Below are 57,671 nucleotides of genomic sequence, written 5' to 3' on the forward strand. Positions count from 1 at the left end.
AGGTTGGGTGTGGAAGCACGGTGACGTGTGAAGCTGACCAATACTAATTGCTCGTGAGGCTTGACTATACAACACCCAAACAGTTGTTGTATGCAAGATAAATTCAATACATAACTTGATTTAGTGTCAAAACTAGTTACAATACAGACCCAATTAACTAATCCGTTAATGAGCTATATGTAAAGCACTGCTTTGCATAAGCGCAAGATTTGGAAAACGCCTTGGCATATATAAGACCAAAGCAAGTATCCATAAACAGTTTGCTGGCGACAATAGCAAGAGTGAACCACCTGATCCCTTCCCGAACTCAGAAGTGAAACCTCTTCGCGCTGATGGTAGTGTGGCACTTGCCATGTGAGAGTAAGTCATCGCCAGCTTTTAAATCTAAAACACCCCCTAACCTAACGGTTAGGGGGTGTTTTTTATTGCATAATGAAAAAATAGCCTGAATACTTTTTATTTCAACAGCACTAAATGCTTTAAAACACTTTATTGTCATATCTAAATCAAATATAAATATTTCAATAAAACAAACGAAATTAATGCTAAATCAGTATAAATTTTTAATCTGAAAATTATAAAAAGGATGTTTTTGTGCTCGAAGTCATTGTTAAGTTAGTAGGTGGAATTGGTTTATTTCTTTTAGGCATGTCTTTGATGACAGATAGCTTAAAGGCAATTGCGGGTGAAGCATTACGACAATGGCTCGTTCGATTTACAAACTCACCGATTAAAGCTGTTTTATCTGGAATAGGTCTAACAGTGGTGGTTCAGTCCTCCACAGCGACGACATTGGCGACTATTGGTTTTGTGAGTGCGGGTATCTTAAGTTTTAGTCATGCTATCGGTGTGATTATTGGTGCAAATATTGGTACCACAAGCACTGGGTGGATGGTCGCATTATTAGGATTAAAGTTTTCAATTGCAAGTTTTGCTTTACCACTCGTAGGTATTGGAGCCTTACTTAACTTAATGGGTAAAGAGAAGTTTGCATTTATTGGTCTAACTTTGGCTGGTTTTGGATTATTGTTTTTCGGCATTCAATTTCTACAAGATGCCATGAGTGGATTGGCGTTATTGATCGATTTGTCACGCTGGGCAGAACCGAGCTTGATGATGAAGTTTTTTTTGGTACTCATTGGGATTGTGATGACGATTTTATTGCAATCCTCTAGTGCCGCGATTACAACCACATTAGCTGCACTTTCTACACAAACCATTAATCTTGAACAAACTTTGGTTTTGGTGATTGGTCAAAATATTGGAACAGTCGCCACAGCAGTATTGGCTGCAATTAGTGGCACAACAAGTGCCAAGAGAACTGCGGCTGTCCATGTGATTTTTAATGTTGTGACAGCTGTATTCGCTTTTATTTTATTATCACCTGCTTTTATTTGGGCATATCAGCATTTTGAAAGTGTTCAGCAATTAGGTCCTGTGTTATTGGTAGCTGCATTTCATACTACTTTTAGTCTATTAGGGGCATGTATTTTTATGCCTTTCTTAGCTAAATTTGAACAATTGATTATTCGATTACTACCAGAAAAAGAACATGCCACCACACGTTATTTGGATGAATCACTTTATAGCGTACCAGCACTTGCAATTGCAGCTGTTGAACGTGCCTTATTAAAGTCAATCTCGGAAATGTATGATATTTTCGTGCACTGTATTCGTAAGCGTGCGAAGGCTGAAGTCGCCAAAATAGATGAGTTTGACTATACGTTGAGCAAAATTGAAGACTATCTGGATAAGATGTCTGCCCCTCAATCTACAGCGGTTCAGCATCGATTGCTGGTTTTGCTAAGACTCGTTGTATATGCACGTGTGCTTAAAAATGATTTAAGCAGTGTGGGTCATATAGAAGACATTGAAAATCAAAAAAATATTGAAGAATTAGCTGATCGTTTTGCTATGATTCTTGAACAATTCATTCCTCATTTATCGAATGAACCATTTGCACGAATCCCTAAAGCTTTAGTAGATGAATTGGCGAATTTTTCCGCAGAAATGCAAGCCGATCAAGATTTAGTTCGTCAAAAAATAATTGAGGAATCTTCATCCAGAAAAGTATCAGCAGCTTCTACATTAGAACAACTGGCGGCACAGCGTTGGTTGGAGCATTTGGTTATTCATTGTGAAAGAGTCGCAGTTTTATTAGGTGAGAGTGAGGAAGTGGTGGCAAATGATGAGTTAGGCGCTACTCAAACGTGAGATTTAACTTTGATGTTCTAAAAGATAGTTTTTCGTAAAAGCAGCTGCTTTATACTTTCTTCATTTGCTGACAAGCCTATAATGATTTGAGAATCATTCCAAATCTAATAAGGAAATAACATGTCAACTGATCAACAATTTCCGACACCAGCCAATCTTGGTATCGCAGTGTATTCAAATAATGCCGAAGCAATCGGTAACACGCCTTTAGTACGCATTAACCGTGCTATTCAAACAGGTGCAACTGTACTGGCAAAAATTGAAAGTCGTAATCCTGCATTTTCAGTAAAGTGTCGTATTGGTGCGGCATTGATTGCTGATGCAGAGAAACGTGGTGTACTTAAAGCAGGTATGCATATTGTTGAGCCAACCAGTGGTAATACTGGGATTGCGTTAGCATTCGTTGCAGCAGCAAAAGGTTATCCAATTACTTTAACCATGCCATCAAGTATGAGTTTGGAGCGTAGAAAAGTATTAAAGGCATTGGGTGCAAATCTCGTTTTGACTGATCCTGCGAAAGGTATGAAGGGTGCGGTAGATGAGGCAGTACGTTTAGCCACTGAAAATCCACAGCAATATTTTTTACCACAACAATTTGAAAATCCAGCTAATCCTCAAATTCATGTGGATACCACTGGCCCTGAGATTTGGCAGGCAACCAATGGTCAAGTCGATATCTTAGTCGCTGGTGTGGGGACGGGTGGAACGATTACAGGAATTTCTCGCTATTTTGAGCAAGTTCAGAACAAGCCATTATATTCAGTCGCTGTTGAGCCTGCTGAATCTCCAATTATTACTCAGACTCGGAATGGTGAGAGTATCAGCCCTGCACCACACAAAATCCAAGGGATCGGCGCCAATTTTATTCCTAAAAATTTAGATTTAGATTTAGTTGATGAGGTTGTGCCTGTAAATAGTGCCGATGCAATTGAGTGGGCAAGAAAATGCGCAACTCAGGAAGGAATTTTGGTGGGTATTTCAAGTGGTGCAGCATTAGCAGCAGCGGCAAAAATTGCTGAACGTCCTGAAAATGCAGGCAAGACCATTGTGGTGATCTTACCTGATAGTGGTGAGCGCTATTTATCTTCAGTCTTGTTCGAAGGGATGTTTGAAGAAGCTTAATATCTTTTTAAAACCAAAAACCATGCTTGATCAGCATGGTTTTTTTATAGATTACAGCGCTCTTTTGAGCTCTTTTTTATGCCGTTCAACGGAGCGGGCATATTTTCTGGCTTTGTGCCGATTGCTAAAACTACGTTGATAACCCGTCGGACCTACATAGTAATAGCCCAATGCTTTGTGCCAACTACCTGCGGATTTGTAATAGGTTGCAAGGACATGTGTACCACAATTGATATTAATATATTCGTTGTATAAATCACCAGGACAATCTTGTCTCCAATGACTTGGGATGATTTGCATGAGCCCAAGTGCTCCTGTTGGTGAGCGTGCATTTGAGCGATAACTGGACTCTTGACGAATCACCGCTGCCACTAAGAGGGGTGGAACATCGTGTTGCTTAGCACTTTGGAGAATAATGGGAGAAAGTCGATCAGCTGTGGTCGGAGAAACAGAATAAGCTTGCTGGATACCTTTGGATAGTTTTGGGGCATTTAAACTACTACATGCGGTTAAACTCACAATGGATAAAAATATGATCAATTTGAATGGAATCAAAAAGTAATTTTTGAGTGTAAAAAGAGTCGTCGTGTTAAAAACAACCAAAGTAATTCATCCACGTGCCAAAAGTTGGTCCGATGTTAGAAATTATGAGGTTGAAGATCAATAGAGATTCTGTTGTATAAATAATAAAACAAGAGCATTGTTTAGCGTTTTTCAATCGCTTCAGGATAGGCGTATACTGTTTCCAGTCAAGGAGTCACGATGTCTAAGCCTGAAGCACTGCCTACTCATATTGAGTATGGGTCTAAATCATTTACTGCAATTCTATGGTCATTGTTCTTTGCAGGTTTTGCCTCATTTTCATCTTTGTACTGCGTACAACCGATGATGCCAATTTTTGCAAAATTCTTTCAGGTTTCACCTACACATAGTAGTTTCCCACTTTCTTTTTCCACCGTGGCTTTAGCCATAGGTTTATTGTTTACGGGTTTTATCTCTGATCGTTTTGGGCGAAAACCCATTATGGTTTTTGCTTTGTTTTTGGTTTCTCTTCTCTTGCTCATCAGTGCCTCATTTCCGATTTGGGAAGTCTTTTTGACCACCCGTATTTTCATTGGTTTGGCGGTGAGTGGCGTTGCTGCGGTTGCGATGACGTATATCGGGGAAGAGATTGCCCAGCAAGATATTGGTTTTGCTATGGGATTGTATATCTCAGGCACCGCCATTGGGGGGATGGGGGGGCGTTTGATCGCAGGTGTTTTAGTTGACTTTATTTCTTGGCAATCGGCTACTTATATCATTGGATTTTTGAATCTGGTCATCGCTTGTTTATTTTATTTGTTATTACCAAAGTCTCAACATTTTCAACCTTATCCATTTCGATTTTCCCGTTTTAAAGCTGCATTTGAACAGAACCTTAAAGATCCAAAATTACGGATTTTATTTGCTCAGGGTTTTATCTTAATGGGCTGTTTAGTGACGGTATTTAACTACATTAGCTATCATTTATTAGAAGCGCCATTTCATTTATCACAAGCATGGATTGGTGTGATCTCAATTGCTTATCTAGCAGGTATTTATAGTTCACCTAAAGCGGCACAATGGGGCTTTAAATATGGACGTGATAAGGTGTTGCCTTGCTTGTTATTGAGTATGATACTGGGATTATTCATCACCCTCATTCCATCGCTATGGGCGGTTTTACTCGGTTTAACGATTTTCACTTTTTCCTTTTTCGCAGCACATTCAACAGCCAGCAGTTGGGTTTCTGTGCAAGCGGTGCAATATCGTGCGGTGGCCTCGTCCTTGTATTTATTCTGCTATTACGTTGGTTCAAGTTTGCTTGGTAGCAGTGGTGGTTTGATTTGGGAAAATTTTGGCTGGGTTGGGATTAATCTGAGTGTAGGGATGGTGTTGGTGCTTGGTTTGGTTTTGGCAGTACATTTAATGCTTAAAGAAAAAAATTAAAATAAAACGACAATTAAAGTCGCACTAACTTGATAAAAGTCTTTGAAATTTAGTAAGTTAAGCCTATGTCATGTTGGCATAATTTTGATATTAAAATTGGGGAAAATAAGATGGAACTGCACAGTCGCGTTTACTATAAGCATCCTGATACCAAAGTAATGGGGCTATTAGAATCATTATTTAAAGATCATGCAGGGAGTGCAGAAAAGTTTCTAGAAGCTGCACTAGAGATTAATGCTGACGGTATGGAACTAACGCAAGCTTTATTAGATCAGATTGATTCAATTCAATACGATTTAGATCCAGAGCACTTAGATTATATTGCGGGTTATGCTGTTTTAGAATTTACACATGGCTCAAATGGCGATGAAAATATTGAGAATATTCTATTATTTTTAAAAGGCTTATTACCTGATATTCATGCACAAGCTTGGGGTTGTGGAGATGATGATCCATGGGAGTTTTGGTTCAAATTTGATGGTGATGAACTTATTCGTGAAGATGATGAACCTTATAATGACCCTGATGAAGATGAAGAAATTAAAGCTTCTATTTACGTATGGTGGCATCAAGACTTACCTGTAGAAATTAAGGAAGGTTTCTTGAACGAAGACGAATAATTATCAACGCTTTATATGTGTATTTCCTCGAATAGTTACAAATTCTTTTTGAGGAAATGCCTTTGTTTATTTTTTAATCTATAAAAATGAATGAAATTCATGTTAAAATGATCGGCTTTCATCTTTGATGCTATCCCAGCATTTCAGCTAGCCGAGATTCGCAAGCCATGTCTACTGCCTATACCAAGCAAACTGCGCCAAAAGCGCTGTTTGATTACGACAAATATTGGGCGTCGTGTTTTGAACCTGCACCATTTTTACCGATGTCACGAGAAGAAATGGACTTACTCGGCTGGGATGCCTGTGACTTTATTTTAGTTTGTGGCGATGCTTATATTGATCATCCATCTTTTGTATCGGGTGTGATTGGTCGTGTGCTTGAGGCACAGGGCTTTCGTGTGGGGATCATTGCTCAACCCGATTGGACCAATGTCGAAAGTTTTCGTGTCTTAGGGAAACCGACTATTGCATGGGGTGTAACCGCAGGCAATATGGATTCGATGATTAACCGTTATACTGCAGATCGTAAAATCCGTTCGGATGATGCGTATTCGCCAAATAATGAACCGAATAAACGTCCTGACCGCGCAGCAACAGTATATTGTCAGCGTTGTCGTGAGGCTTTCCCTGATGTACCTGTATTGCTCGGTGGGATTGAAGGTAGTTTACGTCGTATCGCACATTATGATTATTGGTCCGATAAAGTCCGTCGTTCTATTTTGATGGACTCTAAAGCGGATTTATTAATGTATGGTAATGGTGAGCGTGCCATTATTGATGTGATGCACCGTTTAGCTAAGGGTGAAAAAATCCACGAGATTACCGATGTTCGTGGTACTGCATTTATTATTAATAAACACAATAAAGCATCAAAAGCACAATTCGTTGAAATCGCAAGTAATGACGTGGATAGCATTGGTCGTGTTGATCCAATTATCAATCCTTATGTCATGACTGAAGATATTGATGGCTGTGAAGTTGAAAAAGAAAAAGGCAACTCACTGGCACAATATCAAAACTTCCAAAAAGAAATTGTGACCAATCCAATCGTTCGTGAAGGTGATCAACTCGATCCAGATACACAGATCGTACAGTTAAAACCTGCACCATCTAAAGCGATTAAACATAAATTACCGCCACGTGAATTGGCTGTGATTCGTTTGCCTTCATTCGAACAAGTGGCAGATGATCACGTGCTGTATGCGCATGCCAACCGTATTTTGCATTTGGAAACCAATCCAGGAAATGCTCGTGCACTGGTACAGCGTCATGGTGAACGTGATGTTTGGATTAATCCACCTCCAATTCCGTTAACAACGGAAGAAATGGATTATGTATTTGATTTACCATACGCACGTTTACCGCATCCAGCTTATGGCAATGCGCGTTTCCCTGCATTTGATATGATCAAATTCTCTGTGAATATCATGCGTGGTTGTTTTGGTGGTTGTACTTTCTGTTCGATCACTGAACATGAAGGGCGTATTATTCAAAACCGTTCTGAAGAATCAATTCTGCGTGAAATTGAAAAGATCCGTGATACTGCACCTCAATTTACAGGCATTATCTCAGACTTAGGTGGTCCAACAGCAAACATGTATCGTTTGCACTGTAACGACCCTGAAATCGAGAAGAACTGCCGTAAACCGTCTTGTGTTTATCCAGGTGTCTGTCAAAACTTACATACTGATCATGCGCCCTTGGTTCAGCTTTATCGTAAAGCACGTGAAATCAAAGGTGTGAAGAAGATTTTGATCGGTTCAGGTCTTCGTTATGACCTTGCTGTGTTAAACCCTGAATATGTCAAAGAGTTGGTACAGCATCATGTTGGTGGTTATCTAAAAATTGCACCTGAGCATACCGAACATGGTCCATTATCCAAGATGATGAAACCAGGGATCGGCACTTACGACCGCTTTAAGCAAATGTTTGAGCGTTTTAGTAAGGAAGCAGGAAAGGAACAATATTTAATTCCTTACTTCATCGCTGCGCATCCCGGTACAACGGATTACGATATGATGAACTTGGCGATTTGGCTGAAAAAGAATGGTTTCCGTGCCGATCAGGTACAAACCTTCTATCCATCGCCAATGGCAACTGCGACTACGATGTATTATTCAGGCAAGAATCCATTATCTAAAGTGGCGCGTTATACTGAAAATGTCGATATCGTGAAAGGCGAAAAACGTCGTCGTTTGCATAAAGCTTTCTTGCGTTACCATGATCCAAATAACTGGCCTTTATTACGTGAAGCGTTAAAAGAAATGGGACGTTCGGATTTAATTGGTAACTCGAAACAACATCTGATTCCAACCTATCAGCCACAAGGCACAGCTGAAGGTGAATATAAGTCCGCGCGTAAGAAGAACTCGAGTGTTGCGGGTGATTCTGCTAAACGTGGTCAATCATCTCGTCCACAGTCTAATTCTGGTCAAAAACGTCCACAAAAAGGCCAAGTGCTGACTCAGCATGCGGGTTTGCCCCCACGTGAAACTGGTGAAAAAAGACCATTTTCAGGCAAACCAAAGTCGAAAGTAAAAGCACATCGTTAATCACCATCTTCAAATGAAGAAAAAGGACATCTAAAACGGTGTCTTTTTTTTTAAAAAAAACGTTAATTGTGTCGCATTCTAATTTCAAAACTATAATTTATAGAAACATATACTGACAATATTGACTTGAATATTCAGTGGATGCTGATTATAAGTAGAGCTAGGGTAAGCTTTTACGACTTTGGTCGCCTAGTATAAAACGATTAAAAAATTTAAGTTTACGCTGTTGAAATAACTTTACTATCGTTTGTTATTGATTAAAAAATTGGCATAAAGCCAAAAATGATTATAAAAAATCTAAAGGGATTAGTTAGAAATGTATTATTTCATAACCATTATTGGTTTGCTGCTTATTACAGCACTTGCACTTCGTCGCCTACATCAAAATCGGCGCCAAGACAGTCCATTAAAGCGACGCGGTATATTAAATATTGCTGAGCAAATTACCTTGATGCGCTTACAAGCTGTGTTGCATCGTCATACTGTACTGGCCCATGTTTCGTTTGATGCATTATTAACGACCAAATTTGCACATACACGACGCAAATATCAGGGCTTGGTCGCTGATTTCGTGGTATTGGATCAACAGCTGCAAGTCTTGGCAATTATTGAGATTGCAGACGAATCTTATGTGAATCGTCTGCATTTAAAACATTATCAAGACAGCTTGTTAGAGTTGGCTGGGTATCGTGTCTTGCGTTATAGCAGTATTCCAACTGAACAAGAGTTACGAGAAGATTTATTACCTGACTTATTTGATCCAATGATTTCATCGACTAGCCCATTTAATGCCATGCCTCATACGGACCGTATGATGAAATATAATGTACTTGCCGCAAAATCTTAAGGGGTGTCAGGTCGTACAGCTGTTACAGTCATTTCAACTAAAACATCAGGTGCATAGAGTTTAGATTCAACACAGGTACGTGCTGGGGGATGTCCCTCAGCAATCCATGCGTCCCACACCGCATTCATTGCTGCATAGTCTTTTTCAATATCTTTTAAGAAAATCAATACAGACAAGATATGAGTTTTATCGGTGCCTGCTTCTGCCAATAAACGATCAATATTGTCTAAGGTTTGTTGAGTCTGTGCGCTCACATCAACGCTGGTATCATCTGCCAGTTGACCTGCTAAATGAACGAGATTTCCTGAAATTGCGACTTCGCAAAAACGTGATGTAACATGCAATCGTTGCACAGACATAGCGAAACTACCTAATTAAAACTGTATCAATAGGATTGTACTTGAAGCATTCTTAGCACAGTGTAATTTTGTATAAATCAAGCTAAAAAAGTTTCTATTTCCATTAATTTGCGCTGTTTGAAAATTAAAATGGAGCGGGATTGGGGGCAAACAATAATATTACCAAGATTCAGAAATTGAATTTTGGCGTGTCGAAGTTGATTTAAACAGCTCGCAATTGAACTCTGCTGGGGACATAGTTGTTTGAGTTGGCTTAAAGTTGAAGTGGTGGTGTGATACATATTCTTATTCCTTAGCGTCATCGTTAAAAATTGAGCAAGGAACTAACCTTGCCCGATTCACTTATATGTGTTGTTGTTCGGATTGATACCAATTGACATGACGGGTGATATACATGACGCATGCAATTAAAATGAAAGACAAAATTGAGCCAAATAAGAAAGTTTTTCCGCTGGATTGTAGTAATAGATACATCATGCCGTATAAAGCACTGAGCAAAACACCGAAAAGTATGGCGGCTTTTAATCCTTGAACGACAAAGTATAAATACCACGTAATCAAACCAATACATGCAACTGCCGCAATCAGATAGGCGAGGGAAAAAGCGTAATATTCACTTATAGAAAGGAGTAAAACAAAGAACACGCCTTGTGCTATAGCAACTAGAGCATACTGAACAGGGTGAATTTTAAGATTCTTCAAGACTTCAAACAGAAAGAAGCAACCAAAGGTAATAATGATCACCATAATGCCATATTTGATTGCACGATCCGTTTGAGTATAAATATTTACAGGTTCTAAAAACTGCGTCGAAATACCAGAAATGTTGTTTGAAGATGCATTTGAAACAGCATAAGCAGCTTCTACATCACTGATCAGATTGTTTTGAATATTTAAAGCTTGGTACAAACACTGACTGTTTTCACAAGTTGAAAGACGATCTAAATTACGTTTACCTAAAGCAATATTTTTCCAGTCCGCTTCAAAAAATTGTTTTTTGCTGAGTTTCTTAAACGGTAAACTTTGACCATCGTATTTCACATCACCCCAATTACCTGTAGCTTGATAAGTCATTTCGTAACTGGTTGGGATAAAGGCAAATTCGCTTAAACCTTCTAGATCAAATTGCAGGCTAAAGCTAAAACCTTGTTGCAGTTTTTGGATCAGTTCAGGATATTGCTTGCTGGTGATATGTAGTAGATCAAAGCTGTGTTGCCCTTGGCTTTGTTCAGAAAAGTCAAATTTATAATTTTTTCCATCAATATTAATTTTTGGTTTGGCATTCAGACCGCGAGCATCTTGGATAGGAAAAATGATTTCAGCTTGATCCCAAAGATAGTTGCGTTGCGATTCAATCGTGGCGCCTTTAAATATACCTTTACCTATCATGTGATTTTGATAGCTAATTGCTTTATACATACTGCGTTTGTAGGTGCTATCAGAAACTTTAAATTGAGCTGTCCAATCTGTAGTTTCTGCGCCTATGGTGACAAATAATGTTTGGGTACAATCGTAAGTTTTCTTTTGCTCATCGGTGCATGTGGTTTGAACTTGATAAGGAAGTTTTAAATACGGTGCAATGACTTGTTGTGGGCGAATTTGTTCTTTTGCAATGTCTTGAATCACTTGTTGTTGATAGCTTTGGCGTTCATCTACCAAGTTGGAGATAAAAAAGAGACCAATATAAAAAATCAAAATAAGGAACAAAATCGCTCCTATTTTCAGATTAATAAAGTTTCTGCGCATGGTGGATTCCATTGTCATGGTGATATGAGCAGTATCTCGAATCCATATGCGTTCTAAATGAGTTGCAATTGAAGCTTATGTGAAGTTTCGATGAAGTATAATTTTTACTAGTACCCCTGATTTATGCCGCTCTAAAAAATCTAAATAATTTTCAGGAATATTTTGAATGGTGACATGACCTTGATGCTGTTGGATAATCTGCTGCACAATACTCAGACCAATACCCGTACTTCGTTGCTGATTATGCGGACGAGGTAATGAAAAATAGGTTTCAAAGACACGATTTAAAGCGTATTCGGGAATGGTTTCTCCCTCATTGAATAACAGGATTTCAATGCCATCAGTGATGTTATTTTCCTTTAATTGAATGGCGAGAAGACCTTGTTCTGAGCAAAAGTCTCTCGCATTATCTAAGATATTATTGATTGCTTGTTTAAGCCAAAAGGGATCAGCATAGATTGCACAATCTTCAGGAAGATTAAGCTCTATTTCGATCTGTTTAATTTTGAGAGCACTATATTGTTGTATCAAGCAATCTCGAATCAATTTTGCTAAATCAATATTTTGAAACTCTAAAACATGCTGATTTTTCTCTAAACGTGTCAGCAACAACATGCGTTCAATCAAAGATTGCAAGCGATGACTTTGCTCAACAATATGCGCTGCAAATTGTTGTTGATCTTCTAAGGGCAGATCATCTTGTAACAGCTCTGCACTGGCTTGAATCGCCGTAAGTGGGCTTTTTAACTCATGGGTTAGCGTATTGACATAGTTTTCAACATAAGCACGGTCTTCCAACTTTTCCCGCATCTCACTCAGGGCTTGGGTCACTTGATTTAGTTCTTTGGCTGAATAGAAAAACGGTGCTTGATTCACAGGCGCGAGTGCCTGGGCATAGCGTCGCACTCGGTCTATACTATGTTTAAGCCAATAAGCCACTATGCTGGCAAGTAATAAGCTGAGTGCCGCAATCCATAAGGCTTGATGAATGAGTTGACGTTCTGCGCGTGCGATATACGGTTGTACGGATTGATTCGGTTTGCCGATACTGACTACACCTATTAATTCTTGTTTGTAGATAATTGGTGCAGCAATATGCATCACACTGCTATTTCGGTCATAAGGGTTGGTTGCCGTAGAACGTGCCCCATATTTACCGCGTAAGGTAAGATAAACATCATTCCATTTGGAATAATCTTGCCCAACGGCTTGACCTTCGGAGTCATAGATCACAATACCATGCTGATCTGTAATATACAGTTGTTGGTTAATTTCATCTTTCTGATGCTGCCAAATAGTGGCATTGAGTTGGCGAGATAATGCAGCTTGAATTTTCTGGTCAAATTCAGGTGTACTGACTTTTTGTTGTGCCACATCTTCCGCAACCAGTTGGGCAATGATATTGGCATTTTCAGCGAGTGTATCTTCAACCACTTGGCGGACATTTGGTTTGACCTGTTGATTTAATGTATAAGCAATAAAGCTTAGGCTTAGCACGACCACCAAGCTAAAGAAAAACCAAATGCGGATAAAGATGGACATTGATTAACCCAACTTTACCAAACTATACCCAAACCCTCGATGTGTCCGAATAGGATCATCAGGGGTAATTTGTTTGAGTTTTTGCCTTAAACTTTTGATATGAGTATCGACTGTGCGTTCTAAGCTATGCTCCGGATGTTCCCAAATATGATCCATTAGTTGTTGACGGCTAAACACTTGTTCAGGATGCTGAATCAATAAAAATAACAACCGATATTCATAACGTGTTAGTTGCAGTATTTGCCCATGATATTGAATCTGTAGTGACTGTGGATTGCACGTCCACGTCGCAGGTTGTAGAGTTATTTTTGCTTGGGTGATTGATGGTTGTGATGAGATATTTTGTGCCTGTATTTCCATTCTGCGCCAAACCGCTTTGATTCGTGCCACAATTTCCCGTGCACTAAATGGTTTTGTGCAATAATCATCTGCGCCAATTTCTAAACCAACAACACGATCAATTTCGTCATCACGTGCGGTGAGGAATAATAAAGGTGTTTGATATTTTTGGCGTAGCTGTTTGCAGACTTCAAAACCATTCAGATCAGGTAATCCAACATCTAAAATAATAAAATCAAAAGTTTGTTCTGAAAGATATTGTAGTGCTTGAGCACCTGTATTTGCCCAACTAACACTCCAGCCTTCGCGTTCAAGTGCATAACGTAGAGGAAGAATAATCGCTGCTTCATCTTCAACGCATAGAATTTGTTTTTGATTCATCATGATTAACTAATCAATATTTTCTAATTTTATTGAGTTAGTTTAGCGGAAGATGTGGTAGAGAAAAGTAGTAATACTCATTTTTATAATTCTTTAATGAAAAAAGGACACTTGAAGTGCCCTGTAATATTCGGATTTGATCGTCACGCCAACCACAGGAGCAGATGCTAAAAGCGAGGATTTCTTTAGCAAAGCGAATAACATGGATAATGTTACTGCGTTGCTTAGAGTACTGAAAACTGCATAAAAAGCAAACATAAATTTGAACCAAAATCGTCCTGTTGTGTAAAAAAACAACATTACCATAGGGAAAGTTGTGATTCTTGTTGTAGAGCTTGCAGTTGATAAACGCCAACACCAACGAGACGAAACTGAAAGTCTGGATCGATATGCATTTCATTGAGTAGTTGTAAAACCACTTGTTCTAAATCTTGTTGCGAGCGAAGCGGTAGTTTAAAACTTTTACTATGCTGTAGTGTTTGAAAGTTTTTCAGTTTCAGTTTGACGTTAACTCCGCGAGCAGTCAGTTTTTTTCTTTCTAAACTACGCCATACTTGTTCGGTTAAAGGTAGCCAAGAATGACTACATTGATTAAGCGTGTAATCATCATCAAAGGTCGTCTCTTTGGAAATTTGCTGTCGTTCACGTTCGGCTTTAACAGGACGATGATCAATACCCTGTGCGTATAAATACAGTTGTTTACCATATTTCCCGAAATGATGAATGAGTACATTTTCTTCTATTTGATGTAGGTCACCTAAGGTATGCAAATTTAATTGATTTAATTTTTCATGTGTGACTTTGCCCACCCCTGGAATTTTGTTGAGTGCCAAGTCTTGGATGAAATGTTGCACTTGTTGGGGTTTAATCACAAATAAACCATTCGGTTTGTTCCAGTCGGATGCGATCTTAGCCAAAAACTTATTCGGTGCAACCCCAGCTGAAGCAGTCAGTCCTGTTGCTGCAAAAATATCTGCACGAATTTGTGTCGCGACCTCAGTTGCACTGGGTATATTCTTTAGATTTTCTGTTACATCCAGATAGGCTTCATCTAAAGACAGGGGTTCGATGATCGGCGTATATTGCTGAAAAATTTGATGAATTTGCGCTGAAACCTCTCGGTATTTTTCGAAGTTTGGTTCAATCACAATCACGTGTGGGCATAATTTTTTGGCTTGTCCCATCGACATCGCTGAGCGTAAGCCAAACATACGGGCAGGATATGAGGCTGCGGCAACGACTGCGCGTGGATGATGCGATGAAATGACTACAGGCAGATCTTTAAGTTCAGGGCGTTCACGCAGCTCCACTGATGCAAAAAACGCATCCATGTCGATGTGAATGATTTTGCGTATTTCATTTGCCATCTTGAATGCCTTGTTGCTCAAGAAAAATCCGCCACTGGCGTGGTGACTCGGCATAAACATTCAAGTCGACTGCTTTAGGAATACCGTCAATTTTTCCAGTTTGACTGTGTTGCCAAAACAGCCATTTACGACCGTCTTTTAATTCGGGCTTAGCCTCGTAATCACGTACCCATAACGGTGTGTCATTAAAGCTGCCCATCAATACGATATGATAAAAACGCTTCGAAATATAGAATATCGGCTGTTTGCCATAATGTTGATGCAATTGATCATGCATGATCTGAATTTCTTTGAGTAGCTGCTCTTTGGTATAGGTATTAATACAGTTGCTGTCATATTCCAAATCAATCACAGGGGGGAGTGCATTTGCTTTGTTTGGGACAGTCGCAATAAAATTTTCTGCTTGTACCTTGCCATCACGACATAAACGATAGAAATGATATGCACCAACGTGAAAGCCTTGCTCCCGTGCTTTAAGCCAGTTGTCCTGAAATTTTCGATCTTTAAAATCACCGCCTTCAGTTGCTTTTATATACACAAATTGATATGTCAGCGGAGAGATCTTTTTCCAGTTAATTTCACCTTGATGATGAGATACATCAAAACCACGAATGGCATAGTCTTGCGCTGAAGCTTTTTGCTGATAGAACAAACCGAAATAGCTCAGCATACCCAATACGACAGCTAAAGTAATACTGACATAAGTTGGATAATATTGAGCATATGGATGTTTCGTTGCTTTCTTTGCCATGTCGTCAGAAGTTATGCAAGGTCTAATTGAGAGTCGGATTTACAATACTGATCATGAATCGATTGTACTCGTTTTGCTTTGGGATGAGTCATTTGACTACCAAATTGTGCCACAAATCTGCACGATGCATAATTTTTAGATTGTCGCTCGTACTCACGAATCCAACTTTCTCTGAGTGCCATGCGCTCCTTGGGTATAGGCCAGATACCTTGCCTTAAACGTTCTATACCTATTCGCCATGGTTTAGGGCTTACTCGGGCGCGGAAGCAATTTTGATTTTTGCACATCAGGTCATAATTGGGATCGGCATAAATTGTTTTAAAAAACGATTGAACCTGCTCACCTCGAGGTTCAAAGATTTGATGCATAACCAAAATCCGATAACCATTAGGCGTGCGATAAACACGCAAATGCCATGTGGGGTAATTTGTTGAGAATATTCTAATTTTCTCTAAAGCTTGTTGTTCAGGTGTGCCTTTGAGTTTTTGTTGGAGCTTAAATATCCATTTTGTAATCGTGCTCGCAAGTAAAAGTGAAAAGACTAATCCAATACCAAATATGAACCAAGAAGAAAAATAGACTGCGCCTAAACTGCTGCAAGCCAGCAATACAAAGAAAACGATTAGATACAAGTTGGAATGAGGCTGAGTAATAAAATCAATATCAGCAAATAATACATCAGGTGTGTTTAGACATAAGACACCATAGCTGTTACGCGTAATAATCACATCATCGTACTGGGTGATAATTTCCTCTCGAATAGGTAAGCCTTCTGCGCCGTTATAAGCGACTTTATGGTCAATACGTCGAATCTTTTTATTGATTTTAAGTTGTTCGAGCGCCTCTTGAACACGTTGCTCGGCATGGTGCTGAGCAGTTTCTAGACTTTCATCAGACCAACCAAAGCGTTTAATCGTATATTGGCGACCTTCAAATTTAATTGTTGTTTTAGCTTCGGCCCAATATTTGGGAATAATCATTTAAATTTCCTTTTTTATTAATTAAATTTGTTGTTTTACACTTAGTCAGCAACTTCTTTAGGAATTTGCCAAAATACCATCGCAGTAATGATATTAATACAACCTAAGGCAATGAGGGCTGCATGAAAAGCACTGGTCACAGAGGCAGTTGGATAATGCTGACCAAAGAGGTTGATCAATGTTCCAGCCAGAGCGACCCCGATACTCATCGACAGCATCATAATCATGGACAAGAAACTATTGCCACTACTAGCATCATGCTGCGGTAAATCTTTTAAAGTCAGCGTATTCATGCCGACAAATTGTAAAGAGTTGAGCGTCCCAAAGATAAAGAAATGCAACACTTTTAGCCACAACGGTGTGTCCGTAGTCATCAGTGAAAAACTGGCGATACATAAACCCACTAATACGGTATTGGTCAGTAGAAACCGACGATAACCGACACGTTGAATAATCGGACGAATAATCGGTTTGGAAAATAAGGATCCTAGTACCAAAGGAATCATCATTAAACCTGTGATAAAGGGTTCAAAACCAAAGGCGACTTGTAGCATCAGGGGCAAAATAAAGGGAATTGCATTGCTTCCTAAACGCGCAAAGAAATTGCCTAAAATGCCGATTGAAAAAATTTTGTAGCGGAACAATCGTCCATGAAATAAGGCATTCTGATGGTTATGTGCATGATACGCATAGCCAAGCGTTGCTAAAGATCCGATTACCAGTAGACTGATGCTGATCCAGCCAGAATATTGTGGCGCAGCGATATTTTCAATCCCAAGCGACAGACCCACCATAGCAATCATCAATAAGATAAATCCACCGAGATCAAAGGATTTGACGGTTGGTTCTTTTTGATTTGGCATGACTTTAAGCGCCATGATTACCCCAAGCACACCCATGGGGAGGTTAATCAGGAAAATCCAGTGCCACGTGGCAACTTCGACTAACCATCCACCCAAAGTCGGCCCCATCAAAGGACCTATGAGACCAGCCAGACTCATTAAACTCATTGCTGAAAGAAATTGGCTACGTGGAATAATTTTAAGTAAAGCCAAGCGTCCAACGGGCATCAATAATGCGCCGCCCATCCCTTGAATAACACGACAAATCAAGAGTTGATTTAAGGTCTGAGACAGACCACAACCGAGTGATGCCAGACTAAAAATCACCATAGCAGCAAGATAAGTATTGCGGATACCAAAGCGGTCTGCCAACCAACCACTTAATGGGATAAAAGCAGCAACTGATAGGACGTAGGCAACAATTACCCCATGCATTTGTAATGGATTTTCATTGAGCTGAATTGCCATCACAGGAATCGCCGTATTGACAATCGTGGTATCCAAGGCCTGCATAAAAAAGCCGATAGAAACCAATAGCACCAATAAACGAAATTCAGGCTGTACGGCTTGATGAGTGGTTGTTGTCATGAGTGGTGACGTATGAAATATCAGCTTTAGTTTAATAGAATTGTATTTGAAATAAAGCCCAAAATTGTCAAAGACTCGTCATCGAACTGACATGAAAATGTCATCGTATTTGCACCTCAAATGACTAGATTAGCTCTACAAAATAAAATCTATGGAATTTGATCATGAAATTTAAGATTTCAGTGTTATTCACTGCAATGCTGTCAGTGGGGTTGGTGGCGTGTAATGATGATGACAAAACAGAAAAATCATCAAATCCTGATCCTAAACCTGAAGTAGTAGAGCCTACACCAGAGCGAATTCAGTTGAGCTTTTTAAGCCGATATGAATCAGGTGTTTTTGGAAAGAGTGCAGCTGAAATTCCTGCCTATGACCCTGCGACAAAACGTGTTTTTGTGGTCAATGCTGAGCTGGGGGCATTAGATGTACTTGATCTTGCTGATCCAGCTAAGCCAACTTATTTACAATCACTAACTGTTGATGACATCGCGGAAGGTGCAAAGGTGAATAGTGTCAGCATCCAAAATGGCATTATTGCTTTGGCTGTTGAAGCTGCGAATAAAACAGATCTTGGTTTTGTTGCCTTTTATCAAGCCAGTGATCTTAAACGTCTGAGCCATGTACAGGTGGGTGCTTTACCCGATATGCTGACGTTTACACCAGATGGGAAAACAGTGTTGGTGGCCAATGAAGGTGAACCCTCTGATGACTATCAAACCGATCCAGAAGGTTCAGTCAGTGTGATCAATGTGACTGATATCAGCAAGCCAACAGTCAAAACTGCTGATTTTAAAGCGTTTAATAGTCAAAAAGATGCGTTACTTGCCAAAGGAGTTCGTATTTTTGGACCGAATGCGACAGTCGCTCAAGATCTAGAGCCAGAATATATTGCAGTTTCGGACGATGGTAAAACTGCTTGGGTTGCGCTACAAGAAAATAATGCGATCGCGGTTTTAGATATTGCGACGGCAACGGTGACTTCGATTGAAGCAATGGGATTCAAAGATCACGGGCTTAGCGACAGTGGTTTTAAGTCGATGCTGGATCCAAATAAAAACTCAAGTAATGCTTTGGATGTGAGTGATTTTGACGGTAAAAAAACAGTTCAAGATATTATGATCAAGGCATGGAATGGACTTAAAGGGATTTATCATCCTGATGCGATTGCTGCTTATACTGCCGCGGATAAAAAAACCTATTTAATTTCTGCAAATGAAGGTGATGCACGTGCATGGGGTGAAAATACAGCCGAATATTTTGGGCTAACTAAGCTGAAAGACTTTGAAAAGAATAAATTGCAGCGCTGTGACAATGACAATAGCAAAGGATTTGTTGAAGAGTGGCGCGTAAAACATCTCGTGCACAAGGATGGTTTTGATCGCCGTTGTGCCGATGATCTTCCTGCACAATTACGTGATTTAGCTGCTGGTGCGCACCTGAATCCGACCACTTTTGCCTACTGTGGTGCGAGCAAAGGTGATGCTGGTAACTGCCGAGATGACAAGCAATTGGGCCGTTTAAAAATTACCTGGACACAAGGTTACCAAACTGAAAATGGTAAACCTGTGTATTACTCAAAAGCTGGCGATAAAATTGGTATCAATGGTAATCCACTTACCGATTATTTGATGTACGACGACTTGTACCTGTTGGGTGGACGCTCATTCTCAATTTGGGATACACAAAATCAAGTTAAAATCGCTTATGACTCGGGTGATTTCATTGAACAATATTTGAATAGTGATCAATGTAAACTTGGTAAAGCACGGAATATTCCATGCCAAGATTGGTTCAATAGCAATCATGAAAAAGGCAACACATTAGGCGGACGTAGCAGCAATAAAGGACCTGAACCTGAAGGCTTGACGATTGGCAAAATTGGCAACAAACAATTCTTGTTCTTAGGACTTGAGCGTATGGGTGGGGTCATGGTATTTGATGTCAGTAATCCTAAACAGCCAATTTTCCAAGATTATTTAAATACACGAGAAGTATGGGATCAGGCTGATCCGTCGACGGCATTGTCTGCACATGGTGATCTTGGACCAGAAGGTCTAATCTTTATCTCTGCCAAAGACTCGCCAAATGGCAAGCCACTATTGGTTGTGGGTAATGAGGTGAGTGGTACCACTAGCATTTATCAAGTAAATCTATATTAAATTTAGACATAAAAATGCGGATCTAGATTGATCCGCATTTTTTATAGGTGATGTTTAAACTTCAATGTGTGTTGGTGCATTGAGGTTCTTGATGACATTAGAGATTTGTTCTGGGTTTTCACAAATAATAATTTTGGCGCGATGCTGTGGTGGTAGGAAGCCTTCTTCAACAGCATGATCGAGCTGGGCGATTAAAGCATCATAAAAACGATTTACATTGTAGATAATCATTGGTTTCTGATGTTGATTCAATTGTCCCCACGTGGCAATTTCTAAAATTTCCTCGAAGGTACCCAATCCGCCCGGTAAAGCGATAAAAGCGCTGGCACGTTCAGCCATTAAAGCCTTACGTTCATGCATGCTTTGAACAATGTGCAATTCGGTCAGTTGGTTATGTGCAATTTCATAATCCAACATAAATTCAGGAATAACACCAACGACTTCACCACCATGCTCTAGGACGGTATCTGCAACTTGGCCCATAAGTCCGATACTTGCTCCGCCATAGACGATACCAAAGGATTGATTGGCAATATGTTGAGCCAATTCAATGGCAGTGTCACGATAAATAGGCTTGTTACCTGTGCGGGAGCCACAGTACAACGCGATGAGAGGTTGGGTTGTCTTTATAGGAGTAGATATAATCGTTTTCTTTTCAGTCATTATTAAAACACTATTCATTTGGTTTATTTTTACCTTATCATTTTCATTGTGCTTGTCTAGTTTAAATCACAGATATGACAGTTTTATGCACATTTCGCATACAAAGTATGGAAGCGTATTGCGTAATGAATTGCAAAAAACATCCCTATAAAAAATGATGAATTTTATTTTGTTCTTGCCTATACTGAAAATCCGTTAAGTAAAAAATGTACTTCTATGAGTAGTGGTTGTTGTCACTCCGCTTTGATATTTTATATTTCTAAAAAAAATGTTTTGGCTGCCAATGCCGATCTTTTCAATCAGCAAATCCATGCCGATCTTTATGATTCTGTAGGGGAGTCACATCTATGATTTTTGAATGGATGTCTGATCCCGCAGCGTGGGTCGGTTTGGCGACTTTGGTGGTGCTTGAAATTGTACTGGGTATTGACAACCTTGTTTTTATTGCAATTTTAGCTGAGAAGCTGCCTCCTGAACAACGTAATGCCGCACGTAGAATTGGCTTGATTCTCGCATTATTGATGCGCTTAGTCTTGCTGGCCTCCATTGCTTGGGTGGTCACCTTAACAGCGCCATTATTCCATGTTTTTGATCATGCCTTTTCAGGACGAGACTTGATCTTATTATTTGGTGGGGCGTTCCTTTTATTTAAAGGGACTATGGAATTACATGAGCGTATTGAAGGTAAGCAGGCTTTAAGACAGGAAAATCCTGTACATGCTGTGTTCTGGGTCGTAGTGGTTCAGATCGTCGTACTTGATGCGGTTTTCTCGTTGGATAGCGTGATTACAGCTGTTGGTATGGTGAAAGATCTCTCGGTGATGATGATCGCAGTCACGATTGCGATTGGTATTATGCTGATTGCTTCTCGACCATTAATGGATTTTGTAAATAAACATCCAACCGTTGTGATTCTGTGTCTTGGCTTTTTGATGATGATTGGTTTCTCATTGATTGTCGAAGGCTTTGGATTCCATATTCCAAAAGGTTACTTATATGCCGCAATTGGCTTCTCGGTTTTGGTCGAGGCGGTCAATCAAACCATGCGACGCAATCAAGAGAAATTGGTAACGACCACGGATTTGCGTTATCGCACTGCTTCTGCGGTGTTGCGAATGCTCGGCAATAAAGGCATTAACAGCGATAATCAACACAAAGAAACAGAAGATGTATTGGCAACACAGGCCTATGCCAAAGAAGTGTTTGATGAAGATACAGGCGTTTATCACAGTGTCTTAGTACAAGGTGTATTAGGTTTGTCTGAGCGCCCAGTGAAATCGGTGATGACGCCACGACCAGAATTGGAGTGGTTGGATCTCGATGCAGATCCAGCTGAATTAAAAGAACGTTTAATGGTAATGACCCATTCACGTTTAATTATTGCTCGCGGTGAATTGGACAATATTGAAGGTGTTGTTCTTACTCACAAAGTGTTAAATGAATATATTGAAACAGGAGCAATTGATTTCGATAAACATTTACGTGAACCTGTGATTGTGCATGAAAATGCACAAGTTCTCATGGTCATGGAGCAACTGCGTCAAGCACCATTGCAAATGGCGATCGTACTCAACGAATACGGTTCGATAGAGGGGATTGCAACACCAATTGATATTCTTGAAGCGATTGCTGGTGAGTTCCCAGATGAAGATGAATTAGAGGCAGCGGCTGAAAGTCTAGAAGATGGCTCACTTTTATTGGAAGGCTCAACGGATATTCGACACGTTTCACTTTTGTTGGCGAAAGATTTGGTGGATGAGAGTGAAGAATACTCAACATTATCCGGGTATATTTTATTCCATCTAGGGCGCTTACCTGAAAATGGTGAAGCGGTGGAAGCCGATGGATATTTATTTGAAGTGGTTACAATGGATGGGCACAAAATTGAAAAAGTGCGTATTGTTGCTAAAGAAAAGCCTGAGCGAGGTTGAGCAAACATTTAAGTATGGCTTAGACGTATAACGTTAGAAAGCAAGGCTTTGTTCTATTGTATTGATAAGTGACGAAAGCTTTTTAATAAGATGAATCGCTTAACTGTAATTAGAATAGTAAATAAGTTAAATAGCCCTAGGGTTTGGCCATCGTGACATGATGATGGTTTTTACTCGGGCTATTTTTATTTGAGAAAGAAACATGACACTGTTAAAGAACTGTCCATGTGGACGCGGCTTATATGTAGAATGCTGTCAACCGCTTCATTTAAAACAGCAAGTTGCTGAAAGTGCTGAGCAATTGATGCGCTCGCGCTATAGCGCCTTTGCCCTACAGCAAATTGACTATATTTTGGAAACAACGGCTCTGGGACAACAAGCATTGTTAGATCGAGAGGCGATTGCTGATTGGAGTCAGTCTAATCAATGGTTAAAATTAGAGGTGCTTCGACATCAACCCAAGCTCGATAAAACACATGCATTGGTTGAGTTTAAAGCGCATTACTGTGATAAAAATCAGGATGGAAAACAGCCACATATTCATCATGAAGTTTCGCATTTTGTCTTGTATCAACAGCGTTGGTATTTTCTTGATCCTACTTTAGATATGCAAATCACCATGAAACAAGCATGTATTTGTGGCTCAGGGAAAAAATTTAAGCAATGTTGTGCACAATTCATCTAAGTTTGTCTTAAAATAGCGCACACTTTTCCGCCTTGTTTAAGGATTCAGGCAAATGTTACTCACCGTGATTTATATTATTGCCATTACTGCAGAAGCAATGACAGGTGCACTGTCAGCAGGCCGCCGTAGTATGGATTGGTTCGGTGTGACATTGATTGCTTGTGTGACTGCTTTGGGCGGTGGTTCTGTACGTGATGTTTTATTGGGGCACTATCCTTTAACTTGGGTCAAACATCCTGAATATTTGGTTTTGACCTGCATTGCGGCTTTTGTGACGATTATTATTGCCAAATGGATGCGTCATTTACGCAATATCTTCTTGGTACTCGATGCACTTGGTTTAATTGGTTTTACCATTATTGGTTGCCAGATTGCTTTAGAAATGGGACATGGCTTTGTCGTCTCGGCAGTTGCTGGCGTATTAACGGGGGTCTCAGGTGGGATCTTGCGCGATATTTTGTGTAATGATGTACCTTTGGTATTCCGCCGTGAGTTATATGCCAGTATTTCTTTTGTTGCGGTGATTTGCTATTGGGTGTGTTTACAGTTAGGGCTTGGTCTCGAGCTGACTGTGATTGCAACTTTAGTTTTTGGTTTCTCACTACGTTTGATCGCGATTTATTTTGGTCTGGAAATGCCAAAATTTATTTATAAAGATGATGATGCGGAGTCGGCTTCTTCGACGGATGAGCATTGATTAAGAATTACCTCAATTGAAGGTGATCATATGTTAAAAAGAATTAATATAAGTACTTATCACTATCATTCGGTCGAAATAGATGGTTATGTACCCTTTGATATTCATTTCAATGAAAAATCTCCAGATTTGTATTGGAGAGGCGGTAATGGCCATACGTCTTTAGTTGAAATCGGCCTTTTAAAGACTGGTGAATTATCAACAATTACATTAGTTAGCTTTAGCTGTCATAAGCTGATTCAAACAGGGAAGAATTTGTCTTCTAGTGATTTAGCACAAGTATATTTACCAATTTTTGATGTGTCATCTTGGTTGAATGATTCGGATGATTTTTCTAGCAGGTTTAAGGATGCATTTGATACAGAGTTCCAATTATTCATGGGTAAAAATTATATTGAACTCGTATTTTTACCTTTAGAAAATACAACTGAATATGTGCGTGATTGTAATTTCAGTTTTGGCTTTAACGTTAATAATGAATTGACCTACTTGCAAATCTTGAATATTGATGAAGTTAAAATGAAATTATTCAGAGAAAGTCTCTGATTTGATAGCTGAAAAGTTGGTTCAGTACCTTATTCAATTACAAATTCTCCGAACAAGACGCCATTTGACGTTTAAACAACAACAAGGGCTTGTCACAACGCTTGCATCCACATAGCATACAAAATATTGACGATAACAAATAATTTTGGATGAATCGCTGAAATGACCAGCCTTGCACATCATGCAACCGAAAACCGTTCCGTAGCTGAATTCACAGAACAAGCTTACCTTAACTATGCCATGTACGTGATTATGGATCGTGCATTGCCGCATATCAGTGATGGTCTAAAACCTGTACAGCGTCGTATCGTTTATGCGATGAGTGAGCTCGGTTTAAAATCGACAGGTAAACCGAAGAAATCGGCACGTACCGTTGGTGATGTACTCGGTAAATATCACCCACACGGTGACTCTGCTTGTTATGAAGCAATGGTGTTGATGGCACAGCCATTCAGCTATCGCTATCCATTGGTTGAAGGTCAGGGTAACTGGGGTTCACCTGATGATCCAAAATCATTTGCAGCAATGCGTTATACCGAAGCTAAACTCTCAGCGTATAGTGAACTATTACTGAGTGAGCTTGGGCAGGGTACCAGTGAATGGCAAGATAACTTTGATGGTTCAATGAAAGAACCAATCACGCTGCCTGCTCGTATTCCGAATATTTTACTTAACGGCACAACGGGTATTGCGGTCGGGATGGCAACCGATATTCCACCCCATAATCTACGTGAAGTGGTGAAAGGAACGATTGCGCTGATTCGTAATCCTGAAACTACAGATGAGAAATTGGCTGAATATATTCCCGCACCAGATCTGCCAACCAAAGCAGAAATTATTACCCCACCTGAAGAATTGTTAAAAATTCAAACCACAGGTCGTGGTAGTTACCGTATGCGTTCGATTTATACGGTAGAGAAAAATGAGATTGTGATTACTGAACTGCCTTATCAAGTTTCAGGGTCAAAAGTGATTACTCAGATCGCAGATCAAATGATTGCGAAAAAGTTACCTTTGGTCGCAGATATTCGTGATGAGTCAGATCATAAAAATCCAACGCGCTTGGTGATCGTCCTCCGTTCTAATCGTGTCGATGCTGAAACGGTGATGAGTCATTTATTTGCAACCACGGATTTAGAATCAAGCTATCGTGTCAATCTCAACATGATCGGTGCTGATGGTCGCCCACAGGTAAAATCTATTCGCCGTATTTTGTTGGAATGGATTGAGATTCGTAAGCAAACCGTGACACGTCGCTTGCAATATCATTTAACCAAGATTGAAAAACGTTTACATATTTTGGCAGGACTTTTGATTGCTTATCTCGATATTGATACGGTCATCCGTATTATTCGTGAAGAAGATCAACCAAAACCTGTGTTGATGCAGCATTTTGGGATTGATGAAATTCAAGCCGAAGCGATTTTAGAACTCAAACTACGCCATTTGGCTAAACTTGAGGAAATGGAAATTCGCCGTGAACAAGAAGAGTTAGAAGCAAAAGCGGCAGTAATTCGTGAGCAATTGGCAAATCCTGAATCATTGAAAAATTTAATTATTACTGAACTGAAAGAAGATGCGAAAAAGTTTGGTGATGATCGACGTTCGCCGATCGTTGCCCGTGCTGAAGCGGTACAAATTCGAGAACAAGATTTGATGCCAGCTGAAACGGTCACGGTTGTATTGTCAGAAGCAGGTTGGGTCCGCGCTGCGAAAGGTGCGGATGTCGATGCTGCCAATTTAAACTATCGTGCAGGTGATCAATATCTCAGTCATGCTGTGGGTAAAACCAATCAGCGAGTCTACTTTTTAGATCAAAAGGGTCGAAGCTATGCTTTGCCGATTAGTAGCTTACCTTCGGCGCGAGGTTTAGGAGAACCGTTGAGTTCAAAACTTTCACCTGCAAGTGGTGTGTCGTTTATTCAAGTCTTGGTCGAAGATGATGCGAATGAATTACTGGTGGCAAGTTCGAATGGCTATGGTTTCAAAACTCAAGCAACACAGTTAGATACCAATGCCAAAGCAGGTAAAGCTTTCCTAACTGTGATGGAGAAGGCAAAGGCATTACCATTGTTGCCAATTCAGCAAGCAACGCATGTTGCAATCTTGAGTTCATCGGGTCGTTTACTGATTATTGATTTAGCAGAACTTCCAGTTCTGAATAAAGGTAAAGGTAACAAGTTGATACAACTTGATGAAAAAGAGCAAATTTTATCCATGACAACGCTGGCATTAGATGAAATAATCCAAGTCGCTGCAGGACAACAGCACTTAAAACTGAAGGGAGATGATCTCCAAAAATATCTAGGAAAAAGAGCAACAAAGGGCCAACTTTTACCACGGGGATATCAAAAAGCAAATAGACTCTTCATTCAGAGATAGGGCTAGTATTCTGTGATATAAATACGTTATATATGACGATGTATTCATATTGTTTGGATAGATGAACAGGGCAATTCAAAAAGTTAAAAAAAATGTTTTGCCATGGAAAGTAACGTTGTTACATTTTAAGGATTACCACTCGGAGATAATGGCATTATGGAAAAGATTTGGTTTGCAGAATACCAAAAGACAGGAATTCCAGAAACAGTTGAACTGCCTGCTGAAAACACCTCACTTGTTGATATTTTTGAACGCAATTTCCAAAAATTTGGGTCACGTGATGCCTTTATCTTTATGGATAAAGTTTTAACGTTTAATGAATTAGAAGTTGCTAGTCGCAAATTTGCAACGTATTTACAAAGCTTGGGGTTAGCAAAAGGAACACGTGTTGCGGTGATGATGCCGAACGTTTTCCAATATCCAGTAGTTGCATTGGGCGTATTCCGTGCGGGTCTGGTACTTGTAAACGTAAACCCACTTTATACAGCGCGTGAATTAGAGCATCAATTGAATGACTCTGGTTCAGAAGTGTTGGTGATCATTGAAAACTTCGCAAGTGTCTACCAAAGCATTATTGGTAAAACACCAGTGAAACATGTTGTTGTTGCAACTGTTGGTGACATGCTTGGGACTTTAAAAGGGACGATCGTTAACTTTGTTCTACGTAAAGTACGTAAGCAAATCCCTGCATGGAGTATTCCGGGTCATACCAAATTTAATACTGCATTAAACAAAGAAAACCCAAGTAACTATAAGCGTCCAAGCTTAACCTTGAGTGATACAGCAGTACTTCAGTACACAGGTGGTACTACTGGTGTATCTAAAGGTGCAGAACTTACTCATCGTAATTTAGTGGGTAACCTTTTACAGTGCGAAGCAATATTCTCAAGCAAATTTGGTGCATCTGATAGTGAAAAAGGTGATCGTATTGTTTGTGCATTACCGCTTTATCACATCTTTGCATTCATGGTTTGTGCAATGTACGGTATGTACAAAGGTCAAGCAAACATTTTGATCCCGAACCCACGTGATTTACCTGCGGTTATTAATGAGCTACGTAAATATCGCCCTTCTTTCTTCCCAGCGGTAAACACTTTGTTTAATGCATTGGTAAATAACGAAGAATTTAAGCAACTTGACCATAGTAACCTTAAGATGGCGATGGGTGGTGGTATGGCAGTATTGCCATCAACTGCTGAAGCTTGGAAAAAAGTGACAGGTACAATCATTATCGAAGGTTATGGTTTATCTGAAACTTCTCCTGTTGCAACTGCAAATCCACCAGCAACAACTGAATTCAGCGGCACAATTGGTATTCCATTGCCATTGACTGATGTTGCGATCTTAGATGATGATGGAAATGAGCTTCCTCAGGGTGAACAAGGTGAGATCTCAATTCGTGGTCCTCAGGTCATGAAAGGTTACTGGAATCGTCCTGATGAAACTGCAAAAGTGATGACTGCTGACGGTTTCTTCCGCACAGGTGATATCGGTATCATGGATACACGTGGTTACTTCAAAATCGTGGATCGTAAAAAAGACATGATCTTGGTTTCTGGCTTTAACGTATATCCAAGTGAAATTGAAGAAGTCATTGCGCAACACGAAAAAGTATTGGAAGTTGCTGCGATTGGCGTTCCTGATGAAAAATCAGGTGAAGTTCCAAAATTATTTGTTGTGAAAAAAGATGATTCTTTAACAACAGAAGAAATTCTTGCTTTTGCGAAAAAGAACTTAACAGGCTATAAATGCCCACGTTATGTTGAATTTATTGACGAGTTACCAAAGTCAAATGTAGGTAAAATTTTGCGTAAAGATTTACGTAAACCTGCTTAATACTTTAATGGTCAACACCATCTAAAAAAATGCCGTAATTCAGATTGCGGCATTTTTTTTTAGATCTTCTAGTTTGATTTTTTCATAAGCCAGCGATCAATATAAGGGCGACCAATGCCGACGATACCCACAAAAATAAACATCGTAATTAACTGAAAGCGCAATCTAGTTATATCAAAGCCATTGAAACTAAAGTAGTTATCCGAAAAAACATAGAGCACAATAATAGTTAACCAGTGCCAAAGCGTGAGGCGTTTAATTCCAACGGCATAAAAAGCGATGGTTAAAATCAAAAATGTACCTAATGTTGATTGCCAGTTAAGATTTGCACAGATCACACTCAATAAAAATGCAACGATAGGCAACACAATTTTTAGAATACGATCAACTTTGAGTTGGTGTTGACGTTGTTGTGCGAGAACATCCAACATTTCTTTTTGATCTTGGTTTTGCATAAACGGATCCTAAAAATAAAACAACGAGACTTTATTCAGCTTAGACTGCAGTCCATACAGAACCGCAAAAATGCTTATCGAACAAGTACAAATGAAAGTTTAAGTTATGATAGCATGATGAGACGAACTTCAAAGATGGATGTCAACGCATGCAAGGTATTAACGGTATTATATTGATTATTATCATCGCATGTTTATTACCTTATGTTTTTACCTTGATTGCAAAATCAACGGGTGGTTTCCAAGCCAAAGACAATCAGAACCCTCGTGAATTTTTAGCAAAAACCACAGGTCTTTCCGCTCGGGCAAATGCAGTTCAACAAAATAGTTTTGAAAGCTTACCTTTGTTTATTGCTGCGATGTTGATGGCAGAATATATGGTGATTCCTGAACGCTTTATTTTGGCGTTGGGATGGGCTTATATTGTTTTCCGAGTCATTTATGGAATTTGTTATCTCGCAAATTGGGCAACTTTGCGTTCGATCATTTGGCTCTTTTCTATACTTTGCCCAATTTTATTATTTGTGATTACCATAAAAATCACTTAAATCAAATGGAATGTAAAAATTCATTCGCTCTAATACCAATATACAGCATCATTTTGCTGGTATTCACGTTATAATCTGACCGATTTTTTATATTCAATTCACATATACGAGTGTTGATATGAGTTATAGCAATATTCCTGCGGGCAAAGACGCACCAAATGATATTTATGTCATTATTGAAATTCCTGCGAATGCAGCACCAATCAAATATGAAATCGATAAAGATTCAGATGCATTATTTGTAGACCGTTTCATGGGTACAGCAATGTTCTACCCAGCAAACTACGGTTATGTACCAAATACATTGTCTGAAGATGGTGATCCATTAGACGTACTTGTTGTAACTCCACACCCTGTTGCTGCGGGTTCTGTGATTCGTTGCCGTCCAGTCGGTAAATTGAACATGGAAGATGACGGTGGTATCGATGCGAAATTGATCGCTGTTCCACATGAAAAATTATCTCCACTTTACAAAGACGTTCAAGAATACACTGATCTACCACAACTATTGATCAGCCAAGTTGAGCATTTCTTTGCTCACTACAAAGATTTAGAGCCTGGTAAATGGGTTAAAATCAGTGGTTGGGAAGGTGCGGATGTTGCGAAAGCAGAAGTACTCAAAGCCATCGAAGCTGCTAAAAAGTAAGACTTTGAGGTTGCAACCAGATGTTATGATTTAACTATCTGGCCAATAAAAAACTCCATTCAACTGAATGGAGTTTTTTTATGTATAGCTTCTATTCTATGAATTAGAAAAACTTCACAGGAATATCAAGCCAGATACGCCATTCGTTGGTATCGCCGATATAAGCATTTTCATATTCATTGCTAGCACGGTAGTAAGAGTGACGTACACGTAAGCTCGCATCTTTCGCAAAACCTGATTGAACAGTGTATTTCACTTGGTTAAAGAACTCACGTTCAGTTGCATTGTCTGCTGTGCGTACACGGCCTACAACGGTATTGCCAGATGTAACCGCTGTATTGGCATCAATATCCCAACCATAAACAAATGCTGTAGTCCAACTTAAGCCCGGTACCCCAAAGCTTCCAAAATCAAGGCTGTACTGGAGTTGAGCTGATTTTTCATCGTTACCAATGAAATCAGAAAGGTATGAGTTTGGCAAATGAATGGTTTGATGGCCATCTCCAACGCCTTTACCAAGTCCATAGTCATAACCTGCATTACCACTATTTTGTTGATAAGCAAGCATTACTGTGTGTGGACCAGTATTGTAAGTGGTTGAAATTGCCCAGATAGAGTTCTGGAACTTATCATCTGCTGAGCCAATATAAGAGTACAAACTGTTATTTGCTTGGCGATCCCAATCAGTATGGTATCCGCTGAAATCATAGGTCAATGAGCTATTATTTGCTAACGCTTGCTTGTAATTCACGTTTACATAATGGCGTTCTAAGCGATCTTTAATATCTGTACCAAAATAAGCTGTATTGAGTTGCTCATTAACTTTGTACTTCGCACCCCAAACGACAGCACGATCCAACTCATTACCATCAGATTTGATTTGATCTGAGTATTGGTTCTTAGTGAATTTACCCGCCGTTACTTCAAGACCGTCAATCTCGCGGCTTGTAGCTAATACACCTTCAAAGTATTCAGGTACTAAACGTGCAGTGTTGCTTGAAAGAACAGGGAGATCAAGGAGTTGAGTACCATAGGTAACAGTTGTATTTGAAACACGTGCTTTTACATAACCGCCACCACGTACCCAATGATCATATGCTGAACCATCTGGGTGCTTAGGAATCATGCCGTTACCAGCATTGTTGTTAGAGCCTAGTTTGAAAGATGCATCACCAATGATACCAGCCCCGAATCCCACAATGCCTTGAGTAAAGCCTGAATCTAGCTTAACGATTGCAGTTTGTGCGTATGAGCTCGTGTCTTCTTTGCCGTGTTTTTTGTCACGAGTTAAATAACCAGTACGGAATAAAACGTTTCCATTCGCATCTTCAACAAATCCTTTTGCTTCGCTTTGTTCGCTTGCATATGTTGAAGTGATTAACGCAGCATTAATTAATACCGCTAAAGTAAGTTTCTGTGCCTTTGGCATAGTTAGCCTCATAAAATAAATTAATTTGGGAAGAAACCGAAATTTTGACCAATTGTATAAGTTATACATAAAAAAGATAGATTTTTATTAAAATATTTTAACTAATTTTAAATAGAATACTTATAAAATATTATGATTTATTTCTTGTTTAAAAAGTAGTCTAAATAAAATTAAGTATATGAATATGTTGTATAAAAAACTATATATTGGTCGTAATATTGTGTGGTATTTTTTGATTTTATTCAGCATATAATGTGTGATTAAGGTATGTATTTTCTCTTTAAATTTAATGATTTATTTATTTTTTGGTTAAAAAGTTATCGATTTGATTTGCAAAAAATTACATCCCGACGAATGGTATCTTTTCATTAATAAGAGGGCACTATCCCTGCAAATCCAACTAATACCTAGATATGCACTTTTATTGCGCATTTTTGATATGTGGAATATATAACTTGGATTTCAAGCATTTTAGTAGCGTGCATTTTTTAATGGTGCATCTTTATTGTGCAATAAACGACCTGAAATTGTTTATTGCTTCTAAATTGATCATAAAAAGTTGGGAAATCATGTGTTTTAGAGCGGTTGTGACACATTGTTGTACTTGTAACAGCACTTTTATGGGACAGACGCTATATTTTATAAGAAAAATTTGAAGTTGGCACAGCATTTGCTAATTACATTCTGATGCAATTTAAAACATAAATCAGTCGAATATCCATCATGGGGGAGATCAATATGATGAAATTTGCATGTAAGGCACTTGTACTTAGTATGGTTGCTGGACTATCAACAGTAAGTTTCGCTTCAGAAGATAACGCACTTGCTAAAAGTGGTTTAAGCTTCTCTGGAAGTGCTGCGTTAACAACCGATTATCGTTTCCGTGGTATCACGCAAACGGAAAATGATCCAGCGATTCAAGGTGGTTTTCAATTAGATCATGAATCAGGTCTTTATGCTGGTGTGTGGGCTTCAAATGTACATTTTGGTTCAGATGATCCAACTCATTTAGAACTTGATCCATACATTGGTTATGCAACAGAGTTACCACTTGCTGGTAAACCTACTTTAGATGTTGGTTTATGGTATTACGGCTATCCAAGTTCATCTGACTTAAATTGGTTAGAAATCTACGCGAAACTTGGCTTTGATAATGCAATTGTGACTGGCGATAACCTATTGGCGGCAGTGAACTATAGCAATGATGTAGCAGGTACAGACGAAGATGGTTGGTATCTAAATCTTGCTTATAGTGTTCCTTTTGCTGATACTGGTTTTGGCGGTGTCGCAAGTGTAGGTTATACCAAAGTAGATATTGATGATGCTTTCAATGGAAAAGACAACTATGTTGACTGGAAAGTTGGTGTAAGTTATGACTTTAAATCAATTGAAGGTTTTAGTGCTGAGTTAGCAGCGATTGGTACCAATATTGATACTGATGAGTTAGCAAAGTTCGAGAAGCGTGGTGTAAAAACTGGTGCAGTCTTTACATTAACTAAGAGCTTCTAAGCTTTTTGAGTTTTAAAAGCAGAGCAACGGCTCTGCTTTTTTATGTCAGAATTTTTGTTGAAAAAATATACTTTATGTGTTTTCAGATTTTGCTCAACTAAATGATCAGCCAAGTAGAGCTTTAAATCCGATTTGTTATTGAAAAATAAGAATATTTTAGATTTAAGGCATGCATGTATGTTCCATTATTTTGCTATTTAAGTGTGAAACGCCCCATTAAGTTCTAAACTGCTTCAGTTTGGAGATCTCCTTCAAATCAAAATAAGATTTTTTAGATTAAAAAACTTTAAATTAGGTATTTTTTTATTTAAGTTGTTGTTTTTAATCTAATTAATTTGTTTGGCATAGCATTTGCAAATTACACCATGATGCACTTTTAAACTTAAATCATTTGAATGTCTAAATCATGGGGGAAATCAATATGATGAAATTTGCATGCTCAGCTGTTGTTTCAGGGGTTGTTGCAACAGCATCAACTTTTACATTTGCGGAAGAATCGAAGCTTCCATTTCCTGGCTCGATTTCAGGAAATATTAGTGTTGTATCAAGTTATAACTTACGTGGGATGACCAATTCACCTGAAAGTGATACACCTGCGATTCAGGGTGGGCTTGATTATACGCATGACAGTGGATTTTATCTGGGCTACTGGTTTTCAACATTGACTGCTGCTTATGCTGACTTTAATACTTCACCAGATTATGTGCCTCAAGAGAAAAAATCATTCGAAAATGATTTTTATGCTGGATATAAAGGGAAAATTACTGAGAATTTAGGCTTTCAAGTGGGCGGGACCATTTACTATTACTATCCGGGATGGGAATCGACAGGTTATGAAGCAATTGTCGGATTAAGTTATAAAGATCTCACTGTAACCGCACAAACGCTTTTGAATAATGTGACTTTTGGCAACAAAGGTGATACCTACTTCTTGGCAACTTATACACCAAAGCTACCAGGTGGGTTCACAGGGAAAGCACAAGTTGCAGCGTATTATTATGGTGACGATGATGAGTATTTAACCTATCAAGCCAAAGCTGGTGATGTCACAAAAACAGATTTTGCGTTCCGTCATGCAACCTTAGGTGTGTCACATCCATTAGGTGAGACGGGGGCAACCTGGAGTTTGGATTATATTTTTGGGGGTTATACGCGTGATGAAACCAAACATAAGAATAAAGTCGTTTTAGGCTTAGGTTACGCTTTTTAATGATAAGAAGAATTGAAGCGACCTGAGGGTCGCTTTTTTAGGTGTATTTAATTTGAATTGCCTCGATAAGATAAGGCTTCTGTTAAGTGACTGCTTGAGATAATTTCACTTTCTGCTAGATCTGCAATGGTTCGAGCAACGCGTAGTACCCGATGGTAGGCACGTGCAGAAAGATTCAAACGTTGTTGTGCCATTTCAATAATTTTGGCAGAGCTTTCATCTAAACGAGCGTATTGTTCTAATCGTTTTGGTGAAAGTGCTTGGTTTAAGCATTGCTGTCTATCGATTTGTTGGTGATAGGCTCTGATGACGCGTTTGCGAACGGTTGCAGAGTCCTCACTTGCTGTTTGATCTTGCAATTCCTGTGCTTGTAATGGAGGAACATCGATATGAAGATCAATACGATCTAATAATGGACCAGAAATACGGTTTTGATAGCGCTGAATGCTTTCGGGTGAACATTGGCAACGACTATCTTGATTAAATGCATAGCCACAGGGACATGGATTCATAGCCGCGATAAACTGGAAATTGGCAGGAAAAGTCATCTGTCTGGCAGCACGGGAAATCACAATCTCTTTCGATTCTAGGGGTTGGCGCAATACTTCAAGAACTTTGCGATCAAACTCAGGGAGCTCATCCAAAAATAACACGCCTAAATGGGCCAGTGTAATTTCACCAGGTTTGGGTTGTGAGCCGCCTCCAACCAATGCAATTGCAGATGCGGTATGGTGTGGCGCACGAAATGGGCGCTGTCCAAAATGATGTTGTGCATTTGCGACGGAATAGATGCTGGCAACCTCTAAATTTTCCTGAGCATTGAGCGGTGGTAAAATAGAAGGTAAACGTGAGGCAAGTAAGGTTTTTCCTGTTCCAGGTGGACCTTTGAACAGTAATGAATGACCACCTGCGGCCGCAATTTCGAGTGCACGGCGAGGGCGAAGTTGCCCCTTCACATCTGCAAGATCAAATTGATATTGTGAGCTGTTGATATTTTCTCGTTGTGGTGCAGCACTGAGCTTGGTGTTGCCCAAAAAATGTGCACAAACTTCTTGAAGATGTTGAGCCGCATATACTTCGAAGTTTGGGAGTTGACTCGCTTCATCTAAGTTTGCAGTCGGGAGTAACATACGATGCTTGGCTTGCTGACAGGCCATTGCTATGGTCAATGCACCAGAAATTGGGCGTAAATGACCATCAAGTGCTAATTCACCAATAAATTCAAACCCATCCGTACATTGTTCTGGTAATTGCCCTGATGCAATCAAAATACCCAGTGCAATGGGCAAATCTAGGCGAGACCCATCTTTGGGTAAATCTGCTGGCGCCAAATTAATAGTTAAACGTTTGGTTGGAAACAAGAATCCACTGTTGATAATTGCTGAACGAACACGATCTTTACTTTCTCGGACAGCAGCTTCGGGTAAACCAACGATGGTCAAAGAGGGTAGCCCTGAACTGATATGAACTTCGACCTCGATTTGAGGCGCATGTAGCCCCAATAATCCCCTCGTATAAATTTTTGCAAAAGACATTTTATTGTTGTTCCATTGTGGTGCTTTATTTTTAATCATTTTGAGGTGCTTTTTGCACCGAGTTGGTGCCTATTTTTTGTTCTGCACCATTTCCTCTAAAGTTTTCATTTGCTGCTGTAATTCGGTGAGACGTTGATTTGCTAAATTTAGGGCTGTTCTTTGGCGATCGAGCTCTTGTTTAGAAACCAAATCTAATTTTTCGATACTTTCATTTAACAATGCTCGCAAGTTTTTTTCCAAGTCTTTTTTAGGTTGATCAACTTGCTGCAAAATCGCTTGTAAAAGAGTTTCAATCATAAAGTGCTCAATAAGTTATGTATATTTGCTGCTCAGTGTACCACTGCTTGTTGGAATCCTCTAGCACTGCTGAGCAGCTTGGGATGTGACTGAGAAATCTAGTTAAATCTTGGCAAATGATACTTATTTTCTATTGATGATCTACTTCTATTCGCTTAAATAGGTTATAAAGAAGCCATATGTCCAATATTTAAAAACCCCCAACCTTTGAATATTGGCATGAAAATTGAACATAAAACCTTACTGGTGAAAATAAGCCGAAGGAAAACACACATGAAGCTTGTAACTGCAATTGTTAAACCATTCAAGTTAGATGATGTGCGTGAAGCACTCTCTGATATTGGTGTTCAAGGGATTACCGTAACTGAAGTCAAAGGTTTCGGGCGTCAAAAAGGTCATACTGAATTGTACCGTGGTGCTGAGTATGTGGTTGATTTCTTACCGAAAGTAAAAATCGAAATCGCGATTAGCGATGAGATGGTTGATGCGGTTATTGAGTCAATCACTCGTGTCGCAAGCACTGGAAAAATTGGTGACGGGAAAATCTTTGTCACGAATTTAGAACAAGTTATCCGTATCCGTACGGGTGAGACTGGACCAGATGCTGTCTAAATTGGCACAAACTTTGCTGAGTTAGAAATTAAGAGAAATAGCTCACAAAATGAGGTTGGGGGACACGAATGAAAAAAATGCTTATGGCGCTCAGTCTATCTGGCGCACTCTTAGGTGGTTCGACTGTCGTTTGGGCAGAACCAAATCCTGAACAGAATGCTGTTACTACCGAAGCAGTTGTCTTATCTACGACAACTGACGTTGCGGATGCACCTGAGGCTGTTGAAACAGAAGTTGTTGCAGTTACAGAAGAGGCAGTGGAAGCTGTAGATAAAGCTGACACAATGTTGATCTTTGTATCGACAGCTTTAGTCTTGTTTATGACCTTGCCTGGTTTAGCACTGTTCTATGCAGGTATGGTACGTCGTAAAAACGTTCTATCTACCATGATGTATAGCTTTGGCGCAGCAGCGATCGTCAGCGTAGTCTGGGTCATTATTGGTTACTCTATCGCTTATGGCGAAGGTAATGCCTTTATGGGTGACTTCAGTAAAGTCATGCTCACGGGTATTACGGCAGAAACAGGTGGCGCACTCCCTGAAATTATCGATGTCATTTTCCAAATGACTTTCGCGATTATTACTGTTGCCATTATCAGTGGTTCTGTTGCAGAACGTATGAAGTTCTCAGCATTTATGGTCTTTGCCGCACTTTGGGTTGTACTGGTTTACGCTCCAATCTGTCACTGGGTTTGGGGTGGTGGTTGGTTAACTGGTAAAGCACTTGATTTTGCTGGTGGTACAGTTGTCCATATTAACTCTGGTGTTGCTGGTTTAGTTGCGGCATATATGATTGGTAAGCGCGTTGGCTTAGGTCGAGAGTCTATGGCACCGCATAACTTAACCTTAACTTTGGTTGGTGCAAGCATCCTTTGGGTAGGTTGGTTTGGTTTCAATGGTGGATCTGCGTATGCAGCAGATGGTACCGCAGGTATGGCATTGGTTGTTACTCAAGTAGCAGCAGCAGCAGCGGCACTATCTTGGTTGGCGGTTGAGAAAATTGTACGCGGTAAAGGTTCTGCTTTAGGTGCAGCGTCTGGTGCAGTTGCTGGTTTAGTGGTTATTACTCCTGCTGCTGGTTTCGTAACAGTCAGTGGTGCTTTAATCATGGGCTTGATCGGTGGTGCTGCATGTTTCTGGTCAGTGACTGTTCTTAAACGTATGCTTAAAGCGGACGATTCTTTAGATGCATTCGGTCTACATGGTATCGGTGGTATTATTGGTGCGATCTTGACGGGTGTTTTTGCAAGCTCGTTCATTATGGGCGATGATGCGCCAACCAATATGTTGGCACAATTATGGATTCAGGTTGAAGGCGTGCTTGCAACTATCGCTTATAGTGCTGTGATGACCTTCATTATCCTGAAAGTGATTGATCTTGCGATTGGTATTCGTGCTAGCGCTGATGATGAGCGTACAGGTCTTGACCTTAGCCAACATGGCGAACGTATTGAATAATCAGAAAAATTGATCTAAAAAAACAGCTCCAGTCAGGAGCTGTTTTTTTATGCATTGTGGCAGGTTGAATGTCCTCTAGTTCAGCAATTGCAGAAACTTTGCTACACTTAAGCAAAGTGAGGAAATAACGCACCATTATGCATTGTCCATTTTGTAACGCCGCTGATAGTAAAGTCATTGACTCCCGTTTGGCTGCCGAAGGGTGCCAAATTCGGCGTCGTCGTGAATGTGTGGTTTGTGGTGAGCGTTTTACAACATTTGAAAGCTATGATGTTGTGATGCCACGTGTGTTAAAGTCAGATGGTAAAAGTGAGCCGTTTGATGAAGCAAAATTACGCCGTTCATTAATGCATGCACTACAAAAACGTCCTGTGACCCAAGAACAGATTGAAACGGTTCTCAGTGATATTCAATCGCAAATCCGTCGTCTCGGTGAACGTGATGTGAAATCGAGAATGATTGGTGAAATTGTAATGCAAGCATTGTTTGCATTGGATCATGTTGCTTATGTTCGGTTTGCCTCTGTTTATCAAGATTTCCAAGATGTTGAAGCTTTTCGCCATCAGATTGAGCAGATGCAACAACGTGAAAATGAAGTCTAAGTTAGAGAGATTATGTCTGAGTTAACCCCAAATCATTTATCTCAAGCGCAGTATTGGATGCAACGGGCAATTGATTTGGCTCGACTTGGGCAATATTCAACTAAACCCAATCCCAATGTAGGTTGTGTCATTGTCAAAGATGGGAAAATCTTCGGTGAAGGCTTTCATCCAAAAGCAGGTCAGCCCCATGCAGAAGTTTTTGCATTGCGCCAAGCGGGTGAAAATGCAAAAGATGCAACGGCCTATGTGACCTTAGAGCCTTGCGCACATTATGGTCGCACACCGCCTTGCGCTGAGGCTTTAGTAAAGGCACAAGTGAAGAAGGTTGTGATTGCTTGTTCGGATCCGAATCCATTGGTTGCAGGCAAAGGTGTAAAGATCTTGCTAGATGCAGGGATAGAGGTTGAAACGGGTGTTTGCACCGAGATTGCAAAAGGTTTAAATCTAGGATTTTTAAAAGCAATGTCTATAGGTTTACCTTATGTCCGTTTAAAAATTGCATCAAGTCTAGATGGGCGTACTGCGATGGCTTCTGGGGAGTCAAAATGGATTACAGGAACCTTGGCTCGACAAGATGTGCAACACTGGCGGGCGATCTCTGGTGCGGTGATTACAGGCATTCAAACGGTTTTAGCCGATGATTGTGAGCTGAATGTCCGAGTACTAGAGGGTGTTGATCTTTCTACAGTGGTGCAGCCAAAGCGAATTATTTTAGATCGTCAGGGGCAATTGCCGCTTACAGCCAAGATTTTGAAAAATCCTGAAACCGTGATGGTGATGACACCATTTCGCCAAGAACTTGCTGATTTAGGCGTGATACAATTGTCACCGCAACCTTTAAATCAATTATTACAGACCCTTTCTCAACAATACCAAATATATGATGTATTGGTTGAGGCGGGTGCAACTTTATCGACTGCCTTTTTACAACAGGGTTTGGTTGATGAAATGATTAGTTATGTTGCTCCAACTTTACTGGGTCAATCTGCTCGGGCGATGTTCAATGCTGAATTTAGCCAAATGGCCGAACAACGACGATTTGAGTTGGTCGATGTAACCCAACTTGGGCAAGATATTCGCCTAAGATTGCTCCCTATCCAAGAGATGATATGAATCCAGAACCATCGGTTTATCACAAACGCCGTCATGCTGCCCGTACGACTGATGAATATCTTTTTCATCAGCTTGTTCCATATCTTGGGAATAAACGTCGTCTTTTGCATCTTATTTTAGAAGCGCTTGAGATTACTGGGACGTTGAATAGCAAGAAAAAGAATCCACCGATTTTTGCTGATTTTTTTGCAGGGAGTGGGGTGGTTTCTCGTTTAGCCCGTCAAAATGGCTACCGTGTGATTGCCAATGACTGGGAACCGTATAGCCATGCGCTGAATCATGCGATTTTAGCTTGTGTTGATGCGCCAGCATTTAAAGAATTGGGTGGCTATCAAAAAGCGATTGATTATTTAAACCGTTTGCCTGAAGTCAAAGGTTGGGTTACCCATAATTTGTGTCCACGTAATGACGATGTCTATGATCCTGCTCGTGATCGTTTGTTCTTTAAGCGTCGTAATGGGATGCGAATTGATGCGATTCGTCAGCAGATTGCAACTTGGCAAGCACAAGGTGCGATTAATGATGTTGAAATGAGTGCTTTACTCGCACCGTTACTTTACTCAGCAAGTTTTGTGAGCAACACCAGTGGGGTGTTTAAAAGCTTCCACCAAGGTTGGGGTGGACGGACTCAAACTGCTTTGGAACGAATCGAATCATTACTTTGGTTAACACCAAGCCGCTTCTGTGAAGTGGGTGATGCAAAACGTCCTGCCGCAGAAGTGTGGTGTGTTGATTCACAACATTTGGCTAATCAAATGAGTGGCTTTGAAGTTGATGTTGCTTATCTCGATCCGCCTTATAATCAACATGCCTATAGCAGTAACTATCATGTCCTGAATGCGCTGACTTTATGGGATCAGGTTGATTTGCCTTCACCTGATACTAAAGGTTTCAAGAGCGGGATTGATCGTGCGTGGCGCAAAGAACGTCCAAGTCCTTATAATTCTTCCAAGCATGCCAAAGATGCCTATGAAAAGTTATTGGAAACGATTAATGCCCGTTATATCTTGACCAGTTATTCGACGGATGGGAATATCGAGCCAAAAGATTTACTGACCGCCAATTTAAAACGTGGCAAGGTCACTTTGTTAACGCAAGATGTTCCTCGTTACCGTGTTAGTAAGCAGCGTCAGTCTGAACGTGCGCGGGTACTAGAATTTATCGTGATTACTGATACCCATGCCAAGTCTGGACCACCACTACGACAGCTTTTGGGGCAGTTGTATCACTTTGCTGAATTAGGTGGAGTAGATACCACTGGCAATAGTACCCAACTTGCACTTTGGTAAGATAACAAAAACACCACTTTGCCATACAAAGTGGTGTTTTTTTTATTTCATTCTCTTATTTAATCGGTTAATACAATAAATAGAATCGTTTTGTTAAATAACTCACTGTTTTTATGATAAATATCTTGTAATTTTTATTGTATTTCTAGATGGTGAAGCTTAATCTTTTTGAATTTATTTACTATGGTATTTTATATTAATTTATAGATAAAACAAATAATTATGCATACTCTTTATGTGGTGGTTATTCGTTCTTTAAGTTTGATTTGGGTAGGGAGTAGTTTTATCAATCGTTCAAAAAACTATCAAAGATGATTGACCGAGTTTGAAAATAAATATAGTTTTCCGAGCTGAATTTAGGGTCTTGCCTATGAGTAGCGATGACCAAGAGAGGTTGTTATGAGTCGCTCGGAACCCACATTATTGGGGCAATGTGTAGCTGAATTTTTTGCTACCGCAATTTTTTTATCATTTGGTATCGGTGTGGTGGCTGCACTTAAACTTGCTGGAGCAGATTTAGGTCTGTGGGAAATCAGTATTGTTTGGGGCTTAGCAGTTGCCTTAGCAGTTTATTTATCGGCAGGTATTTCAGGTGCACATCTTAATCCAGCGGTGACCATCGCTTTGGCTTTATTTGCAGGCTTTGATAAACGCAAAGTTCCTTTTTATATCATTGCTCAAGTGGCGGGCGCTGCAACCGGTGCGTTGATGGTATATGGACTGTATAGCAGTTTGTTTGTAGATTTCGAACAGACGCATCATATGGTACGAGGTAGTATTGAAAGCCTTGAGTTAGCTGGAATTTTTTCGACATATCCGCATCATTTATTGTCGCTTGGTCAGGCGTTTATGGTGGAAATGTTTATCACCATGCTATTACTTTGGTTAATCATGGCGATTGGTGATGACAGCAATGGTTTACCGCGTGGGCCATTAGCACCAATTTTAGTTGGTCTATTGGTTGCCGTAATTGGAGCATCTTTTGGACCGCTGACAGGCTTTGCCATGAATCCTGCACGTGATTTTGGTCCGAAAATCGTTGCCTATTTTTCAGGATGGGGACCCGTTGCGTTTACGGGTGGACGAGATATTCCATATTTCATTGTTCCTATTCTTGCGCCAATTGTTGGGGCTTGCTTAGGAGTATTGGGCTATAAACTGTTTTTTAGCCATTTCTTGTTGAGCAATAAAGTTGAAGAAACGCATCCTGTCGAAAAACAAGTATCAGAAATGCAATAGTTGATCACTTCATCTATATCTATAGCAACATGGGCGGTCAGAGGATCGCCCTTTTTATTCATCTGAATTTGAACTAAGCGTGCCTTGTTATCTGGGTTTCTTTGCTTTAAGGTATTTGCTTTACTGCGATGCGTACTGCAATAAAGGTAGGTTAAAAGTCCCATGTTTACAGGCATTATTGAAAGTTTAGGTAAGGTAGAAAGCTTACAAAGTGTAGGTGGTGATGTTCGTCTGCGTATTCAGACTGATTTAGACATGTCTGATGTGCATTTGGGCGATTCAATTGCCACCAATGGGATTTGTCTCACTGTGATTGAGTGGGGAGATCATTGGTATGCAGCCGATGTTTCTCGTGAGAGTTTAAACCGTACCACACTGGGTCAATGGAAAGTTGGTCAAGCAGTCAACGTGGAAAAAGCCATGCTGCCGACGACACGTTTTGGTGGGCATATTGTGAGTGGTCACGTTGACGGTTTAGGCGAGATTACGCTGGTTCGTGAAGATGCGCGCTCCCTCTATTTTGAAGTTACAGCACCAGTTGAACTAGCAAAATATTTGGCGGAGAAAGGATCTGTGACGGTAGATGGAATTAGCCTGACCATTAATCACCTACGTGGCAATATTTTGAGTTTAAACTTGATTCCGCATACTGCAGAACGGACTAACATTGGAACATGGCAAGTGGGCACTAAAGTGAATTTGGAAGTTGATGTACTTGCGCGTTACATTGAGCGTTTGTTGTTAGGTGATAAGGCCGCTGAGCAAAAAGCTGAATCGAATATTAGTATGGCTTTTTTAGCTGAAAATGGATTTTTAAAATAAAAATCTAGCTAATTAAAAAGCCCAGTCTAGCTGGGCTTTTTAATATTTACTGATCGTTAGAAAATTCACTATTTTTCAAGATGTATTCGATTTCGTCTTGTGCCAGTGCATGTAGTTTAGCCCGGAATACAGTCACGGCTTGTTCAATTAGACTTTCAGCTTCTAATTCGAGTCGAACACGAACACTTTCTAGTTCTGAAAGAATTTGCTGATCATCAATCATGAGTCGTTGTCCTTGAGCATAATCCACACTTGGTTGTTCAGGATTACTTTGATAACGTTCCGTTTGTGCAACGATTTCTTGATCAATATGTTCACGTAACGCCAAGAGATTTTCAGTTTGTTGTTGAAACTGTCGTGCTTCATCTGCTTGAAGTTGGGCTGCGTAGGCTGCTTCAGCAGCACGTTTCTCAGCTAAGGCTTTTTCTAAAGCAAGTTGTTTACGGATACGGGCTTGTTCAATCAACTCTGCTTTAAGATCAGCATAGGCTTGATCAATGCGTTGCTGTGAACGCAGTTCAGCTTGTTCTTCTTGCTGACGCCAAGTTTGAATGGAGGTTAGTGGTAATAGCAGATCACAAATGCGTGCTAAATCATCCTGATAGGTTTGACGTACAGCCTCAGGGGTATTTAACCAGCGTTTTTTAAAATCTTGACCTACATTTAATGCCACACCACACTCCTCAAATGATACGCTTGTTTGTCGATTTATAATTTAAAAGTTCGAGGCTCGATACCTAAACGACGATACGTTTTAAATTTTTCTCGTCCAAGTTGCTTCGCAGTTTCATTATTCTCGATAATTTCGATAATGTGGCGAAAATCTTGAATTTGTTCAAGTGCATGATTGTTAAAATTAAACACGATCCAGTCGTTGGAAGGTGGTAAATGTTCCGAAATACAGACTGGGCTATGACTTTGATTGACGCCATGGGGGATAAAGCTATTGGGATCAAAGCTCCATAATTTGTCATCAAGCTCATTTTGGATCTCTGAATCCGTACAATACCACCAAATTTGTGGATGTTGATTCAGGATCTTTCGGCATAAACGGCAAGCACTTTCGACTTGCCGTTCGGTACTCTGTTCAAAGAGATAAAAGCTAACTTGTGCCATGTTTTAGTTTTTCGTTTCAACACGATTTGCTAAAAATTGCATCAGTAAAGGAACTGGACGGCCTGTGGCACCTTTGGCTGGACCAGATAACCATGCTGTGCCCGCGACGTCCAAATGCGCCCAACGATAATCACGGGTAAAACGCTCAAGGAAGCATGCGGCTGTGATTGCACCACCGTATGGACCACCAATATTAGCGATATCGGCAAATGGAGAGTCCAGTAATTCTTGATAGTCTTCCATCACTGGCATACGCCATACACGATCGAGGGATTGTTCGCCTGCCTGCTGGAGTGCTTGGGCAAGTTCATCGTCTGGTGTGAATAGGCCGCTGACGACTTTACCCAGTGCAACGACACAAGCACCTGTCAGGGTTGCAATATCAATCACCAATGCAGGATTAAAACGTTTTACATAGGTCAGCGTATCACATAGGACTAAGCGACCTTCTGCATCGGTATTGAGGATTTCAACTGTTTGACCGCTCATCGTCGTGACGATATCTCCAGGACGCGTAGCACGACCTGAAGGCATATTTTCTGCGGCTGCAATTGCACCCACCACATGAATCGGCAATTGCGCTTCACAAAGGGCTTGCATGGTCCCTAGTACGGATGCTGCACCGCACATATCGAATTTCATTTCATCCATGCCTAAGCCAGGTTTTAGCGAAATACCGCCAGTGTCAAACGTTACGCCTTTACCAACAAGAACGACAGGTGCTTGTTCAATTTTGGCATTATATTCTAGCGTGATGATACGCCCTGGACGGTCTGAACCTTTGCTAACGGCAAGAAATGCATGCATGCCCAAGTCAGCCATTTGCTGTTCATCCAGTACCGTTACTTTTAATAGGTCTGGGTATTGAGCCGCTAGAGAAAGTGCCTGCTCTGCAAGATACTCAGGGAAACAGATATTACCTGGACGGTTGCCTAAGTCGCGAGCATAGCTTTGACCCGATTGAACGGCATGAATAAGATCGAGTTGGGCCTCATCTAAGGTCGTTTTGCTCGCTATAAGTTGAATTGTTTCGAGTACAAACTCATTTTTTTTCGATTTGAACTCGTCATAACCATACGCAGCCTGAGTCAAACTTAAAGCAAATAGTGAGTGAAGCTCTAAAGGTAGCGATGATAAATCAACGCTAATTTGTTTAAATTTATTTTGTGATGATTTGATAATCGTTTGTGCAAGTTTTGCTAATTTTGTCGCTTTGAGCTCAGCAGCATTTCCAATTCCGAGTAATTGAGCATTACTCTGCTGAGCAACCTTTGCAATTAACGCTAAGCCTTCATTAAAACTCGCTTTAAATTGAGTTGCATTTAAAACTTCTTCTAATTGATTGATTTGGTAAGTATTTAGATTATGTTGTAATTGTTCTGAATCTACCAAAATCCATAAAGATTCACTTGCTGTTTGTGTCGGAAAGGTATGATGAAGAGTAAATTTCATTGTTTGTTTAGAACCTAATCGGTAAAAAAATAAAGATAATCTCATTAAACACTTTCAGATATGAGGTTGCAATCCGCAACATGCGATAGGTTTTATATTTTTAACATTCGGGTAAACTAGCGATACCCCTCGATTGGTTTTTTGGAAGCATTACTTTGATTATTCGACGTTACCTCGTCAAACAAGTGGTGTCCACCTCTTTGGTTGTGACGGCCTTGCTCACCTTGATTATTATGGGTGGGCAGCTCATCAAAATTTTTGGCCGTGCTGCACAAGGTCGTCTCGATGGTGGCGTACTGCTTAGTATTATTGCTTATCGTTTGCCTGAATTTTTGACACTAATTTTGCCGTTGGGTTTCTTCATTGGTTTGATGTTGGTGTTTGGTCGTTTGTATGTCGATCATGAAATGGCAGTATTAAATGGTAGTGGGGTAAGTCGTAATCAGTTAACACGCTTATTATTGCCAATGACCGCAGTTTTTCTGATTGTACAGGCAGTACTTATGTACTGGGGAACGTCAGCAGGGATAAGAGGCTATCAAAGCTTAATGCAGACTCAAGCTGTACGAGCTGGCTTTGATTTGGTACGGCCTAAAGAATTTATTTCTTCTGGTTCCTATACCATTTATGCGGGTTCGCTTTCAGAAGATCGAAAAAATTTAAAAGATATTTTTTATTATTATAAATCCGATCGTGAGGACAAGCCTGATCAAATGATTTTGGCGAAAGAGGCCACACGAGTTGAAATTGAAAATGATACTGCTAGCGTTGTCGATCTGGTTCAAGGTCGCCGTTACGAGATTTATCCGAATCAACCACGATATACCCAAGCCGAGTTTCAGTCTTATCGTTTACGTCTAGAAAATGATAAAGATGTAACGTTTGAAAGTGAGGATGTTGAAGCCTTATCAATGGCAAAGTTATGGCAAAAACGTGATGATTTCGTGGTGAGAAGTGAATTAGGCTGGCGTATTTTCGGTCCATTTGTGATGATCGTGGCGTTATTATTGGCAGTCGCACTTTCTGAGGTAAGTCCACGTCAAGGGCGATATTATCGTCTGATTCCCGCTATCTTTATTTTTGCCAGTTTAATCGTACTAATGATTGCGATTAAAACGCGTATTAGTAAAGAAGAGCTAGATATTTGGGCTTATCCTGCAGTGTTGTTGATTTATGGTATTGCGGCTGCCCTGTTTACGCGTAAACAAAAATTAGCACCTAAAATTAAGAAAAGTATGCAACGAGTGGGGTTGTGATGTTAGCACGTCGAATAGTCGCCAAACATGTAACAAAAACCACGGTACTGGCAATGCTCGGTACGACGTTGGTGCTGTCTTTTTTACAAGTCCTATTTACCTATCTGGGTGAGTTGGGCTCATTAAAGCCAAACTATAATGCGTGGCAAGCATTCCTGTATGTGTTATGGGGTGCACCGCGTTATTTATATGAAATTTTACCTGTCGCTGCTTTGATTGGCTCTGTTTTGGGGTTGGGTGCACTGGCTTCTAATAGCGAACTGATCGTCATGCGTTCGGTCGGGATCAGTCTCTGGCGAATCGTGGGGTGGGTGATGCGGTCAGCTTTATTACTGATTGTTTTATCCTTTACATTGAGTGAATGGGTGATCCCTTATACCAATGAAAAGGCCCAAAGTATTAAAAAACAACGAAGCGTCGCTGCACTAGGTGAAGTTAAAGGTTATTGGTCGAGAGAAGGGCAGCGTTTTACCTATATTGATTATGCTAACTCGCAAGGTCAGTTGCGTAATATCCAATCCATTGATTTTGACGAAAACTACCGTTTACAGTCTTTTGTTACAGCTGAACAAGGGAATTTTGTTAAAGATGGACAGTGGACACTTGAACAGTCTCATCAGATTGATTTATTGCCTCAAGGGAATGCGATTAAAACAGATCATGCCAACCAAGCACTGGCATTGGCATTGCAACCAAAATATGTCCATATGGTAACGATAGATCCTGAAGATTTATCTCCTACTCAGTTGATCAGTTTTATGCGTTATATGGAGGAATATAGCCAAGTGCCTAAAACCTATGAATTGGCATTTTGGCAGAAAGTGGCCTCACCATTTGCCTTGATTGCTTTGGTGTTGATCGCATGTTCGTTTATTTTTGGTCCCTTACGTCAACAATCTATGGGATTTAGATTGGTGATTGCGCTCTTTACGGGACTCGGTTTTTTCTATCTACAAGATTTTATGGGATACGCGAGTTTGGTTTATGCACCGTCACCTGCATGGTTTGTACTACTGCCAGTGGTGCTGATGTTTATGATCGGAAGCTATTTATTGTACCGAGCAAGATAGCGAGTTGATCGATATGCTTGCTCTATCGCGAACATTGGTGAAAGCCATCGTTAAGATCATAGAGAATTGATGTAAATTTCGGTAAACTATGCCGATCAAATGATAGACAAACAGAGAGTCCATTATGACGGATGCAAATGCTGGCAAAATTCCTCACGTTCTTGTAATTATGGATGGTGTAGGACATCGTGAAGCAGTTGAAGATAATGCGTATTTAGCTGCGCAAACCCCAAATTTGACTGCGATGAAAGCCAAGCATCCGAATAGTTTAATTTCTGGCTCTGGAGAAGATGTTGGTCTTCCTGATGGGCAAATGGGTAACTCTGAAGTAGGGCATATGAATCTTGGTGCGGGTCGCGTGCTATATCAAGATTTTACTCGTATTACAAAAGATATCCGTACAGGGGATTTCTTTGAGCATGAAGTATTGGTCGATGCGGTTGAGAAAGCCAAGGCCGCCAATGGTGCAGTTCATGTGATGGGCCTACTTTCAGAGGGTGGTGTACATTCACATGAAGATCATATCGTTGCGATGTGTGAGCTTGCACTAAAACGTGGGGCAACAGTGTATTTACATGCATTCCTTGATGGGCGTGATACACCGCCACGTAGTGCTCAACCCTCATTAGAAAAATTAGATGCTTTATTTGCTCAATACCCAAATCAAGGACGTATTGTGTCAATGATTGGTCGCTATTTTGCTATGGATCGTGACAATCGTTGGAATCGTGTCGAAGAAGCTTACCGTTTGATGACCGAAGGTGAGGCTGTTCGTGTGGCAAACTCAGCAGTTGAAGGGCTAGAACAGGCCTATGCTGCTGAAGAAAATGACGAGTTTGTCAAAGCAACACGTATCGGCGAGATTGTTAAAGTACAAGATGGGGATAGCCTTGTATTTATGAATTTCCGTGCCGATCGTGCACGAGAAATTACCCGTGCCTTTGTGGAAAAAGATTTTGTGGGTTTTGAACGTAAGGTTGTTCCACAACTCTCAAAATTCGTCATGTTGACACGTTATCAAGCCAGTATTGATGCACCAATTGCGTATATGCCAGAAGAATTAAAAAATTCGATTGGTGAGTATTTATCGAGCTTAGGTAAGACCCAATTGCGTATTGCTGAAACTGAAAAATATGCACATGTGACTTTCTTCTTTAGCGGTGGACGTGAAGATGAGTATGTGGGCGAGAAGCGGATTTTGATTCCGTCTCCGAATGTTGCGACCTACGATTTAAAACCTGAAATGAGTGCGATTGAAGTGACGGATGAATTGGTCAGTGCAATTAACTCAGGCGAATTTGATCTATTGGTGGTGAATTATGCCAATGGAGATATGGTTGGGCATACAGGTGTGTTTGATGCCGCGGTGAAAGCAGTAGAAACAGTCGATACCTGCCTCGGACGTGTTTATGATGCGGTGATGGCAAACAAAGGGCATATGTTAATTACGGCGGATCATGGTAATGTAGAGCAAATGCAAGACTATGACAGCGGTCAAGTACATACTCAGCATACAACTGAACTTGTTCCATTTATTTATGTTGGCCCTACTCAAGCAACCATTGCTGAAGGTGGTGTATTGGCAGATGTTGCACCAACATTATTACATTTGATGAATATCCCTGTACCGCAAGAGATGCAAGGAAAAAATCTAATTACTTTACAATAAGGTGAAAGAATGACCCCACGCAACAACATTTATCGCGCTCTATTCGCCAGTTTGTTGTTGTGTTGGGGGCATACGCTTGTTGCTGCGCCATTGTCAGGATGGGGAGAAAATCCTCCCTCACGAAGTGCTGAAGTGCCAATAGAGTCGATTCAGCAGTTTGTGCAGATCTATGGGATTGTCCGTGATAATTATGTTGAAAAAAAATCAGACGATGCTTTATTTCAGCAATCAATCAAAGGTTTGGTCAGTGGTTTAGATCCTTATTCGCGTTATCTGTCGGCTGAGGAATATCGTCAACTGATCCAATATACAGAAGGCGATTTGGCTTCAGTTGATTTTAATCTAGGCTTTGATCAGCACAGCAAGTTATGGAAAGTTCAGGACTTAAAAACAGGCTCGGATTCGAATAAGCTGGGTCTGAAAAATGGTCAAGTGATTCTTAAAGTTGATAATCAAGAATTAAAAAGTTTAAATCAAGACCAAGTACAAGGTCTGCTGTATGGTTCGATAGGTAGTACCGTACAAATATTATCCGAGAATGCTACAAGCACAGTGATTCTGGTTAGAAATAAAAAAGTGGAAACCGATATTGAGCCTGTGCTGTTACCCAATCAAGTATTGGTGCTTAAAGTCAAAGTTTTTCAGCAAGATACAGCCAATGAAATCAAACGATTAATTGAAGAGTTTGGTTCGCCAAGACTAAAAGCAGTGGTCTTGGATCTCAGAAATAATCCAGGTGGGCTTCTGTCTGCTGCGGTTGAATCTGCGGACTTATTCTTAAATCAAGGTCTGATTGTCACGACGAAGAGTCGTTCTGAAGGTGATCAGCAATTTCAGGCTTTACCATCGAAAGAGTTTCAAAACTTGAAGCTAGGTGTATTAATTAATCGACGCTCGGCATCGGCAGCAGAAGTGTTTGCCGCAGCATTAAAAGAACACAAGCGTGCTTGGATTGTTGGGGAAACCAGTTACGGCAAGGGTGTAGTGCAAAAGCTATTTCCATTACCGAATGGTGCCGCTTTACAAATGACGGTTTCGCATTATTATACGCCGAATGGCTCGATGATCGAAGGACAAGGCATTCAACCTCATCAGAACTATGCTTTGCAGCCAGAAATGAAAGAAGAATACTATTTAGAACATATCGCTGATTTAGTGTTAAAAAGCCGATATTAATTAAACAAAACCTCGATCCATGAATCGAGGTTTTGAGTTAGTCATTACTCATCTTCTTCGGTGTCTAAACCAAACTTTTTCAGACGATAACGTAAGGAACGGAAGGTCATTCCTAATTTCTTTGCGGCGAGCGTCCGATTCCAATGAGTTAGGTTTAATGCATTCATTAGAACTTCTTTTTCAATATTTTCTAAATAACGCTCTAATCCCTCAGGTGGAAGTTTTTTCGAACTCGTACTTGGGCTAGTGTATTGTGGTTGCTCAACTTCTTCTTGGATAAAAGACGGAGCTGATGGCATTGAAATTGGACTGCGTAATGGGGCTGTTTGTAAGTGCGCCAAATCAATCGTTTCATCATCACTGAGGGTCATAGCTCGTTCAATGATGTTGCGCAGTTCGCGCACGTTACCAGGAAAGTATTGCTGTAACAAGAATTGCTCTGCACGAGATGATAATGTCTTGGCAGCGAGTTCCCATTCTTGACTAATTTTCTGAATAAAGTGATTTGCCAATAACAAGATGTCTTGTCCACGCTCACGTAATGGAGGAAGTACGATATCCATAACGTGGATACGGAAAAATAAATCCTGTCGGAATCGTCCTTGCTGAACCAGTAACTCAAGATCTTGGTGACTGGCACTAATCACACGGAAATCGACATCAATTTCTTGGTCTGAGCCTACAGGGCGGATTTTCTTTTCTTGCACTGCACGCAATAATTTTACTTGCATGTTGAGTGGCAGTTCAGCGATTTCATCGAGAAATAAACTACCGCCATGTGCTGATAAAATTAAACCTTGTTTATCTTGGGTCGCCCCAGTGAAACTGCCTTTTTTGTGCCCGAAAAGCTCGCTTTCCATCAGTTCTGTTGGAATTGCACCGCAGTTTATGGCAATAAAAGGCCCTTCACTACGATTACTTAAGCGGTGAACCAAGTTGGCAACAACTTCTTTTCCAGTTCCCGACTCCCCAGTGATAAAGACAGGCGCTTGTGATCGCGCGATTTTCTTTAATGCAATGCGCAGTTGTTGAATTGGCGCAGAACGTCCAATCAGGAGTTTATTTTCTAAGGCTGTTTCAGCCGCTTCTTGCTCAGGTCGTGGTCGATTCAATGCTTTTTGAATCAATTGATCCAAATGCACTTGGTTGACTGGTTTGCTAACGAAGTCAAATGCCCCGGCTTTTAATGCTGCAATCGCAATGTCCATATTGCCATAGGCCGTCAGCACAGCGATCGGAGTATTTGGGTAATTTTGGGTGACATGTTGGACGAGATCTAAACCGTTGCCGTCTGGAAGATTTAAATCAGTTAAACATGCATCATATTGAAATTCAGTAAAGAATTTTTTTGCTTGCTCTACACGATAAGCCAAATGTGTCTTAATTCCCATACGTGCAAGTGTCATTTGCATGAGAAGACACAAGTCCTCTTCGTCGTCTACGAGCAAGACGAGTGGTTGTTTAGTTGCCATTTCCCCGAAAAACCTAATCTAATCAATTAATTATTGAGCATTCAATCCTGAAGCATGCTCCTTGTTGTCGCTCTACATAAGTGAGCTTTGCATGATTCGCCTCACAGAAACTATGAGACAAATACAATCCTAAACCAGTTCCTTTGATTTCGGTACTAAAAAATGGTTTAAACAGTTGAGAAAGGTCTCTTTTTGCTACCCCTAAACCAAAATCGATAACATCAATTCGAACTTTAGTCTCTTCAGCGTGTACTTTAATTTCGATATAAGGTATATCCGATGCGTTGTGTCTTAATGCATTTCTCACCAAATTGATCAGCACTTGGCGCAACTGTTTGTCATCAAATAAGATTTGAATATTCTCTGAAAGCTCTAATTGGATCATGTGTTTGACATCGACTAGATCCTCTTCAAATAAACTTTCAAAGAACTCCACAAGATGAATATTTTGTGGTTCAGTCGGTTTATTGCGTGCCATTGCCAAAGTATCTTCTACAATCCGATCGATACGTTTTGCTTGTTTACGAATCATACGAGTGAGCATTTGTTGTTGATGCGCATCGCTTTCATTAAACAGCTCATTGGCTTGCACAATCGCGGCTAAAGGATTGCGAATTTCATGTGCAATACTGGCAGAAAGTTGTCCGAGCGCTGCGAGTTTAAGTTGTTGTACACGCTGAGTTAATTTCTGAGCATCTTTGAGAATTAATAAAACTAATGCTTGTTCAGGTACGACCAAATGTTTGACACGTACATGGACGGTATACAAACTTTGTTGTGACTCAAAAGTGAACTCTTCACCATCTTCTAGGTCACTGAATTTGATCAGTTCAAATAGATCGGGTTGCCATTTGATTAAGGGCGTTTTTTCATGGGAAACAGGTAAATGAATACCTAATAAGGTATTGGCAGCAGGATTGGTTAAAACAATATGATTACTTTCATCTAAAACCAGATATCCATCCTCAATTTGCTCCAAGATATAACGGTTAATGTTTTGGAGTTGATGAATTTCAATGGATTGATGAAAAGTAAGGGCTTCTAAAATTTTAAAACGCTGTACTGCAATACGCCCTATGGCATATACCACCAAGAATAAAAATACCAACAGCAGGCTATTACTGAGATGGTTTAAATTGTTGTAGTCAAATAAATTTCCCAGAAAACGCTGATACACAATCATGATAACAGCGAGCAGCGTTACCACTAGAGAAAGCTGAGCATTCAATAAAATTGCCGAGGCAAAAATAATAATGACATAAAGCAAACTGAGCTGTAAGTTTGGCCCGCCTGTTGCAAAGGTAATGGTACTTAAACAGATGACATCGACGAGAAAGATCGCAATCAGCTGTTTATTCACGTGGGTCGGAAATAATTTAAGAAATAAAAGCTGACTGACATTTAATGCAATATAGACAATCAGCGTATATGAATACAATGTTGGGTAAAGATAATTGGTGGTCAGTTGCTCAGCAGTTAACAAGAAAATGAGCAATAGGCATACGGAAATAATGAGGCGATATCCGCTATACCACATCCCAAGCTGGTAAATGGTTTGTGACACCGAAGATGCAACTTTTCCCAACATAGGCAATTCACAATGGTTTTAAGGTTTGATCAGTCCATAACGAATCGCAAGATGGGTCAGTTTGACATCACTGTCAATTGCCAATTTCTCAAAAATACGATAACGGTAGGTATTTACGGTTTTTACACTAACAAAAAGTTTATCAGCAATCTCTTGAGCACTTATACAGTTTACAACCATCATTGCCACTTGCATCTCACGTTCAGACAATGCATCAAAAGGAGATTGTTGTGTATCAGATAAATATGAGCTGGCAAGCTGCTCAGCAATATCAGCACTGAAATATTTACCACCGAGCATGACTTTATTAATGGCTCGAACCATTTCAGCAATCGGTGCGCCTTTGGTGATATAGCCTTTTGCACCTGCTTTTAAAAGTAATGATGGGTAGGGTTCTTCAGCCAAACCGCTCACCGCAATTACTTTGGTATCAGGTGCGGTTTGTAACAAACGTCTTGTGGTTTCAACACCACCAATACCCGGCATGTTGACATCGAGCAGAACAACTTGAGGATGTTTCTGACGGACTAAAGCAATTGCTTCTTCGCCAGACTCAGCTTGCCCTACAACCTCAACATCGGGGTGGTCTTCTAACATACGACAAATACCAGTGCGTACGAGTTCATGATCATCAACAACGAGAACAGTGATCAAGAAGACCTCCTTTTTATCAAAAAATTGGTTTTTTGTTACATAAAGCAAAATTAGCTTGCAATGAAATGACAAAATTAGCAATGCTATTCTTCATTTTTAGAGAATAGTTGTACACAATTGTGTCTATAAAAGCTTTACCCAATATGCTCAAATGTAAGGCATAATGATAGTAAGCGCAAATGTGCAGCACCTTGAGTTGAGTATTGTGTCGTGAAAAATGCTAAAAAATCTGTCATGCATGTATTAGGCATGTCAATCTTGTTGGCGTGGAGTTCAACAAGTTTTGCTGAGTTAGTGGTCAATAATAATTCAGCAATTTCGGGTAATAATGGTTCAGCCTCAATGAGCTGGTCGGCGAATGACGCCAGTCAATTGATGAATGATGATGAGCCATTAGATTTGAGCCCAGTAGGTTCGACTTCGGTGACCACAACGTTACGAAGTGGTGGTTCAGCGACGATTACCTCTTCGACCTCACCTCAACAAAGCGTGCAGATCCGTGACACGGTGGGCTATAGTAGTCAACCTTCAGTCAATGCACGTGCGGCATTGGTGATGGATGCTCAAACAGGTGAAGTATTATTTAGTAAAAATACCAACACAGCGCTACCTATTGCTTCGATTACTAAAGTGATGACTGCTGTTGTCACTGCAGATGCTCGTTTAAATATGTCTGAAGAAGTGACTTTGCAACAGATCGATTTTGCAGGGGCGGGTGGCAAGAACTCTAGTTCTACACTACGTGCTGGCGATAGTATGAATCGCGCTGAACTTTTGTTATTTGCTTTGATGAAATCTGAAAATCCAGCAGCAGCTGCATTGGCTCGTACATACCCAGGTGGGCGTACGGCTTTCTATGCAGCAATGAACAGTAAAGCTAAACAACTAGGTATGACTGCGACACATTTTATTGAGTCTACGGGTTTGCATCCAGGCAATGTTTCTTCGGCACGTGACTTGGGCATTTTAGTCAGTGCAGCTTCACAGTATGGTTTGATTCGTCAATTCTCAACCACACCGACCTATGATTTCAATTTAGGTTATCGTGTATTGAAATCAAATAACACCAATGCTTTGGTTCGCAACGGTGGATGGAATATTAACCTTTCTAAAACAGGTTATATCAATGAAGCTGGACGTTGTGTCGTGATGCATACTACAGTCAATTCGCGCCCTGCAGTTGTGGTGCTATTGGGTGCACCAAGTACTCAAGCACGTAATAGCGATGCAACTAACTTATTGACCTGGTTAAATACTCTACCAAAACGCGTTTAAGCTTTTTCAACGTATAAAAAAACCAGTTGCAGGCAACTGGTTTTTTTATCAACTCTATTTTACATATTTGAAAGGATAGAGTCTTTAACTTGATCCATTGTTGCATCGATTGACAACATAACGGCATCAGCACACTGCTTGATTGCTGTGTCAGGATCTTTTAGACCATTACCTGTCACTGTGCATACGATCACAGAACCTTCAGCAATTTTACCTGCTTTGATATCGCGAATCGCACCACCGATAGAAGCTGCTGACGCTGGCTCAACAAATACACCTTCATACATAGAAAGCAAGCGCTGAGCTTCTAAGATCTCGCTGTCTTGAAGTTCATCAAACCAGCCTTTAGAGTCACGTACGACGGCTTTGGCATGGTTCCAGCTTTGTGGGTTACCAATACGGATTGCTGTTGCAACTGTTTCAGGGCTTTCAACTGGCGCACCACGAAGGAATGGTGCAGCACCTGATGCTTGATAACCGACCATCGTTGGTAAGCCTTCTGGTTTTGGACCAGTAAATTGATCTGTTGCAGCATCATAGATCACTTGTTCAAACTGATCAGCCGGTTGGTTTGCGACAGCTTCTGTATAACCCATCCAGTGTGCAGTGATATTACCTGCGTTACCTACTGGCAAGCAGTGGTAATCAGGTGCGCGACCTAAAGCCTCAACGATTTCATAAGCAATGGTTTTTTGACCTTGTAAGCGGTATGGATTGATTGAATTCACAATCGTTACAGGTGCTTGATCTGCTACTTCTTTTACAAGACGCATACCATCATCGAAATTACCACGAATTTGCATAGTAATCGCGCCGTACATCATGGCCTGTGCCATTTTCCCCATTGCAATCTTGCCTTCAGGGATTAAAACAAAAGCCTTGATTCCTGCACGTGCTGCATAGGCAGCAGCTGCGGCTGAAGTATTTCCGGTAGAAGCACAGATAATTGCTTTTGAACCTTCTTCGACTGCTTTGGTCACCGCCATCGTCATACCACGATCTTTAAATGAACCCGTTGGGTTAAGCCCTTCGTACTTCACATAAATTTCTACGTTTTTGCCAA

At 40.3% G+C, this 57,671-nt stretch carries 51 protein-coding genes and 1 rRNA gene (1 of these 52 running past the window's edge); 30 read left to right on the forward strand and 22 right to left on the reverse strand.

The features are described from left to right. Positions 1-262 precede the first annotated feature (262 nt). The 3 genes from rrf (at position 263) to cysK (ending at position 3,336) form a co-directional block, all read left to right on the forward strand. Positions 263-377: ribosomal RNA gene (gene rrf / locus DK207_RS00010) — 5S ribosomal RNA — on the forward strand. A gap of 217 nt (positions 378-594) precedes the next feature. Then, on the forward strand, positions 595-2,214 hold the full coding sequence (locus DK207_RS00015; protein WP_109439480.1) for a Na/Pi cotransporter family protein: 1,620 nt from the start codon (positions 595-597) through the stop codon (positions 2,212-2,214). Positions 2,215-2,334: 120 nt separating this feature from the next. After that, the gene (gene cysK / locus DK207_RS00020; protein ID WP_005084077.1) at positions 2,335-3,336 is read left to right on the forward strand and encodes a cysteine synthase A; all 1,002 of its coding nucleotides are present in this window, start codon (positions 2,335-2,337) and stop codon (positions 3,334-3,336) included. Between the two features lie 51 nt (positions 3,337-3,387). Here the strand turns inward: cysK and DK207_RS00025 are convergent, their stop codons facing one another. Further along, the gene (locus tag DK207_RS00025) at positions 3,388-3,939 is read right to left on the reverse strand and encodes a lytic transglycosylase domain-containing protein (protein WP_005084075.1); all 552 of its coding nucleotides are present in this window, start codon (positions 3,937-3,939) and stop codon (positions 3,388-3,390) included. A gap of 159 nt (positions 3,940-4,098) precedes the next feature. Between DK207_RS00025 and DK207_RS00030 the strand changes: the two genes are divergently transcribed. From DK207_RS00030 to DK207_RS00045, 4 genes are all read left to right on the forward strand, one after another. Beyond that, a complete protein-coding gene (locus DK207_RS00030) occupies positions 4,099-5,304 on the forward strand; it encodes an MFS transporter (protein WP_109439481.1) in 1,206 nt (401 codons plus the stop codon). A 110-nt stretch (positions 5,305-5,414) separates the two neighbouring features. Beyond that, entirely contained in the window at positions 5,415-5,924 is a 510-nt protein-coding gene (locus DK207_RS00035) for a hypothetical protein (protein ID WP_109439482.1), read from the forward strand. 167 nt (positions 5,925-6,091) lie between these two features. Further along, positions 6,092-8,476 carry a YgiQ family radical SAM protein gene (locus DK207_RS00040; protein WP_109439483.1) on the forward strand — a complete coding sequence of 795 codons (2,385 nt, stop codon included), beginning with the start codon at positions 6,092-6,094 and terminating at the stop codon, positions 8,474-8,476. Positions 8,477-8,792: 316 nt separating this feature from the next. Continuing rightward, positions 8,793-9,323 (forward strand): DUF2726 domain-containing protein, encoded by a 531-nt coding sequence (locus DK207_RS00045; RefSeq protein ID WP_109439484.1) that lies wholly within the window; start codon positions 8,793-8,795, stop codon positions 9,321-9,323. Here DK207_RS00045 and DK207_RS00050 read toward each other — a convergent pair. The 9 genes from DK207_RS00050 to mdtD form a co-directional block, all read right to left on the reverse strand. Then, complete coding sequence (locus DK207_RS00050) at positions 9,320-9,682, reverse strand: RidA family protein (RefSeq protein WP_017395290.1); 363 nt, start codon at positions 9,680-9,682, stop codon at positions 9,320-9,322. The genes DK207_RS00045 and DK207_RS00050 overlap by 4 nt on opposite strands. 77 nt (positions 9,683-9,759) lie before the next feature. After that, positions 9,760-9,963, reverse strand: coding sequence for a hypothetical protein (locus DK207_RS00055; RefSeq protein ID WP_109439485.1), 204 nt, complete (start codon positions 9,961-9,963; stop codon positions 9,760-9,762). 61 nt (positions 9,964-10,024) lie between these two features. After that, positions 10,025-11,428, reverse strand: a complete 1,404-nt coding sequence (gene creD, locus DK207_RS00060; protein WP_109439486.1) for a cell envelope integrity protein CreD — start codon at positions 11,426-11,428, stop codon at positions 10,025-10,027. Between the two features lie 75 nt (positions 11,429-11,503). After that, entirely contained in the window at positions 11,504-12,970 is a 1,467-nt protein-coding gene (gene creC, locus DK207_RS00065; protein ID WP_109439487.1) for a two-component system sensor histidine kinase CreC, read from the reverse strand. 3 nt (positions 12,971-12,973) lie between these two features. Continuing rightward, a complete protein-coding gene (gene creB, locus DK207_RS00070) occupies positions 12,974-13,693 on the reverse strand; it encodes a two-component system response regulator CreB (RefSeq protein WP_109439488.1) in 720 nt (239 codons plus the stop codon). 296 nt (positions 13,694-13,989) lie between these two features. Next, entirely contained in the window at positions 13,990-15,045 is a 1,056-nt protein-coding gene (gene dinB, locus DK207_RS00075) for a DNA polymerase IV (RefSeq protein WP_171293604.1), read from the reverse strand. A gap of 1 nt (position 15,046) precedes the next feature. Next, complete coding sequence (locus DK207_RS00080; RefSeq protein ID WP_109439490.1) at positions 15,047-15,808, reverse strand: GH25 family lysozyme; 762 nt, start codon at positions 15,806-15,808, stop codon at positions 15,047-15,049. An 11-nt stretch (positions 15,809-15,819) separates the two neighbouring features. Continuing rightward, positions 15,820-16,788, reverse strand: a complete 969-nt coding sequence (locus DK207_RS00085; protein WP_109439491.1) for a hypothetical protein — start codon at positions 16,786-16,788, stop codon at positions 15,820-15,822. Positions 16,789-16,829: 41 nt separating this feature from the next. After that, positions 16,830-18,218, reverse strand: coding sequence for a multidrug transporter subunit MdtD (gene mdtD, locus DK207_RS00090; protein WP_109439492.1), 1,389 nt, complete (start codon positions 18,216-18,218; stop codon positions 16,830-16,832). Positions 18,219-18,382: 164 nt separating this feature from the next. Here mdtD and DK207_RS00095 point away from each other — a divergent pair, with 164 nt between their 5' ends. After that, positions 18,383-20,377 carry a choice-of-anchor I family protein gene (locus DK207_RS00095; RefSeq protein WP_109439493.1) on the forward strand — a complete coding sequence of 665 codons (1,995 nt, stop codon included), beginning with the start codon at positions 18,383-18,385 and terminating at the stop codon, positions 20,375-20,377. A gap of 54 nt (positions 20,378-20,431) precedes the next feature. Here DK207_RS00095 and DK207_RS00100 read toward each other — a convergent pair whose 3' ends face one another. Then, positions 20,432-21,058 carry a TIGR00730 family Rossman fold protein gene (locus DK207_RS00100; protein ID WP_008942400.1) on the reverse strand — a complete coding sequence of 209 codons (627 nt, stop codon included), beginning with the start codon at positions 21,056-21,058 and terminating at the stop codon, positions 20,432-20,434. A gap of 329 nt (positions 21,059-21,387) precedes the next feature. Between DK207_RS00100 and DK207_RS00110 the strand changes: the two genes are divergently transcribed. The 6 genes from DK207_RS00110 (at position 21,388) to DK207_RS00135 (ending at position 29,117) form a co-directional block, all read left to right on the forward strand. Continuing rightward, positions 21,388-22,971, forward strand: coding sequence for a TerC family protein (locus DK207_RS00110; RefSeq protein ID WP_109439494.1), 1,584 nt, complete (start codon positions 21,388-21,390; stop codon positions 22,969-22,971). A 202-nt stretch (positions 22,972-23,173) separates the two neighbouring features. Beyond that, on the forward strand, positions 23,174-23,656 hold the full coding sequence (locus DK207_RS00115; protein WP_004637533.1) for a YchJ family protein: 483 nt from the start codon (positions 23,174-23,176) through the stop codon (positions 23,654-23,656). 52 nt (positions 23,657-23,708) lie between these two features. Beyond that, on the forward strand, positions 23,709-24,353 hold the full coding sequence (locus tag DK207_RS00120; RefSeq protein ID WP_075316358.1) for a trimeric intracellular cation channel family protein: 645 nt from the start codon (positions 23,709-23,711) through the stop codon (positions 24,351-24,353). Between the two features lie 30 nt (positions 24,354-24,383). After that, positions 24,384-24,899: a hypothetical protein gene (locus tag DK207_RS00125; protein ID WP_075316357.1), complete on the forward strand. Its 516-nt coding sequence runs from the start codon at positions 24,384-24,386 to the stop codon at positions 24,897-24,899. A 162-nt stretch (positions 24,900-25,061) separates the two neighbouring features. Next, on the forward strand, positions 25,062-27,281 hold the full coding sequence (parC, locus tag DK207_RS00130) for a DNA topoisomerase IV subunit A (protein ID WP_005087876.1): 2,220 nt from the start codon (positions 25,062-25,064) through the stop codon (positions 27,279-27,281). A gap of 156 nt (positions 27,282-27,437) precedes the next feature. Continuing rightward, a complete protein-coding gene (locus tag DK207_RS00135) occupies positions 27,438-29,117 on the forward strand; it encodes an AMP-binding protein (RefSeq protein ID WP_004637539.1) in 1,680 nt (559 codons plus the stop codon). A gap of 68 nt (positions 29,118-29,185) precedes the next feature. Here the strand turns inward: DK207_RS00135 and DK207_RS00140 are convergent, their stop codons facing one another. Continuing rightward, positions 29,186-29,572, reverse strand: a complete 387-nt coding sequence (locus tag DK207_RS00140) for a hypothetical protein (protein WP_109439495.1) — start codon at positions 29,570-29,572, stop codon at positions 29,186-29,188. A 149-nt stretch (positions 29,573-29,721) separates the two neighbouring features. Here DK207_RS00140 and DK207_RS00145 point away from each other — a divergent pair, with 149 nt between their 5' ends. Both DK207_RS00145 and ppa read left to right on the forward strand, forming a co-directional pair. Beyond that, positions 29,722-30,120 (forward strand): MAPEG family protein, encoded by a 399-nt coding sequence (locus tag DK207_RS00145; RefSeq protein ID WP_109439496.1) that lies wholly within the window; start codon positions 29,722-29,724, stop codon positions 30,118-30,120. Between the two features lie 118 nt (positions 30,121-30,238). Continuing rightward, positions 30,239-30,766, forward strand: coding sequence for an inorganic diphosphatase (gene ppa / locus DK207_RS00150; RefSeq protein WP_109439497.1), 528 nt, complete (start codon positions 30,239-30,241; stop codon positions 30,764-30,766). A 103-nt stretch (positions 30,767-30,869) separates the two neighbouring features. Here ppa and DK207_RS00155 read toward each other — a convergent pair whose 3' ends face one another. Beyond that, a complete protein-coding gene (locus DK207_RS00155; RefSeq protein ID WP_109439498.1) occupies positions 30,870-32,195 on the reverse strand; it encodes an OprD family outer membrane porin in 1,326 nt (441 codons plus the stop codon). 738 nt (positions 32,196-32,933) lie between these two features. On the opposite strand from DK207_RS00155, the gene DK207_RS00160 reads away from it, so the two are divergent. Both DK207_RS00160 and DK207_RS00165 read left to right on the forward strand, forming a co-directional pair. Continuing rightward, the gene (locus DK207_RS00160) at positions 32,934-33,704 is read left to right on the forward strand and encodes a TorF family putative porin (protein ID WP_109439499.1); all 771 of its coding nucleotides are present in this window, start codon (positions 32,934-32,936) and stop codon (positions 33,702-33,704) included. Between the two features lie 421 nt (positions 33,705-34,125). Continuing rightward, on the forward strand, positions 34,126-34,914 hold the full coding sequence (locus DK207_RS00165) for a TorF family putative porin (protein WP_100834288.1): 789 nt from the start codon (positions 34,126-34,128) through the stop codon (positions 34,912-34,914). A 47-nt stretch (positions 34,915-34,961) separates the two neighbouring features. Here DK207_RS00165 and DK207_RS00170 read toward each other — a convergent pair whose 3' ends face one another. Then, positions 34,962-36,449 (reverse strand): YifB family Mg chelatase-like AAA ATPase, encoded by a 1,488-nt coding sequence (locus DK207_RS00170; RefSeq protein WP_109439668.1) that lies wholly within the window; start codon positions 36,447-36,449, stop codon positions 34,962-34,964. 69 nt (positions 36,450-36,518) lie between these two features. Then, positions 36,519-36,746, reverse strand: coding sequence for an accessory factor UbiK family protein (locus DK207_RS00175; RefSeq protein ID WP_004637578.1), 228 nt, complete (start codon positions 36,744-36,746; stop codon positions 36,519-36,521). Between the two features lie 273 nt (positions 36,747-37,019). Between DK207_RS00175 and glnK the strand changes: the two genes are divergently transcribed. The 7 genes from glnK to DK207_RS00215 all read left to right on the forward strand — a co-directional run bounded on the left by glnK (position 37,020) and on the right by DK207_RS00215 (position 43,880). Further along, on the forward strand, positions 37,020-37,358 hold the full coding sequence (glnK, locus tag DK207_RS00180) for a P-II family nitrogen regulator (RefSeq protein WP_000780326.1): 339 nt from the start codon (positions 37,020-37,022) through the stop codon (positions 37,356-37,358). A gap of 68 nt (positions 37,359-37,426) precedes the next feature. Beyond that, positions 37,427-38,815: an ammonium transporter gene (locus DK207_RS00185; RefSeq protein ID WP_109439500.1), complete on the forward strand. Its 1,389-nt coding sequence runs from the start codon at positions 37,427-37,429 to the stop codon at positions 38,813-38,815. A gap of 137 nt (positions 38,816-38,952) precedes the next feature. Next, positions 38,953-39,417, forward strand: a complete 465-nt coding sequence (nrdR, locus tag DK207_RS00190; RefSeq protein ID WP_004637581.1) for a transcriptional regulator NrdR — start codon at positions 38,953-38,955, stop codon at positions 39,415-39,417. 12 nt (positions 39,418-39,429) lie between these two features. Next, positions 39,430-40,530, forward strand: coding sequence for a bifunctional diaminohydroxyphosphoribosylaminopyrimidine deaminase/5-amino-6-(5-phosphoribosylamino)uracil reductase RibD (gene ribD, locus DK207_RS00195; RefSeq protein ID WP_109439501.1), 1,101 nt, complete (start codon positions 39,430-39,432; stop codon positions 40,528-40,530). After that, positions 40,527-41,819 carry a DNA adenine methylase gene (locus DK207_RS00200; RefSeq protein ID WP_017395278.1) on the forward strand — a complete coding sequence of 431 codons (1,293 nt, stop codon included), beginning with the start codon at positions 40,527-40,529 and terminating at the stop codon, positions 41,817-41,819. The genes ribD and DK207_RS00200 overlap by 4 nt, the downstream gene beginning before the upstream one ends. A 399-nt stretch (positions 41,820-42,218) precedes the next feature. Beyond that, a complete protein-coding gene (locus DK207_RS00205; RefSeq protein ID WP_100834133.1) occupies positions 42,219-43,058 on the forward strand; it encodes an MIP/aquaporin family protein in 840 nt (279 codons plus the stop codon). A gap of 162 nt (positions 43,059-43,220) precedes the next feature. After that, a complete protein-coding gene (locus DK207_RS00215; RefSeq protein ID WP_005083982.1) occupies positions 43,221-43,880 on the forward strand; it encodes a riboflavin synthase in 660 nt (219 codons plus the stop codon). A gap of 46 nt (positions 43,881-43,926) precedes the next feature. On the opposite strand, the gene DK207_RS00220 is transcribed toward DK207_RS00215, so the two are convergent. Genes DK207_RS00220 through DK207_RS00230 form a run of 3 tightly spaced genes read right to left on the reverse strand, consistent with a single transcriptional unit; the run spans position 43,927 to position 46,448 of the window. Further along, positions 43,927-44,553 carry a hypothetical protein gene (locus DK207_RS00220; protein WP_008942245.1) on the reverse strand — a complete coding sequence of 209 codons (627 nt, stop codon included), beginning with the start codon at positions 44,551-44,553 and terminating at the stop codon, positions 43,927-43,929. A gap of 35 nt (positions 44,554-44,588) precedes the next feature. Continuing rightward, positions 44,589-44,996: a DNA polymerase III subunit chi gene (locus DK207_RS00225; protein ID WP_109439502.1), complete on the reverse strand. Its 408-nt coding sequence runs from the start codon at positions 44,994-44,996 to the stop codon at positions 44,589-44,591. Positions 44,997-44,999: 3 nt separating this feature from the next. Beyond that, positions 45,000-46,448, reverse strand: coding sequence for a leucyl aminopeptidase (locus tag DK207_RS00230; protein WP_109439503.1), 1,449 nt, complete (start codon positions 46,446-46,448; stop codon positions 45,000-45,002). A 155-nt stretch (positions 46,449-46,603) separates the two neighbouring features. Between DK207_RS00230 and lptF the strand changes: the two genes are divergently transcribed. The 4 genes from lptF to DK207_RS00250 all read left to right on the forward strand — a co-directional run bounded on the left by lptF (position 46,604) and on the right by DK207_RS00250 (position 51,619). Further along, entirely contained in the window at positions 46,604-47,704 is a 1,101-nt protein-coding gene (gene lptF, locus DK207_RS00235) for an LPS export ABC transporter permease LptF (RefSeq protein ID WP_109439504.1), read from the forward strand. Then, a complete protein-coding gene (gene lptG, locus DK207_RS00240) occupies positions 47,704-48,774 on the forward strand; it encodes an LPS export ABC transporter permease LptG (protein ID WP_004637591.1) in 1,071 nt (356 codons plus the stop codon). Before lptF ends, lptG begins: the two co-directional genes overlap by 1 nt. A 124-nt stretch (positions 48,775-48,898) precedes the next feature. Beyond that, the gene (gene gpmI / locus DK207_RS00245) at positions 48,899-50,443 is read left to right on the forward strand and encodes a 2,3-bisphosphoglycerate-independent phosphoglycerate mutase (protein ID WP_005087904.1); all 1,545 of its coding nucleotides are present in this window, start codon (positions 48,899-48,901) and stop codon (positions 50,441-50,443) included. Positions 50,444-50,452: 9 nt separating this feature from the next. Continuing rightward, entirely contained in the window at positions 50,453-51,619 is a 1,167-nt protein-coding gene (locus DK207_RS00250) for a S41 family peptidase (RefSeq protein ID WP_109439505.1), read from the forward strand. A 44-nt stretch (positions 51,620-51,663) separates the two neighbouring features. On the opposite strand, the gene DK207_RS00255 is transcribed toward DK207_RS00250, so the two are convergent. From DK207_RS00255 to DK207_RS00265, 3 genes are read right to left on the reverse strand one after another with little or no spacing between them, the layout of a single operon-like run. Then, positions 51,664-53,091 (reverse strand): sigma-54-dependent transcriptional regulator, encoded by a 1,428-nt coding sequence (locus DK207_RS00255; RefSeq protein ID WP_109439506.1) that lies wholly within the window; start codon positions 53,089-53,091, stop codon positions 51,664-51,666. Between the two features lie 22 nt (positions 53,092-53,113). Beyond that, a complete protein-coding gene (locus DK207_RS00260) occupies positions 53,114-54,679 on the reverse strand; it encodes a sensor histidine kinase (RefSeq protein ID WP_005087910.1) in 1,566 nt (521 codons plus the stop codon). An 18-nt stretch (positions 54,680-54,697) separates the two neighbouring features. Beyond that, on the reverse strand, positions 54,698-55,333 hold the full coding sequence (locus DK207_RS00265; protein ID WP_005083960.1) for a response regulator: 636 nt from the start codon (positions 55,331-55,333) through the stop codon (positions 54,698-54,700). A gap of 210 nt (positions 55,334-55,543) precedes the next feature. Here DK207_RS00265 and pbpG point away from each other — a divergent pair, with 210 nt between their 5' ends. Then, positions 55,544-56,608, forward strand: coding sequence for a D-alanyl-D-alanine endopeptidase PBP7/8 (gene pbpG / locus DK207_RS00270; protein WP_004637598.1), 1,065 nt, complete (start codon positions 55,544-55,546; stop codon positions 56,606-56,608). Between the two features lie 59 nt (positions 56,609-56,667). On the opposite strand, the gene thrC is transcribed toward pbpG, so the two are convergent. Beyond that, a protein-coding gene (thrC, locus tag DK207_RS00275) for a threonine synthase (RefSeq protein ID WP_004637599.1) crosses the window boundary here: on the reverse strand, positions 56,668-57,671 show its 3' portion. 136 nt of this gene lie beyond the right edge of the window; 1,004 of the gene's 1,140 nt are visible here — the last part of the coding sequence; the start codon falls outside the window, past its right edge — the gene reads right to left on this strand; the stop codon is at positions 56,668-56,670.

The organism is Acinetobacter haemolyticus, from assembly GCF_900406815.1.
Taxonomy (GTDB): Bacteria; Pseudomonadota; Gammaproteobacteria; order Pseudomonadales; family Moraxellaceae; genus Acinetobacter; species Acinetobacter haemolyticus_A.

What these genes read in the sequence shown, in the direction of transcription:
- DK207_RS00085 (WP_109439491.1), bottom strand. Translation starts at nt 16,788, where the DNA reads ATGATTATTCCCAAATATTGGGCCGAAGCTAAAACAACAATTAAATTT.
- ppa (WP_109439497.1), top strand. Translation starts at nt 30,239, where the DNA reads ATGAGTTATAGCAATATTCCTGCGGGCAAAGACGCACCAAATGATATT.
- DK207_RS00115 (WP_004637533.1), top strand. Translation starts at nt 23,174, where the DNA reads ATGACACTGTTAAAGAACTGTCCATGTGGACGCGGCTTATATGTAGAA.
- DK207_RS00255 (WP_109439506.1), bottom strand. Translation starts at nt 53,091, where the DNA reads ATGGCAACTAAACAACCACTCGTCTTGCTCGTAGACGACGAAGAGGAC.
- DK207_RS00205 (WP_100834133.1), top strand. Translation starts at nt 42,219, where the DNA reads ATGAGTCGCTCGGAACCCACATTATTGGGGCAATGTGTAGCTGAATTT.
- DK207_RS00050 (WP_017395290.1), bottom strand. Translation starts at nt 9,682, where the DNA reads ATGTCTGTGCAACGATTGCATGTTACATCACGTTTTTGCGAAGTCGCA.
- DK207_RS00045 (WP_109439484.1), top strand. Translation starts at nt 8,793, where the DNA reads ATGTATTATTTCATAACCATTATTGGTTTGCTGCTTATTACAGCACTT.
- DK207_RS00140 (WP_109439495.1), bottom strand. Translation starts at nt 29,572, where the DNA reads ATGCAAAACCAAGATCAAAAAGAAATGTTGGATGTTCTCGCACAACAA.
- DK207_RS00155 (WP_109439498.1), bottom strand. Translation starts at nt 32,195, where the DNA reads ATGCCAAAGGCACAGAAACTTACTTTAGCGGTATTAATTAATGCTGCG.
- lptG (WP_004637591.1), top strand. Translation starts at nt 47,704, where the DNA reads ATGTTAGCACGTCGAATAGTCGCCAAACATGTAACAAAAACCACGGTA.
- DK207_RS00135 (WP_004637539.1), top strand. Translation starts at nt 27,438, where the DNA reads ATGGAAAAGATTTGGTTTGCAGAATACCAAAAGACAGGAATTCCAGAA.
- DK207_RS00125 (WP_075316357.1), top strand. Translation starts at nt 24,384, where the DNA reads ATGTTAAAAAGAATTAATATAAGTACTTATCACTATCATTCGGTCGAA.
- DK207_RS00225 (WP_109439502.1), bottom strand. Translation starts at nt 44,996, where the DNA reads ATGGCACAAGTTAGCTTTTATCTCTTTGAACAGAGTACCGAACGGCAA.
- DK207_RS00230 (WP_109439503.1), bottom strand. Translation starts at nt 46,448, where the DNA reads ATGAAATTTACTCTTCATCATACCTTTCCGACACAAACAGCAAGTGAA.
- DK207_RS00030 (WP_109439481.1), top strand. Translation starts at nt 4,099, where the DNA reads ATGTCTAAGCCTGAAGCACTGCCTACTCATATTGAGTATGGGTCTAAA.
- DK207_RS00185 (WP_109439500.1), top strand. Translation starts at nt 37,427, where the DNA reads ATGAAAAAAATGCTTATGGCGCTCAGTCTATCTGGCGCACTCTTAGGT.
- DK207_RS00170 (WP_109439668.1), bottom strand. Translation starts at nt 36,449, where the DNA reads ATGTCTTTTGCAAAAATTTATACGAGGGGATTATTGGGGCTACATGCG.
- creB (WP_109439488.1), bottom strand. Translation starts at nt 13,693, where the DNA reads ATGATGAATCAAAAACAAATTCTATGCGTTGAAGATGAAGCAGCGATT.
- creD (WP_109439486.1), bottom strand. Translation starts at nt 11,428, where the DNA reads ATGCGCAGAAACTTTATTAATCTGAAAATAGGAGCGATTTTGTTCCTT.
- mdtD (WP_109439492.1), bottom strand. Translation starts at nt 18,218, where the DNA reads ATGACAACAACCACTCATCAAGCCGTACAGCCTGAATTTCGTTTATTG.
- DK207_RS00055 (WP_109439485.1), bottom strand. Translation starts at nt 9,963, where the DNA reads ATGTATCACACCACCACTTCAACTTTAAGCCAACTCAAACAACTATGT.
- gpmI (WP_005087904.1), top strand. Translation starts at nt 48,899, where the DNA reads ATGACGGATGCAAATGCTGGCAAAATTCCTCACGTTCTTGTAATTATG.
- DK207_RS00040 (WP_109439483.1), top strand. Translation starts at nt 6,092, where the DNA reads ATGTCTACTGCCTATACCAAGCAAACTGCGCCAAAAGCGCTGTTTGAT.
- DK207_RS00145 (WP_109439496.1), top strand. Translation starts at nt 29,722, where the DNA reads ATGCAAGGTATTAACGGTATTATATTGATTATTATCATCGCATGTTTA.
- DK207_RS00250 (WP_109439505.1), top strand. Translation starts at nt 50,453, where the DNA reads ATGACCCCACGCAACAACATTTATCGCGCTCTATTCGCCAGTTTGTTG.
- DK207_RS00080 (WP_109439490.1), bottom strand. Translation starts at nt 15,808, where the DNA reads ATGGCAAAGAAAGCAACGAAACATCCATATGCTCAATATTATCCAACT.
- DK207_RS00175 (WP_004637578.1), bottom strand. Translation starts at nt 36,746, where the DNA reads ATGATTGAAACTCTTTTACAAGCGATTTTGCAGCAAGTTGATCAACCT.
- ribD (WP_109439501.1), top strand. Translation starts at nt 39,430, where the DNA reads ATGTCTGAGTTAACCCCAAATCATTTATCTCAAGCGCAGTATTGGATG.
- DK207_RS00160 (WP_109439499.1), top strand. Translation starts at nt 32,934, where the DNA reads ATGATGAAATTTGCATGTAAGGCACTTGTACTTAGTATGGTTGCTGGA.
- glnK (WP_000780326.1), top strand. Translation starts at nt 37,020, where the DNA reads ATGAAGCTTGTAACTGCAATTGTTAAACCATTCAAGTTAGATGATGTG.
- DK207_RS00110 (WP_109439494.1), top strand. Translation starts at nt 21,388, where the DNA reads ATGATTTTTGAATGGATGTCTGATCCCGCAGCGTGGGTCGGTTTGGCG.
- creC (WP_109439487.1), bottom strand. Translation starts at nt 12,970, where the DNA reads ATGTCCATCTTTATCCGCATTTGGTTTTTCTTTAGCTTGGTGGTCGTG.
- parC (WP_005087876.1), top strand. Translation starts at nt 25,062, where the DNA reads ATGACCAGCCTTGCACATCATGCAACCGAAAACCGTTCCGTAGCTGAA.
- nrdR (WP_004637581.1), top strand. Translation starts at nt 38,953, where the DNA reads ATGCATTGTCCATTTTGTAACGCCGCTGATAGTAAAGTCATTGACTCC.
- DK207_RS00100 (WP_008942400.1), bottom strand. Translation starts at nt 21,058, where the DNA reads ATGAATAGTGTTTTAATAATGACTGAAAAGAAAACGATTATATCTACT.
- DK207_RS00200 (WP_017395278.1), top strand. Translation starts at nt 40,527, where the DNA reads ATGAATCCAGAACCATCGGTTTATCACAAACGCCGTCATGCTGCCCGT.
- DK207_RS00035 (WP_109439482.1), top strand. Translation starts at nt 5,415, where the DNA reads ATGGAACTGCACAGTCGCGTTTACTATAAGCATCCTGATACCAAAGTA.
- DK207_RS00095 (WP_109439493.1), top strand. Translation starts at nt 18,383, where the DNA reads ATGAAATTTAAGATTTCAGTGTTATTCACTGCAATGCTGTCAGTGGGG.
- DK207_RS00260 (WP_005087910.1), bottom strand. Translation starts at nt 54,679, where the DNA reads ATGTTGGGAAAAGTTGCATCTTCGGTGTCACAAACCATTTACCAGCTT.
- DK207_RS00215 (WP_005083982.1), top strand. Translation starts at nt 43,221, where the DNA reads ATGTTTACAGGCATTATTGAAAGTTTAGGTAAGGTAGAAAGCTTACAA.
- DK207_RS00120 (WP_075316358.1), top strand. Translation starts at nt 23,709, where the DNA reads ATGTTACTCACCGTGATTTATATTATTGCCATTACTGCAGAAGCAATG.
- cysK (WP_005084077.1), top strand. Translation starts at nt 2,335, where the DNA reads ATGTCAACTGATCAACAATTTCCGACACCAGCCAATCTTGGTATCGCA.
- DK207_RS00165 (WP_100834288.1), top strand. Translation starts at nt 34,126, where the DNA reads ATGATGAAATTTGCATGCTCAGCTGTTGTTTCAGGGGTTGTTGCAACA.